41 protein-coding genes (2 of these 41 cut by a window edge) are annotated in these 57671 nt (G+C 47.6%); 12 read left to right on the top strand and 29 right to left on the bottom strand.

The features are described from left to right. A protein-coding gene (locus tag AC1DFM_RS28175; protein WP_477080115.1) for a GlxA family transcriptional regulator crosses the window boundary here: on the top strand, positions 1-259 show its 3' portion. It extends 713 nt beyond the left edge of the window; the window shows 259 of its 972 coding nt (coding positions 714-972); its start codon lies beyond the left edge, outside the window; it ends in the stop codon at positions 257-259. A 2-nt stretch (positions 260-261) separates the two neighbouring features. Here the strand turns inward: AC1DFM_RS28175 and AC1DFM_RS28170 are convergent, their stop codons facing one another. Together AC1DFM_RS28170 and AC1DFM_RS28165 are read right to left on the bottom strand one after the other, a co-directional pair. After that, positions 262-786, bottom strand: a complete 525-nt coding sequence (locus AC1DFM_RS28170) for a DinB family protein (protein WP_477080114.1) — start codon at positions 784-786, stop codon at positions 262-264. 103 nt (positions 787-889) lie between these two features. Further along, a complete protein-coding gene (locus tag AC1DFM_RS28165) occupies positions 890-2545 on the bottom strand; it encodes a UxaA family hydrolase (protein ID WP_477080113.1) in 1656 nt (551 codons plus the stop codon). A gap of 204 nt (positions 2546-2749) precedes the next feature. Here AC1DFM_RS28165 and AC1DFM_RS28160 point away from each other — a divergent pair, with 204 nt between their 5' ends. Continuing rightward, positions 2750-3211, top strand: coding sequence for an N-acetyltransferase family protein (locus tag AC1DFM_RS28160; protein WP_477080112.1), 462 nt, complete (start codon positions 2750-2752; stop codon positions 3209-3211). 53 nt (positions 3212-3264) lie between these two features. Further along, the gene (locus AC1DFM_RS28155) at positions 3265-3735 is read left to right on the top strand and encodes a glycine zipper domain-containing protein (RefSeq protein ID WP_477080111.1); all 471 of its coding nucleotides are present in this window, start codon (positions 3265-3267) and stop codon (positions 3733-3735) included. Positions 3736-3806: 71 nt separating this feature from the next. Here AC1DFM_RS28155 and AC1DFM_RS28150 read toward each other — a convergent pair whose 3' ends face one another. Further along, positions 3807-6191, bottom strand: coding sequence for an ABC transporter permease (locus tag AC1DFM_RS28150; RefSeq protein ID WP_477080110.1), 2385 nt, complete (start codon positions 6189-6191; stop codon positions 3807-3809). 179 nt (positions 6192-6370) lie between these two features. Next, positions 6371-6754 (bottom strand): winged helix-turn-helix transcriptional regulator, encoded by a 384-nt coding sequence (locus tag AC1DFM_RS28145; RefSeq protein ID WP_477080109.1) that lies wholly within the window; start codon positions 6752-6754, stop codon positions 6371-6373. Between the two features lie 72 nt (positions 6755-6826). On the opposite strand from AC1DFM_RS28145, the gene AC1DFM_RS28140 reads away from it, so the two are divergent. After that, complete coding sequence (locus AC1DFM_RS28140; protein ID WP_477080108.1) at positions 6827-7858, top strand: quinone oxidoreductase family protein; 1032 nt, start codon at positions 6827-6829, stop codon at positions 7856-7858. A gap of 43 nt (positions 7859-7901) precedes the next feature. Further along, positions 7902-8981: a mechanosensitive ion channel family protein gene (locus tag AC1DFM_RS28135; RefSeq protein ID WP_477080107.1), complete on the top strand. Its 1080-nt coding sequence runs from the start codon at positions 7902-7904 to the stop codon at positions 8979-8981. Here the strand turns inward: AC1DFM_RS28135 and AC1DFM_RS28130 are convergent. The 4 genes from AC1DFM_RS28130 to AC1DFM_RS28115 all read right to left on the bottom strand — a co-directional run bounded on the left by AC1DFM_RS28130 (position 8973) and on the right by AC1DFM_RS28115 (position 13748). Continuing rightward, positions 8973-9449, bottom strand: a complete 477-nt coding sequence (locus AC1DFM_RS28130; RefSeq protein ID WP_477080106.1) for a GNAT family N-acetyltransferase — start codon at positions 9447-9449, stop codon at positions 8973-8975. The genes AC1DFM_RS28135 and AC1DFM_RS28130 overlap by 9 nt on opposite strands. Positions 9450-9619: 170 nt before the next feature. Continuing rightward, on the bottom strand, positions 9620-12244 hold the full coding sequence (locus AC1DFM_RS28125) for a glycoside hydrolase family 2 protein (RefSeq protein WP_477080105.1): 2625 nt from the start codon (positions 12242-12244) through the stop codon (positions 9620-9622). 71 nt (positions 12245-12315) lie between these two features. After that, positions 12316-12753, bottom strand: coding sequence for an SRPBCC family protein (locus AC1DFM_RS28120; protein ID WP_477080104.1), 438 nt, complete (start codon positions 12751-12753; stop codon positions 12316-12318). A gap of 2 nt (positions 12754-12755) precedes the next feature. Then, entirely contained in the window at positions 12756-13748 is a 993-nt protein-coding gene (locus tag AC1DFM_RS28115; protein ID WP_477080103.1) for a GlxA family transcriptional regulator, read from the bottom strand. Between the two features lie 120 nt (positions 13749-13868). Here AC1DFM_RS28115 and AC1DFM_RS28110 point away from each other — a divergent pair, with 120 nt between their 5' ends. Continuing rightward, entirely contained in the window at positions 13869-14291 is a 423-nt protein-coding gene (locus AC1DFM_RS28110; protein ID WP_477080102.1) for a VOC family protein, read from the top strand. Between the two features lie 260 nt (positions 14292-14551). Further along, positions 14552-15445, top strand: a complete 894-nt coding sequence (locus tag AC1DFM_RS28105) for a ThuA domain-containing protein (RefSeq protein ID WP_477080101.1) — start codon at positions 14552-14554, stop codon at positions 15443-15445. Positions 15446-15489: 44 nt separating this feature from the next. On the opposite strand, the gene AC1DFM_RS28100 is transcribed toward AC1DFM_RS28105, so the two are convergent. Next, positions 15490-17883 carry a glycoside hydrolase family 2 protein gene (locus AC1DFM_RS28100; RefSeq protein ID WP_477080100.1) on the bottom strand — a complete coding sequence of 798 codons (2394 nt, stop codon included), beginning with the start codon at positions 17881-17883 and terminating at the stop codon, positions 15490-15492. Between the two features lie 352 nt (positions 17884-18235). Between AC1DFM_RS28100 and AC1DFM_RS28095 the strand changes: the two genes are divergently transcribed. Further along, positions 18236-19450, top strand: coding sequence for a glycosyltransferase family 87 protein (locus AC1DFM_RS28095; RefSeq protein WP_477080099.1), 1215 nt, complete (start codon positions 18236-18238; stop codon positions 19448-19450). Between the two features lie 115 nt (positions 19451-19565). Here AC1DFM_RS28095 and AC1DFM_RS28090 read toward each other — a convergent pair whose 3' ends face one another. Beyond that, complete coding sequence (locus AC1DFM_RS28090; protein WP_477080098.1) at positions 19566-20147, bottom strand: PhnA domain-containing protein; 582 nt, start codon at positions 20145-20147, stop codon at positions 19566-19568. Positions 20148-20346: 199 nt separating this feature from the next. Between AC1DFM_RS28090 and AC1DFM_RS28085 the strand changes: the two genes are divergently transcribed. Both AC1DFM_RS28085 and AC1DFM_RS28080 read left to right on the top strand, forming a co-directional pair. Further along, positions 20347-21783, top strand: coding sequence for an MBOAT family O-acyltransferase (locus tag AC1DFM_RS28085; RefSeq protein WP_477080097.1), 1437 nt, complete (start codon positions 20347-20349; stop codon positions 21781-21783). 2 nt (positions 21784-21785) lie between these two features. Next, positions 21786-22715, top strand: a complete 930-nt coding sequence (locus AC1DFM_RS28080) for a DUF1574 family protein (RefSeq protein ID WP_477080096.1) — start codon at positions 21786-21788, stop codon at positions 22713-22715. A gap of 113 nt (positions 22716-22828) precedes the next feature. Here AC1DFM_RS28080 and AC1DFM_RS28075 read toward each other — a convergent pair whose 3' ends face one another. The 19 genes from AC1DFM_RS28075 to AC1DFM_RS27985 form a co-directional block, all read right to left on the bottom strand. Continuing rightward, positions 22829-23833: a Gfo/Idh/MocA family protein gene (locus AC1DFM_RS28075; protein WP_477080095.1), complete on the bottom strand. Its 1005-nt coding sequence runs from the start codon at positions 23831-23833 to the stop codon at positions 22829-22831. Between the two features lie 11 nt (positions 23834-23844). Then, a complete protein-coding gene (locus AC1DFM_RS28070; RefSeq protein ID WP_477080094.1) occupies positions 23845-25038 on the bottom strand; it encodes a Gfo/Idh/MocA family protein in 1194 nt (397 codons plus the stop codon). A 12-nt stretch (positions 25039-25050) separates the two neighbouring features. Next, the gene (locus AC1DFM_RS28065) at positions 25051-26247 is read right to left on the bottom strand and encodes a nucleoside permease (protein WP_477080093.1); all 1197 of its coding nucleotides are present in this window, start codon (positions 26245-26247) and stop codon (positions 25051-25053) included. Positions 26248-26250: 3 nt separating this feature from the next. Then, positions 26251-29340 carry a PQQ-dependent sugar dehydrogenase gene (locus AC1DFM_RS28060; protein WP_477080092.1) on the bottom strand — a complete coding sequence of 1030 codons (3090 nt, stop codon included), beginning with the start codon at positions 29338-29340 and terminating at the stop codon, positions 26251-26253. Between the two features lie 58 nt (positions 29341-29398). Next, entirely contained in the window at positions 29399-31000 is a 1602-nt protein-coding gene (locus AC1DFM_RS28055; protein ID WP_477080091.1) for a RagB/SusD family nutrient uptake outer membrane protein, read from the bottom strand. An 18-nt stretch (positions 31001-31018) separates the two neighbouring features. Then, entirely contained in the window at positions 31019-34495 is a 3477-nt protein-coding gene (locus AC1DFM_RS28050; RefSeq protein ID WP_477080090.1) for a SusC/RagA family TonB-linked outer membrane protein, read from the bottom strand. Positions 34496-34697: 202 nt separating this feature from the next. Next, positions 34698-35726 carry a FecR family protein gene (locus tag AC1DFM_RS28045; RefSeq protein WP_477080089.1) on the bottom strand — a complete coding sequence of 343 codons (1029 nt, stop codon included), beginning with the start codon at positions 35724-35726 and terminating at the stop codon, positions 34698-34700. Between the two features lie 154 nt (positions 35727-35880). Next, complete coding sequence (locus tag AC1DFM_RS28040) at positions 35881-36465, bottom strand: RNA polymerase sigma-70 factor (RefSeq protein WP_477080088.1); 585 nt, start codon at positions 36463-36465, stop codon at positions 35881-35883. Between the two features lie 150 nt (positions 36466-36615). Next, a complete protein-coding gene (locus AC1DFM_RS28035) occupies positions 36616-38250 on the bottom strand; it encodes a PKD-like family lipoprotein (protein WP_477080087.1) in 1635 nt (544 codons plus the stop codon). A 32-nt stretch (positions 38251-38282) separates the two neighbouring features. Next, positions 38283-39155, bottom strand: a complete 873-nt coding sequence (locus AC1DFM_RS28030) for a DUF4843 domain-containing protein (protein WP_477080086.1) — start codon at positions 39153-39155, stop codon at positions 38283-38285. Positions 39156-39181: 26 nt separating this feature from the next. Then, complete coding sequence (locus AC1DFM_RS28025) at positions 39182-40615, bottom strand: RagB/SusD family nutrient uptake outer membrane protein (protein ID WP_477080085.1); 1434 nt, start codon at positions 40613-40615, stop codon at positions 39182-39184. Positions 40616-40634: 19 nt separating this feature from the next. Beyond that, positions 40635-44039 (bottom strand): SusC/RagA family TonB-linked outer membrane protein, encoded by a 3405-nt coding sequence (locus AC1DFM_RS28020; protein ID WP_477080084.1) that lies wholly within the window; start codon positions 44037-44039, stop codon positions 40635-40637. Positions 44040-44155: 116 nt separating this feature from the next. Then, the gene (locus AC1DFM_RS28015) at positions 44156-45286 is read right to left on the bottom strand and encodes a FecR family protein (RefSeq protein WP_477080083.1); all 1131 of its coding nucleotides are present in this window, start codon (positions 45284-45286) and stop codon (positions 44156-44158) included. Positions 45287-45351: 65 nt separating this feature from the next. Next, positions 45352-45957 carry an RNA polymerase sigma factor gene (locus AC1DFM_RS28010; protein ID WP_477080082.1) on the bottom strand — a complete coding sequence of 202 codons (606 nt, stop codon included), beginning with the start codon at positions 45955-45957 and terminating at the stop codon, positions 45352-45354. A 129-nt stretch (positions 45958-46086) separates the two neighbouring features. Further along, on the bottom strand, positions 46087-48441 hold the full coding sequence (locus AC1DFM_RS28005; RefSeq protein ID WP_477080081.1) for a right-handed parallel beta-helix repeat-containing protein: 2355 nt from the start codon (positions 48439-48441) through the stop codon (positions 46087-46089). A gap of 1 nt (position 48442) precedes the next feature. After that, complete coding sequence (locus tag AC1DFM_RS28000) at positions 48443-49879, bottom strand: RagB/SusD family nutrient uptake outer membrane protein (protein ID WP_477080080.1); 1437 nt, start codon at positions 49877-49879, stop codon at positions 48443-48445. A gap of 18 nt (positions 49880-49897) precedes the next feature. Next, positions 49898-53215, bottom strand: a complete 3318-nt coding sequence (locus tag AC1DFM_RS27995) for a TonB-dependent receptor (protein ID WP_477080079.1) — start codon at positions 53213-53215, stop codon at positions 49898-49900. 245 nt (positions 53216-53460) lie between these two features. Beyond that, the gene (locus AC1DFM_RS27990; protein WP_477080078.1) at positions 53461-54645 is read right to left on the bottom strand and encodes a FecR family protein; all 1185 of its coding nucleotides are present in this window, start codon (positions 54643-54645) and stop codon (positions 53461-53463) included. 66 nt (positions 54646-54711) lie between these two features. Further along, the gene (locus AC1DFM_RS27985; protein WP_477080077.1) at positions 54712-55287 is read right to left on the bottom strand and encodes an RNA polymerase sigma factor; all 576 of its coding nucleotides are present in this window, start codon (positions 55285-55287) and stop codon (positions 54712-54714) included. Between the two features lie 259 nt (positions 55288-55546). Between AC1DFM_RS27985 and AC1DFM_RS27980 the strand changes: the two genes are divergently transcribed. Together AC1DFM_RS27980 and AC1DFM_RS27975 are read left to right on the top strand one after the other, a co-directional pair. Continuing rightward, entirely contained in the window at positions 55547-56749 is a 1203-nt protein-coding gene (locus tag AC1DFM_RS27980) for a 6-bladed beta-propeller (RefSeq protein WP_477080076.1), read from the top strand. A gap of 18 nt (positions 56750-56767) precedes the next feature. After that, a protein-coding gene (locus AC1DFM_RS27975; protein ID WP_477080075.1) for a serine hydrolase domain-containing protein crosses the window boundary here: on the top strand, positions 56768-57671 show its 5' portion. The gene runs 245 nt beyond the window's last position; only the first 904 of its 1149 coding nucleotides appear in the window; it begins with the start codon at positions 56768-56770; its stop codon lies off the right edge, out of view.

The raw sequence follows: 57671 nt of genomic DNA, 5'->3' as shown, positions 1-57671 counted from the left end.
GATGATTAAAGACATTCCCTCCAGCCGCCGCAATATTGTACGGCGGTTCAAACAGGTGACCGGTGTAACGCCTATTGAATACCTGCAGCTCACACGCATTGAAGCCGCCAAAAAACTACTGGAACAAACCGGCCAGCAAATGATGGAAGTGATCTTTAATTCAGGCTACAACGACCCCAAGGCATTCAGAAAGGTATTCCGTAAAACAGTTGGAATGACCCCTTCTGAATACCGGGAGAAGTTCAGTGCAGTACGGTAAGATTAGTGTCTGTCCCAGAAAAAAGGTGGTTCAATATCCAGACTACGCAGATATACATACCCTTGTCCGCGATGGTGGATTTCATTATCCACAAAGTAAAGCAGCAGGCTGGTAACAGTACCTTCGTACATACCGAAAGCCTTCATCGGGCGCTGGAAATCTTCGGATGCAATACGGGGCCAGTATTCATTGATCTGCTCTGTCACAATATCCCACAATTGGAGTAATTCATCTTTCGTAGTGGGATTGGTAGCACCGGTGTGTGCCAGCAATTCGTCCATCGTTTTCCATTCTCCATTCGTAGCAAAACCGTGTACACCAGCAGAAGCGATACCTAATACTTCCATGGCCAGCGCCGAGAAAGGACGCATACCACCGATGCTGTAGGTAAACAGCTTATCTTCCGGGTATTTTTCAATAGCACGACGGGTCAGGTCGCGGTGGCCCTGCCAGTGCTTCAGGAACTGTTCAGGCGTCAATACGATTTGTGTTGTTGGTACGTTAGCGGTCAAAACATTGCTTTCCATAAGGCTGTATTTTTATTGTTTTTTTGTTTGATAACACAAAGAAAAGATGGGGGTGTGACAGCCCTATGTCAGCAGTGTTTAAAATTTTTTTTTAGGAGACGATTTACAGCGATACCCCTCTTTTCCACGGGATGAAATCATCCTGTCCATTTACCACAGATTTTGCGGCAGTGGTACCACTGGCCACTGCTATCACGTAATCCAGTATGCGCGCGCCGGCTTCGGGGATGGTTTCCGTGCCTTCTATAATCGTACCGGTATTGATATCGATGATATCGTGCATACGTTGATACAGGGGCGTATTGCTGGACAGTTTGATCACCGGTGCAATAGGATTCCCGGTAGGGGTACCGAGTCCGGTGGTAAATAAAACGATATTGGCGCCGCTGCCTACTTCTGCGGTGGTGGATTCCACATCGTTTCCAGGCGTACACAACAAATGGAGTCCCGGTTGCTGTACTTTTTCGGGGTAGTCCAATACGGCTATCACCGGAGAAGTGCCTCCTTTCTTCGCCGCGCCGGCCGATTTAATGGCATCGGTGATGAGGCCATCTTTTATATTTCCGGGAGATGGATTCATATCGAATCCGGAGCCGGCTTCTTCTGCCCGCTGCTGATACGTACTCATGAGCTGAATGAAGCGGGTGGCGTCTGCTACGTTTGCACAGCGATCACTCATTTCCTGTTCTACGCCACATAGTTCAGGGAACTCAGATAATATAACGGAACCCCCAAGTGCCACCAGCAGATCCGCGGTATAACCGATGGCCGGGTTGGCCGAAATACCGGAGAATCCGTCGGAGCCGCCACATTCCAGTCCTACACATAGTTTGCTCAGGGGCGCTGGCTGCCGGGTACTTTCATTGGCGGTCATCAGTCCTGCGAACGTTTGCCGGATCGCCTGTGTGATTAAATCGCTTTCTGTACCAGTTTGCTGTTGATCCAATATATATAACGGTTTCGCAAAGGCAGGGTCCCGTTTTCTGATTTCCTCCTGCAACAAACTTACCTGTGCATTCTGACAACCCAGGCTCAACACGGTAGCACCGGCTACGTTGGCGTGGGTAATATATCCGGCGAGCAGTCCGCAGAGGGTTTGCGCATCCTGGCGGATACCGCCACAGCCGCCATCATGTGTCAAAAATTTGATGCCGTCCACATTTTCGAAGATGCGGGTTGTTTCGGGGCCAATGACATCTTCCGTATATACTGTTTCCAGTATACTCATGGCAGTTGCTCCTGCCTGCTGTTGCGCCACCAGCTTACGTGTAAAGGCTGCATACTTCGGCGGCTGGCTATATCCCAATGCGGACACCAATGCTTCTTTCAACACTTCTACATTCCTGTTTTCACAGAATACCAATGGTATTACCAGCCAATAGTTAGCCGTGCCCACGCTCCCATCGGGCCGGTGATAACCATTGAATGTTGTTTGCTGCCATTGGGAGATATCCGGCGCTGTCCATGCTGTTCTTCGCTGTGCAGCCAGTTGGTATGGACTGGCAGCATGACGTATATTCGTTACCGTAATACGGTTGCCAATAGTAATAGCTGTTTGCGCATGTCCTACCAGCACCCCGTACATCAGGAGCGGATCACCTGGTGCCAGTGTTGCGGCGGCAAATTTATGTTTGGCCGGAATCTTCTCCTGTATCGTATATGCGGTGTCGTTATACGTGACTGTGGTTCCTGGCTCCAGGTCCTGCAAGGCCACCAGCACATTGTCGGCCGGATGCACTTTTAGTATTATTTGTTTCATGCGTATATATTTTTTGAGAGATGTACCATTACCCGAGTGTTCAGTAATGCGTTCAAATTGCGGCGGCATCGACCGGGAGCGTTTTATTTCTTATTTTTTAGTGTCAAGTATACAACAATAATCATGAATGGTATTACCTATTTATGCAAACGTTGCCGAAAAAAAACGGATATTTGGTTTCACCTGTTAGCATAAAATTAACGCATGGAAACAGTTCTCATCAGAAAGGCAGTACCAGCGGATCTTCCCGTTTTGCTGGAATTCGAACAAGGCATTATCACCGCCGAACGACCGTACGACAACACCTTACAACCAGGCACCATTCATTATTACGATATTGCCGCCATGATTGAAGCCAGTCATGTGGAAGTATTAGTAGCCACTTATCATCACCAATTGATCGGCTCCGGCTATGCACGCATAGAAGACGCCAAACCTTACCTCATTTTCCCGAAGCAGGCCTATCTGGGATTTATGTGGGTAGATCCGTCACATCGGGGTAAAGGGGTCAATCAACTCATTATAGAGGGCCTGAAAGCCTGGGTCATCTCTCAGGGCATCACCGAATTAAAACTGGATGTATACGCTCAAAACGAGGCGGCGGTGCGGGCCTACGAAAAGGCCGGATTTCAGAAGAATCTGATAGAAATGCGGTTACCACTTTGATCTCCCGAGTTTGGCACAATTTTCGACGGTGGCCAGTTAAAAGAATTTTAACCATGAAACAGTTACTTGTAGCCTTAGCAGCAGCAGTCGTTTTATTTTCCTGCAAAAGCAATGCTGATAATGCCGCCGCTATAGAAAGTGCTAAAAAAGCGACGATCGACTCGATGAACAATGTGAGCGCTATTAAACAGCAGGTAGTAGACTCCATGAACCGATTGAAAAAACATCCACATCATACCCAAGGCAATTCAGCCGTAACACCAGGCTATGCTGACGCTGAAATGAATAATCCGGCGCCCGCAACTCCCGCTCCCGCCCCCGCTAAGAAAAAAGGTTGGAAAGGATGGAGTCATACCGCTAAAGGCGCCGTTGTAGGTGCTGGTGCAGGTGCGATTACCGGTGCTATTGTGAATAAAGATCGCGTGAAAGGCGCTGCCATTGGTACCTTAATTGGTGCAGGTGTAGGTGCTGGAACCGGCGCCATTGTGGATCACAAGAAGAAGAAACAAGGACAGGGACAGTAAGTTTTGTTGTAGAAATATATGCAAGCCTTGCAGCGGTGCTGCAAGGCTTTTTTGTTTTTACTATCTGAAAGCTATTCACTTCTCAAACTTTTTACCGGGTCAGCAATAGCTGCTTTGATGGACTGAAAACTTATCGTCACAAGCGCAATCACCACAACGATTACAGCTTCCAGGGCAAACATCAACCCGTTTAAGGTAATCCGGTAAGGATAATTTTGAAGCCAGTGGCCGGCAGCTATCCATGCCAACGGAATAGATATGAGTTGTGCCATCACTATTAATTTCAGGAAGTCCATCGATAATACAGCCGCTACACGGCTTACAGAGGCGCCCAGTACCTTGCGGATACCAATCTCCTTGGTTCTCTTTTCCGCATAAAATACGGACAAAGCAAAGAGTCCAATACAGGAAATAAATATGGTAAGGACAGCGGCAATCAACACAATTTGTTTCCACCGGGCTTCCGATTCGTAATTTTTCCGGTTTTCCTGGTCTTTAAATTCAAAAGAATAAGGCGTCAATGGGAAGAGTCGCTTAAATACCTTTTCAATATTTATCAGGCTGGCAGATTCACTATTAGCGCGGATTTTAATATACGCCATTCCAAATCCATCCGGCCCCTTCATGGAAAACAGCTCCGGTCCTATCTCATGATTCAGGGATTGAAAATGATAATCTTTTACCACCCCAATTACCTGATATTTCTCTTCGCCATTAGCGATCACCTGTTGGCCAATGGGATCTGTCCAACCAGCTTTCTTTACAAAAGATTTATTTACGATAACCGAATTGGAAGAGTCCGAGKGAAACTCAGATGAGAAATTCCTCCCTTGCAGTACCGGGATTTTTAATAAAGGGATATATGATTCATCAATGGCTACGTTAGCGAAACCAATTCCCTCATCGACATTTATTTTCCCGCCATTGAACGCATAGCCATTATCTTTTGCCGCCACGCCAAGAATGTTGGGGTCCTTCATCAGTTCTTCCCTGAATAATCTGGCCTCGCTGCTGGTCAATCCGGCTTTGTTCACCAGGACCAGGTTGCTATCATCATAGCCCAATTTTTTACTAGTGAGATAAGTAAATTGGGAGAAGATGATAAACGTGGCACAAATCAGGAATGATGCGAGCGCAAACTGTGTAACCACTAAGGTTTTTTGAAGGTAATTTCTACCTGAAAAAGAGAAGCGGCCATATAGTGCCTTCACCGGGTTAAAATCAGACAAAACCATTGCCGGATAAAAACCTGCTAATCCACTGGTGGCCATAAAAAGAAACAGACAGCCCGCCAATAATTTCATATCGAACATATTGGAGAGCGCGATATTTTTATCCGCAAGCTGATTGAATACCGGCAGCACTAATTGGAGCATCCCAAAAGCTACTACAAAAGCGAAAAGACACAATAGCGAAGACTCGCCAAGAAATTGCATCATCAGCTGCTTTCTGTTACCCCCCATCACTTTACGGACGCCAATTTCTTTTGCTCTCTTCAGAGAACGGGCAAGCGTGAGGTTAACGAAATTAATACAGGCAATCAGTAAGATAAAAAACGCAATACACGAAAGGATAAAAGAATAAGAGCTGTTGCTGGCTCCTGCAATATCGTATCTGTCGATGTTATTGTTCAAATGCAGGTCGGTAAAGGGCTGTAGCCGGTATCCTCCGTCTAACTTTGCATGAGTGGCCTCTTCCATCTGTTTGACTACTTCTGGCGCATCATCTACAAATGCCTTTGTCATTTTCGCTTCCACCGCCGCAATATCAGCCTGGGGATAAAGCAATACATAAGTAGTTAGATAAAAAGAATTCCATCGTTGACTACCATGTTCCATTTCTGCGGAAGCTTTGTGGGGGAGCAGCACATCAAATTGTAACGATGAATTCTTTGGGCATCTTTTCGCAATACCGGTGACAGAAAAATCTTCAAATTTGTCGCCTCTTTTCATCAACAGGGTTTTCCCCAATGCCGTTGTGGAGCCAAAATATTTCTTTGCGGCATCTTCCGATAACACGACCGAATTAACGCCCATCAACGCTGTTTGAGGGTTGCCACTCAGCAGCGGAAAGGAGAATACGTTAAGGAAATTACTGTCTACACTCAGCATTTTGATGCTGCTGACTTCCGCGCCGTTTTTGATATCGGCCTGCCCTCCCGCCACTCGTACAAATGATTTAATCTCGGGTATTTTTGAAGCAAAAAGTGGTCCCTGTACATCCCCTGTGATGCCCATTCTCCGAACCTCTCCCTGGGGATTGCGCGCCTCCACGAATATGCGGTAAACCTGTTTGGCATTGACATGAAAGCGGTCATAGCTCACTTCGTCTTTTATATAAAGCATGATGAGCATGGCGGCCGCTAATCCAAGGCTAAGCCCTGCTATATTGATGATGGAATACACCCTGCTACGCAGGATGCTCCTGAAGGCGGTGATGAAATAGTTTCTAAGCATGAAGGCTTTAATTTAAGTCCGGAGAAACAGACTTCGTCAAAGCAGCCAAAAAAATGCCCGAGCAAGGAGGCACTGGCAATAAACAGTTTAAATATTTAAAAATATATAAACTGTCCGGTTTAAGTACATCAGCTGTTCAGTTTTGAATCTTGTTTTATTTAGAAACAGCATGCACTTCCCTACACTTCCTTTATCCCCGCTTTCACCTTCTCCCGATGCTCCAACCCCCACTGCACCAAACTCTCTACCACGGGCAACACGGTTAATCCATATGGCGTAATAGTATATGCTACCGTCACTGGCTTGGTTTTGAGCACGGTCCGTGTAACCAAAAAATTCATTTCCATCAGCTTCAGTTCTTTCGATAACATCCTGGCGGAAATACCATGTATCTCGCGTAAAATCTTTTTGAAATGATTGGTTTCTTCGGGGCGGTTGGCCAGGTGCCGCAGTATTTGCAGCTTCCATTTTCCCCCGAATAATTCCATGCTATCACGCATGGCGGCAAGTTCTTCTTTACAGGTGGCTTCCCGTTGCGCTCCTTTTATTGTGATCGTTGCCATAATGTGCATTTACCCGGTTACCTCCGGTTTACCTATAGCAAATATACCGGAACACGACCATAATTTTGACGCATGAAAGATCACGAAAACATGCAGGCAATTATACTCAATGGATTTGGTGGCGTGGAACATTTCTCCGCTGCTGCGCTCCCCCTGCCGGAGCCGGGCGATTCGGAAGTACTGGTACAGATAGCAGCTACTGCTTTCAATCCGATAGATTATCAAATGAGACAGGGTGCCCCCGAAAGTAAACGGATGCACTCTCCTATTCTGGGTCGCGAATGTGCCGGGATAGTGGTAAAAACGGGGAAGCTGGTCAGCGGCTTTGCTCCCGGCGATGCAGTGATGGCGGCTTCCGGCAGCATGGGCAGTAATGGTTCTTATGCCACGCATATCAGTTTGCCGGCGGAAATATTGGTGCATAAACCTCGCAATATTTCCTTTGCAGAAGCTGCTGCAGCGCCTACTGCGTCGTTAACAGCGTTACAATGTTATAAGCGGTTGCAGTTGCCTGCATCTGCCAGTGTTTTCATCAGTGGCGCTGCTGGTGGCGTGGGATTGGTGCTGGTGAAGCTATTGCTGGCGGCAGGATACACCGATATCACAGCAACAGCGGGCAATGAAGCCAGCAGAGAGCAATTGCTACTGGCGGGATTAACAGCAGAGCAAATCATTGATTACCGGCAACCGGAATTAATAGCCACGATTTTACAACGCAACAACGGCCGGAAATTTGATGCCGCGATAGACCTCGTAGGTGGGCATCTCTCTGAAATATGTGCCGAAATACTCCTCACCAATGGTATTTACCAGGATGTAACAGCATTGACTACAGAAGCGGGTCGTGCTATGTTGTTCAACAAAGGCATCGTGATCCTGAATATCTCCAATTATGCGTACTCGCTTGACGGGAATTTATCATACTATGGAGATGGCCTCCGGCAAATAGCGGCCCTGTTGGAAAAAGGAACGATTACCCCTTCCCCGGTTTATGTAACCGGCGCCTTTAGTGTGGAGACGGTGCAACAGTCGCACCAGCTGCTGGAGCACAACCAGAGCAGAGGCCGTAAGCTGGTGATGACGGTGCTTCCAGCCCTTCATTAACATTGCTGGCACCTGCCGGCATCATCTTTGGGCGGGAAGGCGCATGTGGAATCAATTTATAAACTATGCGGACCACCTGCCCGATTTCCTCTGGAATCTGATACTGGCAGGTATTGCACTCATCAGCGGATGGCTGATCAAATTATTATTATCGGTATTTATCCGGCAATCAGTGAAACAACAACAGGAGTTTTCACTGGTACACAGTATCCTCTATCGGCTGGGCAAAGCGTTCAACTTCTTTCTGCCCCTGCTGTTGCTGAATATGGTGTTGCCGCTGATGCGCGTCAACCCTAAGTTTGTGCCCGTGATGAGCAAGGCCGCCGAAATAGCGTTAACACTTTCGTTTGCGGCATTGATTATTGGAGTCATCAAAGTGATGGAAGACTATGTTTACCATACGTACGACCTGAACAAAGCCAACAACCTGAAGGAACGGAAAATACGCACGCAGTTGCAGTTTATCCGGAAGTTATCCATCTCCATTATACTCGTACTCACCGCCTGTGTGATATTACTGAGCTTCGACAGTCTTCGCAAGCTGGGTGCAGGCCTTCTCACCGGCGTGGGAGTGAGCGGTATCATTATTGGTTTTGCAGCGCAAAAATCGTTGAGCAACCTGCTGGCCGGCTTCCAGATTGCATTTACACAACCTATTCGTATCGATGATGTATTGGTAGTGGAAGGTGAATGGGGCCGCGTGGAAGAAATTACGATGACCTATGTAGTGTTGAATATCTGGGACCAACGAAGGTTGATTCTCCCTATTAATTATTTTATAGAGAAACCTTTTCAGAACTGGACCCGCACAGGCGCTGAAATACTGGGGACCGCCTTTTTCTATATGGATTATACTGTGCCGGTAGACAAGATACGAGCAGAATTTGAAAGGTTATTGTCGCTTTCCCCGCTATGGGATAAACGCGCTAAAGCGCTACAGGTCACTAATACCAGCGAGCGAACGATTGAAGTGAGGACATTGATGAGCGCTGCTACATCGGGCAATGCCTTCGATCTGCGTTGTTATATCCGGGAAAATCTCATTAAATATATCCGGGAAAATCATCCGGATAGCTTGCCAAAAACCCGGGCGTATATTGAAAATGAACCCAAATCAACGTAATCTTTTTTCGAGCATTACCAGGTGCTTACATTGAATACCATTTTCATAAATCGATTCCTGGTAGTGCATCATAAAATAGTCTTTCCGGATGCCGGTGATTTCAAATCCCTGCCGTTGGTATAAATACAACTGTGCGATGCTGGAATTGCCGGTGCCAATCACCAGGCGTCTGAAACCATTGGCCCTGGCTCTTTGCGTAGCATCCTGCAACAATATTTTACCAAAGCCTTTCCCCTGCCAGGCCGGGTTCACAGCGATGTTTTTGATTTCCACTTCTTCCGGATCATTCGTGTGTAATACATAGCTGCCAATAATCTGCCGGCCCTGTTCCATCACATATAATTCCGACAGGGACAGGTAAGTGTTGATGGCTATCACGGAAGGATCTGCTAACAGTAAAAGATCATAGGGAATTCTTTCGCCTGGTGTTAATTTCCGGATAATTGTGTCTTCCTGCAGAGTGGTCATTTACTAAATGATTTTGTTGTAAAACATCCTTTTTAAAACTGAATCCCGGGCAACAGCTACACACAGGGTCTGGGGAACCGGCTAACAAAATCAAGATACAAAAAGCATTTAGCATTTTAAGCAATACACCGGAGTTATTCGACGTATTGCTTAAAATGCCAGACGTGCTGCTATAGAGAGATATACTGACGCTTTACATTGTGACCTTCAACGGCTATCTGTGCACCGCTGTTAGCACCTACTGCCGCACCGCTGATGCTCACCGTTTTTTGTTCACCCGGCAACACAGAAACGTAGTTGTCGTTGTAAAACACCGGCAAAATCCGTTGCTTCGTTTGCGCATCTACCAATGATACGCGGTTGAAAAACGCTACAGGATTACCAGCAGGATTACTGATGGTTACCGTAATGCTATCTGCGCCTGCCTTTTGTGCGGTTACTTTCACCGCCGCTGCCGGCATTTGCTGGAGGCCGGAGTAATTTCCTTTGCCATCGGCCAACCAGTAAAGATTTTCATCGACCACCTGTTGTTGGGCATTCAGGAGACGTAAAGAAAAGAATGCGCCCTCCTTTTCGGTCATCTTGTCGATCACTCCTTTTAAAGACATGAACTTTTGAACGGTGCTGGGACCCACTTCTACAAATAACTGTGTCAGCAAAGTATCGCGGCCTTTCATATCGTATACTTTCAACTCCAGCATCAGATCACGGGCATAGTTGAAAGTGTTGTTCACCGCCATCACCATACCGTCTACCGGATCATACATCACATGCAGCGGCGTAGCACCTTTGCGGGTACCATACAGGCAGGCATTGGGGTCAAGATAATAATCGTACATCTGTCCCCGTAGTGCGGTCCATGGGTTCTGGGTTTTCCAGATGATCACCCCCGTATACCAATCCCACATATGTGCGCTGAAACCTTCCATCAACGCGCGATACTGGTCGTAGTTCACCAATTGTACTTTGTTGGCCCACTCCCTTAGATCCGTGGTTTTACCGTAAGGGTCCACTGATTTATTATAGGCGATGTATTTATGATAATCCCATACACCATCTGTTTTACCCGTTTGCGGGTCAGGTGCAACGAGGTTTTCCTTCGGTAAAAATCTTTCGAGTGATTCATAATCACCCGTACCTACAGAGCCTACTTCCGAATTAAACGGAAATGTGCGATAGCTCCAGAAGTAAGGCACAGACTGGATTCCATAGGGTCCATCACCATTACCACCAAGGGTATTATACGACATACTGTCTGAGTTGGAGTAGTCGAAGAAATACCGTGTGCCATCCAATGCGGGCAGGATAGAGTCCTTCATCGCATGGAATATATCTGCCGGAGGCGTAATTTCATTTCCTCCACACCAGAAAGCTAGGGAAGGATAGTTACGCAATAGCTTCACCTGGTCGGCCACACTTTCCAGGAAGAGGGAATGATTGTCGGGGTACCTGCGGCGGGTCCACTGGTCGTCTTTCTTCATGGGGTCCTGCCACCGGCCGTTACAGTCGCCGGAAATCCAGAAGTCCTGGAATACCAGCAGGCCGTACTTATCGCAGGCTTCAAAGAATTCCGGTCTTTCTGTTAAGCTACCACCCCATATTCTGATGAGGTTCAGGTTCATGTCCCGATGGAAGCGCACCTCTGCATCATAGCGTTCTTTGCTGAAGCGGAACATCGCGTCGGAGGTAATCCAGTTACCGCCTTTGATAAATATTTTTTGTCCGTTTACCGCGATCTCGCGGCTGCTGGTATGATTGTTCCAGTACGTTTGTATTTCGCGGATACCAAATTCTACATCTTCTGTATCATCGGTGCGACCGTTATTCACGAACTGCAGCTGCATGTGATACAAATGTTGCGGGCCATAACCGGCGGGCCACCACAAGGCTGGATTTTTTATTATCATATCCGGCAATTGCACGGTAGTAGTGGAATGTGGCGGTAGCGTCACTTTCTTCACCGCCATGCCACCGCTGATATCATACCGCAGCGTACCGCTCACACTTTTGCTGCTGGTATTTTCCAGGTCGGCCGATACGATCACGGTAGCTGGCGCCTGCGGCCCTTCTGCTTTGCGGATGCCAGGAACACGGGTAATCACATGCGGATCTTTGATGCGTACCGCGCCGGTTTTCTCAATAAATACTTTATCCCAGATACCGGTGTTACGATCGCGCATCGGTTGTATCCAGTCCCATCCGGCGGTGTATTGCGGGCCTACATTTTTGGCAATGGTACCATCGCCTCCCTGTCCGCCATTGGGGTTGCCGGGAAATACCGGTGGATACACGATTACCGCCAGGCGGTTGTTGCCGTTCTTTGCCAGCCAGGGCGTGATATTATAAGATTGACGCAAGTAAGCGCCGATATGTGTAGAGGCATTTACTTTATGACCATTGAGGAAGATGTCGCAGGCGTCATTTACCCCTCTGAAGTGCAGCCATACCTGTGCCTCACCGGCAGCGGCTTTCTCCGTAAAATCTTTCACAAACCAATACGTGTAGTGATCCCGGCCTGTTTGCCAGATGTCCGGTATCTTTTCGTTGTTCATGCCATACATCGGGTCTGGCACCTGCTTGTTATTCAGCAGGGTGGTTAATACCGTACCCGGCACGGTGGCGGGTATCCAGCCAGAGAGTTGATAAGCAGGATCTGAAATTTGTGGTCCCGTAGCTGTTATCCCGGCAATGTTCTTACACTGCCATCCGCTGTTGAGTTCATATTTTTCCTGCGCTGATAATGAGCCAACAGCCATTAACAGTAAGCAGGCAATCGATGCTTTCCGAAATATCATGAGATCAGTTTTACAGGCTAATACGATGCCTGCAAATATAGGCTAACGGGCTGCCCCGTCAAAACCACTCCTCACTGTTCTGCCAATTCTTTCACTACGGCCAGCGCTGTGGGAAATGCCGACTCGAAATAACCGCTGAATGATTCATCGCTATCCATTTCTACCGCTAAGGCAGTTTGTCCGTTTGCTTCTGTGAGTGTGTAGTTCTCCCTGGCGCCAGCCCAGGCTTTCACGCGATCACTGGTCAGATCTTCTACCCCGTCTTTGATATCTCCAAGATGTTCGAAAGATAAATACTCATCCGGCACTTTCGCAGCAATGGTTGATACCATTCCCTCATTCTTACCATCCAGAAATAAAGTACGACCACCGACCTGCCAGTCTGTTACTATTTTCGAGCCTTCGGCAAAAGGGGCAGTCCAGGCAGGATAGGTGTGTTCTCCCCAAAGTATTTCCCATACTTTATGACGGGGTGCATTAATCGTGGTGTTGAATGTTAACTTTACCATGTTTACTCATTTACAACGTGAATCGATAGCTTGTTATATTTATTCCGGTATTCCAGCGGGGTAAGGCCTGTTACTTTTTTAAACACCGTTCTGAACGACTTCGTATCTACATACCCCACATCATAAATTACTTCATTGATATTTTTAGTACTGGTTTCGAAATCTCTTTTAGCGGCTTCTATTTTAATCCGCTGAATATATTCTACGACGGTATTACCGGTCGATTTTTTGAATCGTCGTTCAAAGGTTCTTCTTCCGATAGCGGTCAGGTCTGACAGCTGATCTACTGTAATTTTATCCTGATAGCTGGCTTCAATAAACTGTTGTGCTTTGAGAATGGGTGCATCATTATGTGTTTTTTGTCCTTCGAAGATGATGAAGGGCGACTGGCTATCTCGCTCCAGATCGATCTCGTAGGCCTTGGACGTCATGATGGCAATATCTCTGCCGGCATATTTTTCCACCAGGTATACAATCAGGTTCAGATAGGAATAAGCGCCACCGCTGGTATAAATACCATCTTCTTCTGTGATGACCCGCTCATCCATCAGGTTTACTTTTGGGAACATTTCTCTGAACTGCTGGGCCATTTTCCAGTGGGTAGCGCAGGCTTTGCCATCGAGCAAGCCGGTGGCAGCCAGGAAAAACGCACCCAGGCAAAGACTGGCAATAGAAGCTCCCGCGGCGTGTTGCTGAATAATCCAGGGAATAAAAGCTTTATTTGTTTCTGCGGCAGCCGCCTGGTCTCCATGCAGGGCGGGGATCACAATCAGGTCTGTTTTCTTCACGTCTTTTATCAGCACATCCGGCGTGATGGTAAAGAGTCGGTTGGGCTGATTGACTACTTTGGCGATGCCCACCAGCTGCACATTGAACAGGGGAGCCCGTCCTTTGTCCGCCAGAAAGTTGTTCAGATCTGTGAAAATCTGATAACTGCCTTCGATATTAACAACACTGGTGTGACCTAATGGCACCAGGATGGAGATATGTATCATATCTGAGAATTAAATGAATGAATGCCGCAATTAACCTACGAATTGTCGCTATCTCCCCCCTTCAGAGTCCTGATAGCTTACGATTTTTGTGGAATATTTCTAACGAAGCAAAATCCGGACATGATGACGAGCATCCATACCTACCTTACTTTCAACGGCAACTGCCGGGAGGCAATGATCTTTTATAAAGAATGCCTGGGTGGAGAATTGCTCTTTCAAACCATCGGTGAATCTCCCATGTCCGTCGATATTCCTACTTGTATGAAACATTTCATTTTGCATTCCTGTCTGACCAAAGGCGCCCTGGTGATTATCGGATCTGATATGGTACCGGAAGCCGGGTTGATGAACGGGAATGCGGTTTCTTTATTACTCAACTGCAATTCCGAAGACGAAGCCCGCACTTTTTATACAAAATTATCGCGCCATGGCGAGGCGACACAACCTCTTGAAAACACCTTCTGGGGAGCACTCTTCGGCACGCTGACGGATAAATTTGGTCATCACTGGCTGATCAACTTTGAAGGGAACCGCTATCAATAGCCATTACCTGATCTTTTGCATCACAATAAATTTAAGTTAATCTGTTGTTACAAAGATACCTGTCGTTTTATACATAATAGAGGTGCATAAGCGACATTCTAAAGGGGGACATGCGACAATTATTACTGCATAGATACCGCGGCCAGCAATCGGGTGGAGATTGTCCAGAAACTGGCAGGCATCCATTAACGGGCTCCCCTGCACGAAAAAAAGAGCATATTCCTGGCAAATGAATTATTTTGTTATTCATTTACTTTTTTATGAAGCTAAGATTCCACACCAGCCTCGTCCTGCTTATGATAAGCCTGACGATTCCTGCCATATGCCCTGCTCAAACTGACACTACTCCCCTGTTTCGGGTCATTGCATTTTATACGGCCAAAAGTGATGCGGCACATATCAGCTTTGTACATGAAGCCAATGCATGGTTTCCGAAGATGGCGGCGCAGCATCATTTCAGCTATGACTCTACCAACAACTGGCAAAACCTGAACCCTGCCTTTCTATCCAAATACCAGGTGGTTATTTTCCTGGATACCCGCCCGGATGATCCGGCACAACGGGCCGCCTTCCAGCAGTATATGGAACATGGCGGCGGATGGATGGGATTTCATTTTGCCGCATTTGCGCTCACGCCGTCCGACTTCCCGGACAACTGGCCCTGGTACCACCATACCTTCCTGGGCTCCGGGGCCTATGGCAGCAATACCTGGCGCCCCACGGCAGCTTTACTGCGGGTAGAAGACCATCAACATCCGGCAACAAAAAATTTACCGGATACTTTTTCTGCCTGTCCAAATGAATGGTATCGCTGGAGTAATGATCTGCGTAAAAATCCGGATATCGATATCCTCTTATCTATTGATCCCCGGAGTTTCCCGCTGGGAACGGGTCCTAAGCCATACGAGATATGGCATAGCGGCTATTACCCTGTAGTATGGACCAATAGAAAATATAAGATGATCTACCTGAATATGGGGCATAATGATATTGATTACGAACACCACACTAACAAGGAATTATCTTCCACATTTGGCAGCAGTGTACAGAATCAATTGATACTGGATGCGTTGTTTTGGGTAGCAAAAAGCGGAAAGCAAAAAGCCATTGAAGCGAATGACCAGAGCGGGTATTCAATTATTTATCCGCATTAGTCATTCGCTTCAATGGCTTTTTGCTTTTTGCTTTCAGCTTTCTGCTATTCCATAAATGCTTCTATTTTCTTTTTTTCAGACAGTTTTACAAATTGTCCATACTTATTCAGGTATTCTTTTGCCACGGGTATAAATCCGGCTTTGTCCTGTTTATTGAGCAGATAAATAGTTTTTGCGCGCAGATATATTTCTTCTCCGGTATCGCCGTAGGGATGAACGCTGGCGGAGATAGYGGCCCAGTCGGGGTTAGCGCCGTTATCCGGCATCGCGGGTGCAATGAGATCCTGGTAAATGAGGTTCATCATTTTCACGGCTGCCTGTCTGGCGCCCATAGCATTATCGATGGCGTTCATATTATTCCGGATAATGGTAAAGCCGGTATCCCGGGTGCTGCCGGTCACCTGCATCACGTAGCGCAGGTCATCTTCTGTATAAGGAGGCTTTATCTGGGCGAGGTAATCTGCACCCGCCATGGCGGCGCCTTCTTTATCGCCGGCCTGCACGGCCATCATGGCCATCTTTCTCAAAAATGCCGGCTCTCTTTTTCCGTCGATGTACTCCTGTAATACAGCGCTGTACAAGGCGGCAGGGTCTGTGATATCAGCGTCTGCCGCCGCCACCTCCGGGAGTGTACCCATATCGGGATTCAGGGGCGCATGGATTTTCCGGATTTCAGCAAAGGGTATTTTTATTACCTGCCGGTCATAAGTCAGCAGTCCATTTTGTTCTCCTTCCACATCAAACGGTTGGGTGTAAATGCTGGCGGAGAGGCCCTGGCGTTGCAGCAGCTGCAAATGTTGATTCATGATGGCATACTTCGCTTTCAGCGCGCCGGGCTTTTCCAGGATGTATCCCCAGGCGCTGCTCATGTTCCACTGATGGTCGGGAATAAATACGCCGATGCCACCAAACTCGCCTAACACCTGTGCCTTGCCGGGCATACGGATGGCATTCATGGGATTGGGATAGCTGTGTACATCCGTTAGATCGGCGCTGACGTAGGCGTTGGGACTGGGACTGCGTAGCTTATCATTTACGTAAAGATATTCTCCGGAGTGTCCGTTCACGAGGCGGGATGGATCGGTGCGTTTAATCCATTCCGTTAAACGTTGCTGATCGAACTGTCCCCATTTTTCATTGAAGAGCACCCAGGTAGTGATAGCAGGATGATTACGTAACTGCGCCAGTGTTTCCTGGCATTGTGTTTCAAAGGCCGCTTTGGCGCCATCCGGCAAACTATGATTGGGACTCACCATGTCCTGCCACACCAGGATGCCGAGCTTATCGGCCCAGAAGTACCAGCGGGCTGGTTCTACTTTAATGTGTTTACGGATGGTGTTGAACCCCATCGCTTTGATCACTTTAATATCAAACGCCAACGCCTCATCGGTAGGTGCGGTATATAAGCCATCAGGCCAGAAGCCCTGATCCAATGTGCCGAGGTTAAAATAAGGCTTGTTATTCAGAAAGATGCGATCCACACCGTTTTCATCTTTGGCGATGGAAATTTTGCGCATGCCGAAATAGCTTTTCACTTTGTCGACGGGCTTATTGCCTTTCAGCAAGGTCACGGAGAGGTCGTATAGAAACGGGCTGGCAGGCGACCACAACGCGGCGTCTGGTATCTTCAGCTGCAGCGTGGCGTTGCTGCTGCCTTTGACGCTGCCCACAACGGTGCCGCCTCCCGAGGCCACGGCTTCTACCTGATAGCCGGGAGGGGCTTGCACGGTAACGGCCAGTGTGCCTTTATCGATATCAGGCACCAGGTGTAAACCGGCAATAAAGTCGGCCGGCACGGTTTCCAGCCACACTGTTTGCCAGATGCCTGAGCTGGGGGTATAATAAATATCCGCGGGATTCAATACCTGTTTGCCATGCGGACCAATTCCCCGGTCGGATGGATCATATACTTTTAGGAGCAGGGTATTATCGCCTGATTTTACGGCGGCGGTAATATCAATGGTAAATTCCGTATAGCCGCCTGTGTGAGCGCCTACCGCTTTTCCATTTACATATACATTGGTTTGCCAGTCCACGGCGCCGAAGTGCAGCAATACCTTTTCACCGCTGCGCGGGGTGATGTTGATGGTACGCCGGTACCACAGCCGTTGATCTGGCAGGAGGCCTTTCTTTACGCCGGAGAGCGCCGATTCCAGTGGAAAGGGCACCAGTATTTGTCCGTCGAAAGTAGCGGGCGTTTGGGCGCTGGCAGTTGTGATGGCGTATTCCCAGAGGCCGTTGAGGTTCTGCCAGTTGCCGCGTTCGAGCTGAGGGCGGGGATATGCCGGCAGCGCATTATCCGGGCTAACCTCCTTTGCCCACCGCGATTGAATGGGGATAGGCTGCATTTTATATCCCGTTTGTGCAAATAGGGGTAGCGTCAGGATCAGGCCGATAGTATTGGCCAGCAACAAATGCTTTACGGTTAATTTTAACATAGTGGCGTTGAAAATTAAGCTTTAAGGTTAATTGAGTACTGCGGAAGGTAAGGCTATGAAAATCAGTTGATTATTTATTCGTCTGAAGAACAGATCCGGGCGTTGAACAAAAAAGTAGCAAAATATACATCATTATCTGGATAAGCCGTCAATGATTCACTCAAACGATTGAGTAATTGCCATCATACCACTTCACAAACCTTTGCTGGCGGGCGCTGCAGGTGTTTGCTATTAATTTCTTAAAACAATTTTATAATTAATAAATGAAGAAAAAATTATATAGTTTTGCGCGAACAACCTAACCGACTTAATATAGGATAACCTACAACGATCACACTTTTAAAAGAGCATCATGCAAAGTTTAGGCTTAAAGGGCCGCTGGAAAGCGATCTGTCACGCTATTAGTAACATTTCTCCTAAATACCTATATATCCTGTTTTTGTTGATGGCAGTGGGCATCTCTTTACATTCCTGGATTTCTTCCCAGGACATGGAAAGATGGACGCGTTACAACAACTTTCTCATATTCAAAGATGCTTGGGCGCATCTGATACAAAACAAGGATCTCTACATATTGTATCCGGACGAATATTACGACTTGTATAAGTACAGTCCTTCTTTTGCCATGTGGATGGGGTTATTTGCCTGGATGCCGGATGTACCGGCGCTGATTTGCTGGAACATTATGAACGTGGTGGTATTCCTGATTGCGATCAGAACGTTGCCGATAAAGAAAGAACAGCAAACCGTTTTCCTGTTGTTTTTAGCTATAGAGATGATGATTGCCCTGACCAGTTCGCAGATCAACGTTTTTATCACAGGCTTTTTCATACTGGCCTGGCATTGCATGGAAAATAAGAAACTTGCCATGGCGGCCTTGTTACTGGTGATCACTATTTATATCAAGATATTCGGCATTGTGGCGTTGTCGTTGTTTTTACTGTATCCGCAGCGCTGGAAAGCGGCCTTATATACCGCCTTCTGGACACTGGTAATTGCTGTAATGCCTTTGCTGGTGATTTCTACAGATCAGCTGCTCTTCCTGTATAAGAGTTGGGCGCACCTGCTCGCCAATGACTATTCTGCTTCTTATGGCGTTTCTGTAATGGGCTGGTGGCATACCTGGTTTAATATGGAGATCTCCAAACAAGCGTTTATCCTCACGGCGGCGGCTATATTTATATTGCCTTTTATCAAAATATTGTACAGCCGGGAAACGAAGTTTAACCTGAATATGCTGGCATCGGTGCTGATATGGGTGGTTATCTTTAATCACAAAGGAGAATCGCCAACTTATATTATTGCGTTGACAGGTGTAGCCATTTGGTATTTTACACAGCCGCCTACCCGCGTTAATACTACACTGGCGGTACTTACGCTGGCATTTACCTCTTTCTCTTCTACAGATTTGATTACCCCCTACTGGATCGCCAGAACCTACGTAGAACCGTATGCTGTTAAAGCGGTTTTCTGTTCTATTGTATGGGTAAAAATAGTACTGGAGCCATTCTTTGTGGCACAAACCAGTAAAGTAGTGTTGGTGGAAGCACACCATAAAGCGGCATAAGGCAGAAAGCACAAAGCATAAAGCTATTGAGGCGAATGACCTTAGCGATTATATTTTCGCTTTGATCATTCGCCTCAATAGCTTTATGCTTTGTGCTTTCTGCTTTATGCTTATACTAGCTCTGCTTTCTAACGTACTTCGTCAATATCACAATTACCTGCCCTTCTATTTTACCTTCTATTTGTTCCACGTTATCTTCTACCAGACGGATATTCTTTACTACAGTACCCATTTTGGCATTCAGGGTAGACCCTTTTACATCCAGGGATTTAATCAGTACTACGGAGTCTCCGTTTTGCAATACAGCGTTGTTACTGTCGCGGTGCAGATCTACGGCGCCATCGCTTTCATGATCGCCGGTAGCTTTAGCCCAGGCCAGTGCTTCGTCGTTCAGGTAAATCATGTCCAGATTGTCCATGGCCCAGCTTTCGTTTTTCAGACGGTTGAGCATGCGCCAGGATACGATTTGTACGCCTGGAATCTCACTCCACATGCTGTCGGATAAGCAACGCCAGTGTTCACTGTTCAGTTCTGCTTTCTTTTCAATCTGCGACTGGCATTGTTGGCAGACGAGGATACAGTTGTCCTGATCCGCGTAAGATTGTGGAGGTACTTCATAAACATTCAACGTATCAGTGGCCTGACATAGTTCGCACTTATTGTCGCTCCTTTGCTGTAATAGTTCGTTCAGCTTCATAATGTCCCTTGTTGTAAAAAAATGGGCACGAAGGTACTATTATAAGCCGAAAGCATAAAGGGGAACGCAAAAAGCTATTGTAGTGAATGATATCCATTTTTTTGCTAGTTTCGCACATCTATTATGTTCCCATTACGGAATTTCACAATACCTATGAAATTAACTTGCTTGAATTTTAGACTTAACATCAAACTGCTTCATGCTTTTTAACTCGATAAATTTTGCCATTTTCTTACCAATCGTGTTGGCGCTTTACTGGTTTGTCACAAATAAAAGTCTGAAACTTCAGAATACACTGTTGCTGGTAGCCAGCTACTTCTTTTATGCGTGCTGGGATTACCGTTTCCTGTTTCTGCTCATTTTCTCTACGCTGCTGGATTACTTTACCGGTCTCAAAATGTTTGAGTCTACTACGCCGGGGACGAAGAAGTTTTGGTTTTGGTTGAGTGTATGTGTGAACCTGGGATTCCTGGGCGTATTCAAGTATTTCAATTTCTTTGCCGCTTCTTTTGCCCAGGCATTAGCACTGCTGGGGCTGCAAGTGCATCCCTGGGTGCTGGATATTATTCTCCCGGTAGGTATTTCTTTTTATACCTTCCATGGCTTATCTTATGTAATAGATATTTATAAGAACAGGATTCAACCGGAAAAAGATTTTGTGGTATACTCTGTTTTTGTAAGCTTCTTTCCCTTACTGGTAGCGGGCCCTATTGAAAGAGCCACCCATCTGTTACCACAAATCAAAAAGCCACGTCAGTTTGATTATAACCAGGGAGTAGATGGACTGAAACAGATTTTGTGGGGGATGTTTAAAAAAGTGGTGATTGCAGATAACTGCGCGTACTATGCCAATATGATTTTCAACAACTCCGGCGAATATCATGGCAGTACACTGGTAATAGGTGCTTTCTTTTTCACGATACAGATTTACTGCGACTTTTCGGGCTACTCAGATATTGCGCTGGGTACCGCGCGGCTCTTTGGGATAGAGCTATTGCGCAATTTCGCTTTCCCGTATTTTTCGCGCGACATTGCCGAATTCTGGCGGCGCTGGCATATTTCATTATCGTCCTGGTTTCGCGACTACCTCTACATTCCATTGGGAGGCAGCAAAGGAGGTACGTGGATGAAAGTACGTAATACCTTCATCATATTTCTGGTAAGTGGCTTCTGGCATGGTGCTAACTGGACCTTCATTGTATGGGGCGCCCTGAATGCACTATTCATTATGCCGCTGATCATCTTCAATAAAAACAGGCATCACCTGGAAATTGTGGCGCAGGGCCGGCTATTCCCCACCTTCCGGGAGTTCATCAATATTGTACTTACGTTTGCCCTGGCCAGCTTTGCGTGGATTGTATTCCGGGCGGAAAATATCGGCCATGCATGGCAGTATATCAGTACCATCTTTTCCCCTTCTCTCTTTACAGCCCCGGAAGTAATGCCGGTAAAAATATTTGTGCTGATTGCTATTTTTATGGTGATTGAATGGTTGGGAAGAGAGCAACAATATGCTATTGCGCGGTTGTGGGTGAACCGGCCTACCCTGATCCGGTGGTCTGTGTACTACGCTATTATTTTCTGTATCTTTTACTTTGCAGGCACTGATCAGCAATTCATTTATTTCCAGTTTTAGACATGAAAAAAATACTTAAAAAGATATCTCTTTTTCTTTTGCCGATCGTCCTGCTGGGATTAATTTTCGAGGTGATGTTACGCCGCATACCTAATGAGTATTCGTATAAAAGAACGTATCTCGAACAACATGCCGACAGTATTCAAATACTGTTCCTGGGTAGCTCTCATGCTTACCTGGGTATCAATCCGCAATATATTTCCGCCAACAGTTTCAATGCCGCTATCAGCAGCCAGAGCATCGACTACGATTTACAAATCCTGCAAAAATTCGACAAACAACTCACTCATTTGAAATATGTGGTACTGCCCATCTCCTACTTTACGCTGTTTACCAACCTGTCGCAAGCCGCGGAAGCATGGAGAGTAAAGTACTACATGCTTTATCTCAAACTAAATAGTTCCAATAAACCCAGCAACTATACAGAAATATTATGTGGTAGTTTAGAGCTGAATTTGAAAAAACTGGCGATTTACTATGTCCGTCATAAAGAAACCGTAGGGTGCTCTCCGTTAGGCTGGCAGATCCCGTTTCCCACCAACCAGGACGTAGCCGCTACCGGACTGGAAGGCGCTAAAAAGCACACCCAAAAAAGCAAGGCACTATTTGCCACACAAAAATCGATACTGGAAAAAATCATCTCCCTGGCCAAACAAAAAAATGCAGTAGTCCTTTTTTATACACCACCTGCCTATCACACGTATTACGATAACCTGGATACCGCACAAATGAATCTCACCGTGAATACCGCACAGGAGCTGGTGAGCACACATGATAATACTTACTATCACTCCTTCCTGAAAGATTCGTCTTTTAACATCAACGATTTTTATGATGGCGATCATATGAATGGCGCCGGCGCAGAAAAGCTTTCCAAAAAAATGGATAGCCTGATACGGAGTATTGATAAGGAGCGGAAGTTGCTGCGGTAGAGCAGAAAGCAGAAAGCAAAAAGCTATTATAGCGAATGATCAGTGCGTATAATATATTCGCTTTGGTCCATTCGCTATAATAGCTTTTTGCTTTCCGCTTTCTGCTTTTAGCTCTACTGCTGCAGCTCCACCGTTGCTCCATTCCTACGTCTGGAATCATCTGCGGCTTCCATAAAGGCTGTCATCTCCAGCGTTTCTTCGGGAGATACGGGTGGGATACCACTCTGGAAAAAAGCTGTGATCTGCAGCATCAGCGGACGATAGGAGTTGAAATCGCCGATAGATGCGATGGCTTTTTCACCAAAGGCATGCCCTCCAAAACCGTAAGGCCCTTTCTTCACGCCTCTTAAGGTACCAATGCGCCCATCTTTCCAAACGGCGGTGATATGGTCCATATCGGCTTCCGTAGTGCGGGTAAGACGCTGACAGCCGGTTCCCATCAGGGCGTATAGCATTTCTACACCATGAATGCCATACCAGAAAAGATCCGGATGTGTTTTCTCTGTAGGCGAAGGCGTGTAAATATCCGCGCCCGTTACTTTACCAATGCTGCCTGCTTTCACTTGTTGGATGCTTTCTATAAAACGTAGGGCGGAAGAAGAGAACACCGGTACTTTATGTTGCGCGGCTGCTTTGAAAATAGCCTGTGTATCTACCAGCGACGCGGAGATGGGTTTATCGATAAATACTCTTTTCCCAGCTTTAAACACGGGCAATGCCTGTTCCAGGTGTACCCGTCCATCGTTGGACTCCAGCAATACGACATCACATTTTTTCAACAAGGCAGCAATGCTATCCACTACTTCTACGCCGAGTTCCTTTACCTGTTTTAGGTTACCGGGCACCATTTCCAGGCTGGAGGCAATATCCTTACTGCCTTGTGCATAAGCCACCGTAACGTGGTATCCACCAAAAGCAGGATCGGGCGTGGCGGCATTCAGCATTTTAGTAAACTCTACACTATGTGAGGTATCGAGGCCGATAATCCCCACGCGACGCCCATCTGCCGCCGGCGTGGCCGCCATCAGTTTTCCGGCAGATGCCGTAAGTCCAAGCCCGATGCCGGTAATGGCGGCATCCCGGATAAAACGCCGGCGGTTATACGAAGATGTATTCATGTATGATTATTTTATTTTACGATTTCGATGATGTTGCCGCTTTGTTTTTCTTTCAGGATGAGTTTAGTGCTGCCAAAATGGGTCACTTCTTCCTTAATCAGATAATGTTGGTCATCATAAGGTACCAGGGTGACGGGCTTGGTTAACCCGGTTTGTCCGCGCCAGATGTCCAGCTGCACAGGCTCCCACTGCTTGCTGGTAGCACTTCGGTAAGCTGCGTCGAGAATGGCATTCACCACATATCCATCGTAGAAGGTTTCGCGGGGCGCCCGATTTTCTTCGATGGCATTGAACATATCCGCAAACATATGGTTGTAGCCCAGCTCGTTGAGCTCATCGCCCACAGGGAATAGCCAGCCGCTGTTACTCTCTGCTTTTTCAGCGATATAGTCGCCCCCTTTGCCGGTGGTGAACATATCAAAGCCGGTGCGCAGAAAGCTATTCAGCCAGATGGTTCCTTCTGTGCCCATTACTTCATCGCGCAGGTCGAGGCCGCCACGGAAAGTCCAGCTGACTTCAAACTGCCCGATGGCGCCGTTTTCATACTTCACCAATGCAATAGCGTGATCTTCTGCGGCAATGGGTTTCACCTGTGTATCAGCCCAGCACATCACCTCTACGGGCTTAATATCTTTGCCAATAAAGCTGCGGGCAATTTCTACGCAATGGCAGCCCAGGTCCAGCATACATCCGCCGCCGGCCTGTTCTTTGTCCCAGAACCAATCACTGTGGGGACCCGGATGTGTTTCCCGTGATTTGGCCCACAAAATGCGCCCTAACGCTCCCGCCTGTACGCTTTCCAGCGCCCTGGAAAACTTCGGGGTATATACCAGGTCTTCCATATAAGCGTGGAAAATACCGGCGGCTTCCACAGCGAGCAACATCCGTTTGGCTTCTTCTGCATTACGCCCCAGTGGCTTGGTACAGATGACTGCCTTTTTATGTTTGCAGCACATGTTCACGGCCGCTTCGTGGAGATTATTGGGCAATGCAATACATACTACATCTACTTCCGGATGTTGAATGGCTGCTTCCATCTCGGTGGTAGTATGTGCTACATTATAATCGCTGGCGAACTTTGCCACACTTTCCGCTTTGCGGGAATAAATGCTGACGATTTTGTCTTTACTTCTTTGTCCTTGTATGGAATCGGCATAGAAACGGCCGATGAAACCCGCTCCCAGCATGGCAATTTTTCTTCCCATAAAAAAATATTTTTAAGAATTACGCTTATGATCTCTGAATAAAAAAAAGAAACATACCATCACCAACCCGCTGAGGGCGGCGGGCGCCAGCCAGATGTGGCGCCAGTCATATTGCAATACGTTACCTACGGTAGTACTGTTGTGCGAGGCTACAAATCCCGATACATAAGAACCTATCAGCATTCCAATGCCATAGGTCGCAAAAGTAATGAGGCCTTGTGCCGCGCTCCTGACGGTAACACCCGCGCGCTGATCGGTATATATCTGCCCGGTAACAAAAAAGAAATCATAGCAAGCCCCGTGTAACAGGACACCGGCATACAACATCCACACCTGTGTATGGTTATCGCCATAGGCGAAGAAAACATAACGTAGTATCCAGCAGCTCATGCCCAGCAACAACATTTTCTTCACCCCCAGTTTCCTGAACAGGAAAGGCATGGCCAGTAAGAAAACGGATTCAAATACCTGTCCCAGTGTCATTTTGCCGGCAGCATTCTCTACGCCGATGGCGTTGAGGAACGGATTCGCGAGACTGTAATAAAACGCCAGCGGAATACAGATGGTAATGGCCGTGATAAAGAACACCACGTAATTGCGCTGTTTAAACAATACCAGCGCATCCAGCCCCAGTATATCCGATAGCTTCACCGGCATCCGTGTGGGCGGTGTATGCGGCAAAAAGAAGCTGTACAGGCCCAATAACAATGAGCTGGCAGCGGCTATACGAAACGGAGCCGCTGTGGCTTCCAGGCCCATGAAGCCGATGAACAGACCCGCCAGAATCCATCCTGCTGTGCCGAAAACCCGTACGGTTGGAAACTGCCGTTCGGTATCTGTCATCTGCCGGAAGGAGACTGCATTGGCGAGCGACATGGTAGGCATGTACAACAAGGTATACAACAGGATCAGCCACCAGAAACTGGTGAAGTCTGTTACATAACTGATCCAGGTCAGTGTAACCGCACCCGTTAGATGCAGCACTGCGAGTACCCGTTGTGCGGAGAAAAAACGATCGGCTACCAACCCGATAAAAAACGGCGATATGATAGCCGCAATGGAAAGATTAGCATAGGCTGCTCCCATCTCTACGGCATCCGTCTTCAACGTGGTCATCAGGTAAGTCCCCATGGTCACGTACCAGGCACCCCAGGTAAAGTATTGCAGGAACATCAATACGGATAAACGAATACGAACAGATACTGGCATACATTAATTTCGATTTGAGAAATACCACCAATCGATGTTAAACAGGTGACCGGGCTGTCCATCATTGCTTTTAAATACAAGATACAGGTCGTGTTGTCCTTTTACTGATTGAAACGGCGCAGTGATCACCTTCCATCCGCTTTTCGCATCCGGCGCCTTTCCCGCTGCTACCGTGGCTTTGCTTACCACAGGTCCATCGGGCTTATCGAGATGCACTTCGATGATACCGCCTGTCCCCTGTTCCTGGATGTTGAACTGCAGACTTAACACCTCATCCAGGTACAATTGTTTAAACCGGATGAAGTTATTATGTGCTACATAACCATAACTCACCGCCAGCGTAGTAACGGTGCTGATAAATACATTGCCTTCGTCAAAATCTTCTATCTGCACCAGGGGATCTCTTAACAAAATATAATCCCTGCCGGTAATCGGTTCTATTTTATTGGCGCCTTTGTCGGTATACGTTGCCATGAGCAAATAAGCGCCATCATGGCCTTTGCCCGCGTGCTTACTCAGCGGCTGCATCCCTTGCAGAGGCAGCGATGCGCTGGTATTGGCGAGCGACAAAATATACTGCACAATTTCTCTCGCATCGGCGGTGGACATATCCGGATGCGACGACATAGTACGGTTACCCCAGTTACCACTGCCCCCCGCAATTACTTTGGCTGCCAGCTTTGTTATATTGGTTTCGTTAGCGGCATATTTATGCGCAACGTCCATTAAACTGGGTCCTACAGACACGGTGTTCTCCGTGTGGCAGGCTTTACAGTCGAGCGACCAGAACAAATCATGTCCCCTTGGATGCTCCAGGTGTGTGGCGGCGCCACCTTTGCCCAGCACCAGCGCCAGATCTTTTCCCACAGGCATGTAGTCGAAAGACACCTGTACTTTGCTGGTATCAATCACGCCATCTTCCGGATCTTTCACGATTACCTGGTAATCCAGCAACGCATTATCCCAGTAGAAACCGCGGTTGGCCTTTGTTTGAATCTGCACAGTGGGTGGCGTATTTCCTACTTTGATATCTATTGCCGCGGTACCCACGCCACCACGGTTATCCGTTACCGTTAGGTCTACTTTATAAATGCCGGGTTGCTGAAAAGTATGGTTGACTTCCACGCCTTCCTGCTGTTTTCCTTCAATGCTCCAGGCGTAGCGGAGCTCGTCGCCTTTGTCGTAGTCGATGGAGCCGGCGGCCGACAAATGCACCGTTAGCGGTGCTGCGCCATACAGCTGACTACTTTTCACGGCTGCTACCGGTTTGCGGTTACCTTCCGCATAGGTAATCTGCACCAGCTTGGCATCCGAGTTTTTAGCAAACCAGTTGGTGCCGTATTCCAGCATAAAAATACTGCCATCGGGTGCGATCTGCATATCTACGGGCGCTGCAAAAGGAATATGTTCCAGGAAGGGTTCCATGCGCAGGTAATTGCCTGCGGAATCCATGGTAACGGCCATGATCCAGTGTCGTACCCAATCGTAGATAAAGAGTTTGCCGTTATAGTAGTCAGATAATTTATAGGGAGCATTTTTATAACGATCGCTATAAAAAACGGGGCCTGCCATGGCAGATTCTCCACCTTTGCCTACCATGGGGAATACAGGGGAGGCAGCATCGCCATACCAGATCATGGCAGGTTGTGCGGGTGGCAACTCCCGAATCCCGGTATTATTGGGAGAAGCATTGATAGGATGCAGCGGATCTTTCACGGGCCGCTCCTTTTTATTGGCGTAGTCCCAGAGTGGATATGGCTGGTTGTTGCCGTTAAAATAAGGCCATCCAAAAAAGCCTGGTTTCCGTGCCTGGTTAATTTCATCGAAGCTAACGGTACTCCCTTCCGGAGAAGGAACTTTAGTATCCGGCCCGATGTCGCCCCAGTATACAAAAGCATTTTTCATGTCTACATGGAAGCGGTAAGGATTACGACACCCCATCACGTATATTTCCGGGCGGCCTTTGGAGCCGTCTTTGGGAAACAGGTTACCATCGGGGATGGAGTAGCTGCCATCCGGCGTTGGTTTGATGCGGAGAATCTTTCCTCTCAAATCGTTGCTGTTGGCTGCGCTGGCCTGGTCGTCCGACAGGTGTCTGCCTGGTCTTTCATCCACTGGCGTGTAGCCTTCCGTTTCTTCCGCATTGGTATTATCGCCGATGGAGAGGTATAGCAATCCACCGGGGCCGAAGGCCAGATAGCCGGCAGAGTGGCAGCAGTAGCGGCGTTGCGTGGGGACTTCCATCACTACCTTTTGGGTAGCTTTGTTGAGGGTATCACCGTGCAGCTCCAGTCGTACCAGGTTATTATACCATTTTTCACCCGCGGGTGCATAGTAGAAATAGATGTAGTGGTTGGTAGCAAAACCGGGGTCCAGCGCCACACCCAGCAGGCCGTCTTCAATACCGCTGAATACATCAAAATGCCCAATGGTTTTGGTTTGATGCAAACGGGCATCATACATTTTCACAGCGCCTTTGCGCTCAATAAAGAGTACATTTCCATCCGGCAGGATGCACATTTCCATGGGTTCATCCAAGCCATGATCCAACACCGTATAGGTGTAACGGTTAGTATCCGGAGGCAACAGGGTGAGGGAGGATTTATAATCTGGTGGCGCATTATTGCCGATCAGATATTGCAGGGCCGTACGCAGATCATTGGAAGCTACTGCCGGAGAAACGATGTACAACCTGCCGCCGTCCTGCACTAATTCATTTCCAACGGGTTGATCTGCCCACTCATGCAGCCATGGCCAGTCTTTACGCTGATAACTCGTATCCTTAACCGCCAGAATGCCTCCCCCGCCGGATTCCGCGTAACGTTTCAATGCGGGTACGGTGCGGAAGTTCAGGCTATCGGTGAGTGAAAAAGGTAAGCATACCGCACTAAAAGTGGCCAGGGAATCTTCCCGGAATAAATGGGTATCGGAAGTAAGTACCAGCTGCCAGCCTTCTTTAGCGGCGGTAGCCTGTAATTGTTTCACCCAGGCACTTTCGTGGTTGGTAGCGAAGCATAAAATGCGGGTAGCAGTTCGTTTTCCGGTACAGGCAAATAGTCCTGCCAGCAGCAGTAGTAGACAAAGTTTCTTCATAGCGCGTAGTCATATTCAGGGCCGGCTAAAAACGTATAGCCGGCCCCGTATCATAGAATCAATAACCAGGGTTTTGTTTGATAGATCCGCCGCTCCGGTCTATTTCCAGCTGAGGGATCGGAAACAGGTATTTATTGCCGCTGGCAGGCGCTTTGAAGCTATTGCCTTTGCCATTGGAATAGGGTTTGGTAGAAAAATCTTTCATGGTAGACACATAGGTGTTCCAGCGCAGCAAGTCAAACAGGCGGCCGTATTCTCCTCCCAGCTCCACACGGCGTTCGTGACGTACGGCGGCATGGAGGTCGCTGGCTGCGGTGACAGGCGGTAATGGTGTAGCAGGAATCACGCGGACACGGGAAGTAGCTTCCACATCGGTATGAGCAGAAGTAGTGGCGCGGCTTCTTACCAGGTTAATATTATCTGCTACAATTTGTTTGTTGCCGCCGCTTTCCAGCTCTGCTTCTGCATACATCAGTAATACGTCGGCGTAGCGGATCAGGTACATGGTCCAGGCATCATTGCCCCAACCTTGTCCACGGCGGTTTTGTGGCAGAAATACTTTACGGTTATGATGACCGGTGTTGGGATAGGTGGAGAAGTCAAGCACCTCTTTACCGCCGGCAGTGGGGAATACATCGCCCTGGTCCAGGATGGTGAAGAGCGCACGGGGATCGCCGGGTTCAAACGCATCTACAAGCGACTGTGTAGGGCAATCGAAGCCCCAGCCACCGGCACTGCGAGGTGAGCAGTAGATGGGCTGTGTAGAACCATAGATAAAGGCGGCAGGATCATCTCCGAAAATGATCGGAAAAACAGATTCCCTGCTTTTGTATCCATCTTTCAAAAACAATTGCTGGTACTGTGGTTCCAGGCTAAATGCTTTAGAATCGACTACCTTTTTAGCCGCATCCCTGGCTTTGGCATACAGCGATTTATCATCTTCCGCGAAGAAGAGATAGGCCCTTGCCTGCAGCGCCCAGGCGGCTTCTTTGGTAGCACGCCCCAATTCCGCATCCGGCATATCATTGCGGGAAGGCAGTGCAGCATCTGCGCCCACCGCTTCCAGCTCACTGGTAATGAACTGCATGGTTTCAGCGGCGGTAGCGCGTACAATCTTATTACGATCGTCGATGGTCAATGTTTTGGTGATCAGTGGTACGCCACCGAAAATACGCACCAGGTCGAGGTAATAATAAGCACGCAGGTAACGTACTTCTGCCAGGTATCTTTTCTTCACATTTTCATCCAGCGGGTTGCCTTTATCATCCAGCAAAGGCGCCCCAGGAAGGCGTTCCAAAGCTACGTTACAGTTGCCGATACCATTGTAGCAAGCCTTCCATAAGTTATACAAGGTTTCATTATTCGACAGTGTTCTGCCATAGCCCAGGTCCAGCACAAAAGGGCGGTCGTTGTTATCAGAGCCGCCTTTATCACTTTCATCAGTGGCCATATTCCCCAGTTCTGCGATGGCCGCCTGGTAGCCCCAGAAATCATAGAATCCCAGGTAGCAATTTACCACGGTTTTCATGCCGGCGCCGGGCGATTTAAAAAAGTTATCATCCGTTTGAACGCCCAGTGGTGGACGGTTCAGGTAGTCTTTTGAACACGATACGGTCAGTAAAGCCGCCAGTAACGGTAAAGTATATACGAGTTTTTTCATGAGTAGCAGTGTTAATGATTAAAACCTGGCATTCAGTCCGATCATAAAAGTGCGGGCCTGCGGGAAGTATCCCTGGTCAATACCCATCAGTTTAGGATCTTCGTTGCCCATTTCAGGGTCCAGACCGCTGTATTGGGTGAACGTAAACAAGTTCTGTGCACCTACGTATATCCGTAACTGTGGGATGCGGGTACGCTCCAGCCATTTTTCGGGGAAGTTGTAACCCAGCTGCACATTTTTCAGGCGCAGGTAAGAGCCATCTTCCACGAAGTAATCAGACACACTGTTGTTCAACGCTGCCACAGAAGAAATTTTGTAGTATTTGTTGGTAGATCCCGCGCCATTCCAGGCTTTGTCTAGGAAGCCTTTAGGCGCATTATACCAGCCAGTACCGGCTTCGGTATCATAGCGCAGGATGTTCATCACATCATTACCCTGTGATCCCTGCCAGAACATGCTTAGATCGAAGCGTTTGAAATTGAGGCCAATGTTTACGCCGTACACAAAATCAGGCCATGGATTGCCGATCATCGTACGATCAGCGGCATCCAGTTTACCATCGGGACCAGGAATTACTTTGCCATTGGCATCGGTACCGTTGATGTCTTTAAAGCGAAGGTCACCGGGTGTGCTCACGCCTTTCTGCGGACTTTTATCTACTTCCGCCTGGGTCTGGAAAATACCGTCAGTTTTCCAGCCGAAATAGTAACCTACCGGTTTGCCTTCTTCTGTTTTGGTAATGACTTCACCCAAATGGGCAGTGGAGTAGATGGGTTCTCCCCCGCCCATGCTCAGCACCTCATTTTTAAACGTGGAAATATTAGCCCGAATATTATAAGAGAGATCACCGTAGGTATGATGATGCCCAACAGACAGCTCCCATCCTTTGTTGACCATGCTACCACCATTCATCCAGAAAGGATTGGAAGTAGGATAACCCAGCGTAGCCGGCAATGGCATGATCACCAGCATGTTGTTCACGCGCTTGTTGTAATAATCTACTGTTACATCCAGCTCACCGTTAAATAACTGGAGGTCCAGCGCCATATCTGCCTGTGAAGAAGTTTCCCATTGCAAAGCAGGGTTGGCCATAGTTTTACGTTCTGCGCCGAGGAAGCCGGCGCTGGTATTACCGAATACGTAACGTTGGAAGGTATTACCATAGGTAGATAAATACAAGCCACTACCGCCACCCACATACTGATTACCCACTGCACCGTAGCTGGCGCGGAGTTTACCACTGGTGAGCCAGGAGAGGCCGGCACGTTTCATGAAATCTTCTTCTGTAAAGCGCCAGGCGGCGGAGGCAGAAGGGAAAGTTCCCCAGCGGTAACCATCGCCAAAGTTGGAAGTACCATCCCGGCGGATGTTAGCAGCCAGGATATAACGGTCCGCATATACGTAGTTGATACGCCCAAAAAATGATTGCAGCGCACTGGAATAGGTATAGCCGGAAGTAGCCGGGTTCATGGTGGCCGCATCGATAATACGCATGTCGGGATCATTGTTCACGATGCCCTGTTTAGAAGCGCCGTAGTTCAATCCTTTGGTCAGCTCCGTGGAAATACCCGCCAGCGCGGTGATATGGTGCTTTCCAAATGTTTGATCGTAGTTGAGGGTATTCTCCCACACAAAATAATTACCCCAGCTGGAATTATTGCTCACCGTATTATACGTGGCATAGTCAAATGGATTCAGGAAGTACGAAGGTGTAAATCCTTTGGAGATCCCGCGGGAAAGATCCATACCGAAGTTAGTCCTGAAAGTCAGCGGGTCAATGATTTTCACATCCAGTGCTGCGCCGCCTTTGATGGCGATGCCTTCCCAAACGCTTTGCTGCATACGTTCCACCTGTGCTACCGGGTTGGGCTTGTTGGTGTACAGGATACCGGCGTAGCGGGAGTAAGGATTATTGGGCTCATAGCCATCCATGATGCTGTTGAAGAAAGCAGGTATATCTTTCAGGTTGTTGCGATACACCGGTGTAATAGGATCGGCGGCCATGGCGCTGAAAATGGTGCCGGTAAAGGGATTGTTTTCATCCACATTCCGGCGGCTTTCATACACCAGGTTCATGTTGGTAGTGAGTTTCACGCGGGAGCTGATATCTGCGCCTACGTTGGTTCTCCAGGAGATGCGTTCATAGTCAGATCCTTTCACAATTCCCTGTTGCTTCATGTAACCCGCGCTGGTAGCGTACACAATACTTTTGCCAGCTCCACTCAGGCCTACGTTGTAGCTCTGTATGGGAGCGTTCTCCTGTATCACTTCCTTCCACCAGTCGGTGCCATTGGCGCTGCCGGTATTTTCCGTTACAAATTTGAGTAATTGTGTTCTTTTCTCTTCTGTGTCCATGCTGGCTGGCAGTGGAGATCCACCGGCAACAGCGGCTCTTTGCTTGTACGTCATGAATTCGGCGGCATTGAGCATGTGCGGACGTTTCCAGGCAGATTGCATACCGGTATAGGTATCGAAGGTCACGTGCATTTTCTGATCTACACGACTGCCTTTCCGGGTGGTTACAATCACTACGCCGTTGGACGCTCTGGCGCCGTAGATAGCGGCAGTAGAAGCATCTTTGAGGATGTCCATTGTTTCGATATCGTTGGGATTGAGCCAGGCGATATCTGATTGTGGTAAACCATCTACGATATAGAGCGGGCTATTTTGTCCGTTGATAGAGCCGATACCACGAATACGCACCACGGGCGCAGATCCGGGGCTGCCGCTGCTTTGCACCACGGTAACGCCGGTCACTTTTCCCTGCAGGGCTTCGGCGGCGTTGCGTACGGGAACGTTGCGCAGGTCTTTGCCACCGAGGGAGCTGATGGCGCCGGTAACGTCTTTCCGCTTCTGGGTACCGTAGCCGATGACTACTACCTCATTCAGACCACTGGTAGATTCTTCCAGGATAATGTGCAGTGGTTCATTATCTTTCACCGTCACTTCTTTGGGTTCAAACCCCATGTAAGTTACCACCAGCACGGCGCCGGTGGAGGCAGTGAGGGAGAAGTTACCCGTAGCGTCTGTGACGGCGCCCTGGCTGCTTCCTTTTACTTTCACGGAAACGCCCACGAGTGGGGTGCCTTTTGTATCTTCTACCCGGCCGGTTACCTTATCTGCGGCGGCTTCCGTGCGGGGAGAAATGATCACAAGATTTTGGTCTACAATTTTGTAGGCCATGGAGCTATCCAGTACGCGGCTCATGATTTCATTGAGGCCGGCATCTTTTACCTGCAGGTCAATTTTACCCAGCCGGCGGATGGAGGTATAGTTGTAAAAGAAGCGATAATTGCTTTCTTTTTGTATTTTCTCGAAAATTTTGTCTGCATCCGTTTTTACAAAAGTCAGGGTGAATTTCTCCTGAGAAAAGACGGTAGCGGAAGCATGCAGGCAGGATATCAGCACCAGTACAAAGCATAACTTCATAAAGAGGAATAGTTTGAGTGTCTGGCGGAGCGCATAGGATGCCCTGCCAAATCTGCTTTTTTTCATAGATTTGTTTTAGAAAGGTTTGTAAAGAAGGGTGTAAGTGTAGTTTCGAAGCCCGCTTACCCCTGTTGATACATATCAGCCTTTTGAAGGAAGAGTGAAAGCTCTTCCTTTTTTATTCCCCTTTTCAGGTACTGCCGTTGTTAACGTGTGTTTGCATTACAGGTAATTTTTTGGTTTGATAAAATGTTGATTGGTCTATTTTTCATTTAGACAGCCAAACGTGTTGCTGGTCTATGCTATAGTGGAATGGTGTAATCATTTGTAGCAGCTGTAGTGCTTTGTTGATATTTTCTTTTTCAAATACGCCGCTGAGTATTTCTGTTTTCATGTTATCATCTTTAAAAGAAATGGTGACGTTGAATTGTCGTTCCATTTTCCGGGCTACTTCTTCGAACGTTTCATTCATAAAAGCCAGTTTCTGATCGCGCCAGGCTGTTTCCATGACGAGACTGGTGTCTGCGGTGCCGGTAAGTCCCTGTACCTGAAAGTTTACGTGCGTCTGTGGTATGGCAGCGGTGTTGGGCTTTACAGCCAGCACCAATTTTTCATGTGGCAGCAGGATTACTTTTTTTTCCGGGCTGTTGCGCATGATCACCTGCACCTTTCCTCCTATGACGGTTACTTCAGAGCGGCTATCATCGTCATACGCCTTGATATTAAAGCAGGTGCCCAGCACGTGTACGTCCAGGTTGCTGGTATGTACAATAAAAGGCAGGGCTTCGTTTTTGATGACGTCGAGGAATATTTCCCCGGTAACGGTGATGTTGCGGTGATTGCGGTTAAAGCCGGCATCGTAGCTGATTTTGCTGCCTGCATTCAGCCAAACGGTGGTACCGTCGGGTAGCAGTGCTTTCACTGTTTTGCCGAGGGGCGCAACCAGTTGTTGCCGGGCAACCGCCATTGGGGCGATTTTACGCGGTTGCATCCATTGCCAGCCGAAACCGGTTGCCAGCAGGATGCCGATGACAGCGGCCGCAGCCCACCAGAAGGAGGCTTTACGCAGCAGCGGTGTAGGCATGACCGTTAGTTTACCGGCCACCTGTTCCCATCCGGCGGCCGCAAATGCAGTAGCGGCTTCCTCGTCATTGGCGCCAACAGCGTTTACAACGCCGGCCAGCCAGGCCGCATCGGGATCTGCCGCCAGTAAACGGTCCAATTCCTCCAGTTCGTCTATAGTGGCAGCCTGTCCTGCTTTTTTCGCCAACAGCGCTGCAATTCGTTCTGATTTCATTTATTTCCAGATAGGATCTTGTATAGGGACACGGTTGCCGGGGGGATTCCCTAAGAGAAGGGAAAAAAATTTTGAGCAGAAAGCATAAAGCCGAAAGCAAAAAGCTATTGAAGCGGATGATTAACGCGTATATAATCCGCAATGGTCAATCGCTTCAATAGCTTTTTGCTTTCGGCTTTATGCTTTCTGCTCCAACAAAGGGTTGTAACTGGGCCGCCAGCTTTTTCATGGCAATGGTAAGTTGTGCGTCTACTGTTTTGGGAGAGATCCCTAAAATAGCGGCTACTTCTTTATACGATAGTTCGTCCTGTTTTACCAGTTTAAAGATCAGCTTACATTTGGGCGGTAGTTGCTGAATGGCCGCGGCGATGGCCTGTTGCAGCTCATGCGTCAGCAGTAACTGTGCGGTATCTGCTTCGAGGCGGAAATGTTGTACGTGCAGCGAGTCCAGGTCGGTTTCGGTGAAGATGGTGGCTTTGCGCAGGTAGTTAAGGGCGGCATTTTTCACCGCCACATAGAGATATACTTTTATTTCATTGATCTTATCCAGCTGCTGCCGCTTCTCCCAGAGCTTCACAAATACGTCATTCACGATCTCTTCGGCCGGTTGTCGCTGTTTCAGGAATGCAAAAGCAAACTGGTATAACGGGAATACCTGCTGCTGATACAGCGCTTTAAAGGCTTGTTGGTCGTCATGAAATTGTATGCGATATAGTAACGCTTCCATGGTCACGTGCATACCACAAAATAAAATTTTTCTGATAAACCCAACTACTTTTTAATAAAAAACACTAAATATAATTTCTTTTACAATAATTATACAAAACAAAAACCCTGCAACAGCAAGTGTTACAGGGCTTTGTTTCTCTTAATGGTTGGTTGGTTTGATTTAAAATCTTTCCCGATAGGACATGCTGACTATTTTGCCGAAGCCGGTAAATTCATCTTTTTTGACTAATGCTGCATGATTCACGAGGAAATCCTGCGCGAAATAAAAGCTGACCGTACCTGTGCCCATATCCGGATTAGCGGGATCATAGGTAGCAATACCCAGCCAGTTAGCTTTATAAGGTGGAAGGTTGGTGGTATTCGGGATATCGTTGATATCGCCGTTATACACACCGCGGCCACCGGTAAACTGATGCTGATCCAGCCAGGAAATTTTGCGGTTGCCGGCATCATATACCAGGTAGTATTGTGAGGGGAAATCTTTGTGTACGGCATAAACTTTTGTGCCGGCACTGTAAAAGAGGGTACCATAGTTTTTGTCGACGGTAAATAGCGTGGCTTTATCAATTTCCGGTGCGGTAATCTTTGTCATGGTATTTTGCGTTACGGTAGCACGTGCATCAAAAGTGAGTAACCAGTAAGCCCCGGCCGGATCGCGCATGAGTGCATAGGTGAGGTTCAGGTTATCCATACTTTTCATCCATACCAGGTCCATTCCTACGTTGTCAAAATCGAACAACGGCGTACCGGCAGGTGCAGGGATGGAAGAACAGTTGCCATCTTCCGGGAAACTGCGGAGAAAACGTTTTTTATTCACGTCAAACAATACGGTGAATTCACTCCAGGAATAACCAGCGGCACGGCCTAAAAACGGCGCCGCTTTAAAGTCGCCCTCACCGGTTACCTGGTTCATATTATTGACATAATAATTATAGGCGTTTCTCTCATAGAAATTTCCTTTCCCGTCATACAGGTAGCAGGTTTCCAGCGCACCAGACCCCTCTCCGGTACCTACAAATGCAGGAATAAAAGTGGCGCTGTCCGGTGGCACCAGGAACTCATTACGCACGTTCCATCTGTTATTGGTATACATGTAGTCGCCTCTCATTTTCCAGGTTCCCTGATCGGTGGTCAGGTATACCCAGGAACGATCCGCTGTGGACAATTTCGGCTCATGAAAAAGCGCTGGTACGGCATTATACGTATAGGTATAGTAGAACGCAATCTTACGCGGGCCTTTCAATGGTTTAGGCAAATCCGTTGATTGCTCCAATAAATTATGCACAATGTTAGCTGTTCCGTTATTATACGCCACCATATCCAGTTGTGCGTTTCCTTTTACATCGCTTAATACCAGCCACCCTTCGTAGGTACCGGAGCCAATCACCAGGTTGTTGGTATGTTGTAAAAATACCTGGTTTGTTTTCTGATCACGTATTTCCAGATAAAGGCCGTAGCGCCCTACCGGCACTAGTATTTTTGCGGCCAGTACACGGGTAGTACCTATTACTACTGCGGCAGTCAGGTCATTCACGGAATCGCGCTGCCCGATAATCCACCGGTAGGCAAAACGGGCAGTGTCGTCCAGGTTCGCCTGATCCATCGTCATTTTTATGACAGGTGTCAACGCGAGCGAGTCAAACTGATTTACATAAATGGTATTCGGCAATGAATCAATTTGTAATTCATTGACTTTTTTATAATCATAGTTGCCCAGGTCCTTATAGCAGCCGCTGCATATCATCATAAGGAATGCTGCCACTACACCGGTCCAACTTAGTATTGAAATTTTCATACATTCTTTTTTCCTGGTTAATAAAAAGGAAGTTATTCGCAAGCGGCGCCACCACCGTCGCTTGGCTCCATTTCAAATATTTCGCCGGTATTATCATCCTGATCCTGTACCGGATTACCTGCCTGCCGTGCTTTTGCCAGGTGGCAATTGTATAGCATTGCCAGGCCAAGCAAATAGCTGATATTAGGTTGATCTACCAGTAACGACCCCAGTGGAATATTGAGGTCCGTGATGAGCATTTTCATTTTGGTATTGGAAAAAGTACCAAAACAGTAGCTGCCAAAACTGTTATCTCCTAACCACCAGGAGGGTTGCGGAATATTATCTGCTACCGCGAAAGTGCGCTGAAGGGTAGTCTTGAATTTGTTAGGGTTTGTTTTTACCAGTGTGTGAAAATAATCGGTGCTGAATACATCATTACTTTCCAGTTGAACAGTCAGGAACAGGCTCTTTTTACGGAGTGCTGCATCCCGGCGAATGGTAATCGGCACATAGACCGACATTCTACCATGTGGAATCACACAAGATGCCGGGTTAATGGTGTAGATGTCAGCAGGTAAAGTGCTGCTTCCTGCAATGGATATTTTGAAAGGCCGGTCTTGTCCGGAAGTGTCTCCGGTGGCGGATACCAGCATCAGCAGACTCAATTCAGTTGCTTTCTCGTCGAAGAAACCGAAATTACCATACAACGTGTCAATCGCTGCAGTATCCACTACTTTATTGGCAAACTCGGTGAATATCACCTTCCCATCGCTATTCTTCACACCTGAATACATTTTGGCGGGAGATGGTGAGAAGTAAATGTTATTATGCCCCTGGAAATCCATGAGGCCAGCCTTTTTACAGGCGGGCACCAATAATATTCCTACCAGCAGCAGCCATATATATGTCCTGTTTTTTTTCATTTTTCCTGGATTAATAGGTAAGCAAATCATGGTTGATGCACAACCTTTTCTTCATCGGGTATGGGTACTACGTATTGTGCGCGTCCCATTTTAATGGTGGCGTTAGTAGTGGTCACCGTTTGATCAGGAATAGACGCGGTATTCAGCCGTTTATAGTAATAGAATAGCTGTCCTTCTCCATAAAATTCCCTTCTATACTCCCTGGTCAATTCTGTGGCGAGGTTGGCGGTTGGCAATACCGCCTGCGTATTTCTGGCCAGTCTCAACGTACTGAGATACTGCATACCGGTGGGTTTATCGGGCGCTGCTTCTGCAGCAATTAAATAACATTCCGATGCCCGCAGCATAGGTACCATCACATTTAATTGTTCGTCCACATAATAAATGGGCGCGTATTTAAACAGACACTTGCCGGAGCCGGAGCCATCTGGTGGCGCATTCCACACAGATGATTTAATACGAACATCGGACGACTCACTATAAATACTATTGAGTATATCCAATCGCGGCGCCAATAAAGTACCGGGTTGCTGTGCGTAGGAAAACAACAGATTATAACTGTCCGGTAACTTTATGTTTTGCAGTTGGAATACACAATCCCCCAGCAGGGAAGGATCTGCTTTCACGCTGGCATCTTTGGTATCCGTAAAAGTGAACATCGATGGTTGCACGGCGATGACCTCTTTCGCGGCAGCGAGCGCACCTGCTTTATCGCGGCGATACAGCATCATCCTGGCCTGCAGCGTTTTGGCGGCATAATAGTTGAAGCGGCTTTTACGAAAGGAGGTAAACGTATGACTGGTATCTCCGATAGCGCCATACTTCATCACAGGATCATTGGCCAATAGCACCAGTGATTTACTGATATCTGCCTGCAAACTATCCATCAGCTGATTAGCGGGCAGATAAGGTCTTGCCGCCAGGGAATGGTAACTGTAGTAAGGCACAGATACGGCATTGGAATCGATACTACTGTAGATCGGTCCATATAAACGCAGCACATCAAAGTGCAGGAAAGTGCGCAATGCCAGTGCTTCTCCTTTGATCAGATGATAGTTATCGCCGCTGAAAATTTTCTGTTGCCTGTCTATGTTGTCCAGTATCAGATTCAGGTTTGCGATTTGTGTGTATAAACCAGACCACACTGTTTTCAGTGATTCCTTTGCCCCCTTCTCTGTGTAGCTATAGGTAGCCAGATCACGATATGCGTAGGTACTTCCCTGAAAGTAGCGCTGTGCCAGCACATCGGGGATAGCCATACTTAGCATACCACCGTACATATTAAATGAAGTCATAGAAAGATATACCCCATTCAACTGGGTCATATATCCTCCTTCTGTAGCAAAGGCATCCTCCATCGCTACTTTTGTTTCCGGCTTTACATCCAGGTATTTATTGCAGGCGCTGCCCACCAACAGGATGCAGGCGGCCAGGCATATATGTTTTAATAGCTTGTTCATAGCGGATATTTGATATTCCTTAAAATGTAGCATTGACCTTAAAAGAGAAGGAACGGGCATAGGGGTAATCGATACCACGCTCTCTTCTGATGTTAGATAACCGGAAAATATCGTTCATATAACCGGTGATGTTCAGGCCTTGCAAATTCAACAGCTTCAGCCACTTCGACTGATAAAAATTATAGGAGGCTGAAATGGATTCTCCGCTTAAAGTATTTTCGGTTTGTATAAACCGGGACGACATATTGGAGGTGCCCCATCCTGCTCCATCTCCACTTCTATAGGTATAGTCCGGAATGCGTATAAACTGCGCCTGATCTCCTACTTTTTTCCAACGACCATACAACGCTCTTTTATCCAGGTTGTCAGTAAAAATCTGATTACGTTCCAGGTTTTCTACTTTACCAAACAATGCGTTATTAAACTGCTGCGATCTCCACATATACCGCATCACCACGTTTAACGACAGTCCTTTGTATTGCCCTGATAAACCGATGGCGCCCTGCATCAGCGGCATCGAATTTCCTACCTTTACGATATTGGCCACATCGTAGCTGTAAGTGAGTTCTCCATCTTTTGTCAGAAACATCTCTCTTCCATTCGCCGGATCTATGCCCATTGAGCGCACCGCCCAAAGATCATCCGGATGACCACCATCTTTATAGCGTTGCAGGTTTTGATTTACCAGCTGATAGTTCTGGAAGGAGCCATCTATATCACTACCCACCGCCTTTTCATTCTGACGGTTCAATAAATCCAATGCGTTACCCAATCCACCGTACGTAGTACTTTCGCGTTTACCCATTACGTTTATGCGCAGCGATATCCGGTCTTTTGGAATATCAATAACAGCGGCTGACACCGTAAAATCAAATCCTTTGGTGCGGGAGTTGCCCACGTTGAACATAATATTATCACTACCGGTAGATGGCGCATTTCCAATGTTTACAATCAATGGATCGGTAAAATTATTATAGACATTGGCCACTAAGGAAATACGTTCCTGGAACATACGCACATCCAGGCCGATAGTTTTCTTCAAAGTTTTCTGCCACGCCAGATCGGAATTTCCCCAGCTATCTACCTTGGTACCCAGTCCAAAATCATTGATGATGGCCTGATTATACACCAGTGTAGTAAAGGAGTTATAAGCCGCAAAATTCTGGTTACCAGGATTACCAATACTACCTCTCAGTTTGAAATAACTGATCCATTTCACGGGTTTCATAAAAGACTCATTGTGCAGGTTCCAGGAAGCACCTACTGTCCAGGTATCGGTATATCTTCTGCTGGCGCCAAAAATGGAGGAGCCGTCTTTGCGGTAATCGAAATCGACCATATATTTACGACGCCATCCATAATAAGCATTCACGAAACCGCTGACAGAACGGGTTACCGCCGTGGCATAAGTAGGTGTGCCGCCTTCCGGATAGCCCGAACCAAATGCCRGTGAAATTTGCTGCACTGCCGGGAAACCTGTCACGCTATAACTATTCAGTATACTTTTCGAACCATCAAAGTAAAATCCGGGTACCACGTTCAGTTCATGTACGTTGTTCCAAATTTTACCATAGCTGGCCTGTAAGAAGCCCTGGTAGTTGAACCTACGTGTACGGGTATCATTATAACTCCCGCGTTGGCCTACCACTTTATCTTTGAATTCTTCCATTTCCGGCGAATGATACACTTCTCTCTCATTGGTACCATAGGTCATGGCAAACTTCGCTTCAATCCGAAGCTGATCATTGACGTTGTAATAGGACTGTAGCTGGTTGCTGAACTCAATATCCTGCGTTTGATCTTTTTTGGGCAATTGAGCCTGGTACAATGGATTCCAGACGGGTATCGGTTTATCGAAGGCGAGGTCTTCTCTTTGATCCAGGTATTTATCCATCGAAGGTTTGTAGTAAGGGATGGCATTCACAAAATCAGAGAAGCTCCCATAGGGTGATTCCTTTGCTTTAAAGGTATTCAGCAAAATGCGGTTGGAGAAAGAGAATTTACCGGGGCGATATACCAGGTCTGCATTAGCACTGGCGGTATTACGTTGGGAGCCCTTCATCACACCAGGTTGATCCCGGTATTTAGCGCCGATACCATACCTGAATTTATTATCTCCTCCATCCGCCTGAATGGAATAAGTATTTGCGAGGGAAGTTTTACTAATGGGATATCCCATCCAGTAAGTGTTTACACCGCTTAATACATCTGTGAGGTGTCTGTTATAGGCCTGTTGCAGCCTGTTGTATTTGGCCGTATTATCGAGATCGACGTTATACATATTGGAGAGCCTTTCAAACTCCAGTTTCTCTGCGGCATTCATCATGTTATAGTCGCGCAGATCTGCGAAAGAGGTGGTATTATCCAGGGTGAGCGAGAGGTTCATTTTTCCCGGCCGCGGTAACTTTGTTTCAATCACAATAACGCCGTTCGCCGCTTTAGAGCCGTATATCGCTGTGGAAGCGGCATCCTTCAATACGGTCACTGCTGCAATACGATTCATATCCAGCCCGATCACTGTTTCGATGGTGGTTTCAAAACCGTCCAATATGAACAATGGTTGATTGGGATCTTTGGAAAATTTATCTACCGTACCAATGATGCTGGACTTTCCCTGAATCACCATGTTGGGCATCACGTTAGGATTGGAACCGGCCATGTTATTATCGATCACGATGAAAGCGGGATCGAGCGATTTCAAACTTTGCAGCACATTCTGATTCCCTACAGTATTCAACTGTTCGCCGGTATAAGTGGCGGCGTCACCGGTGAAGCTTTCTTTGCGGCGGGTAAAGATACCTGTGGTCACCATTACTTCGCCGATGCGCTGCACTTTCCGTTGCAGGGTTACGTTGAAGAAGGATTTACCTGCTACTGGTTGTTCCATTGTTTCGTATCCCAGCATACTGTATACGAGAATGGATCTGGGATCTGCGATGGCCAGTACAAAGTCGCCTTTCTCGTTAGTGATGGTACCGCGGGGTGTTCCTTTCACGCTGATGGTCACGCCTGCCAGTGGCGCCTTCTGCGCATCTGCCACGTGGCCTTGAATGGTCACCTGCTGCGTGGCGGTAGCTACCACGGGTACCTCCGCATTTTTCCGGATGAACACCGACTTATCGGCTTCCACTAATTCGTAGCGGAGGGAGCTACCGGCCAAACAGGCGCTCAGTGCATCCCGCAGGGACACATTGCGCAGGGACACCGTTACCGGCGCCATACTATTCAGCAGTTGCTGGTCCCAGAAAAAAGCGTAGCCAGTTTGTTTTCCCAATGCCGTGAACACTTTGTCCAATGGCATTTTCCGGACAGTTAAATTTACCTGTTGCCCATAGGTGGCGGCACTCACTTGTAGTGCGGCCACCAGCAACAGCATGGCAGTCATCTTCATAACCGACAACATTTTGGTTGGCGAAAAATTCATGTGGTTGGTTTTTGATTTTTAACGGTTCAGCGGCCGACAGGCATAGCGTTAGCACTCCCGCTTGCCCGACGGCAATACGCTGAACTTCTTTGGTTGATATTATTTACAATGTTGAATCAGGGCATGATAATGATAACCCGGTTTGTTTGTTTAATGTTAACGCCACTTTTCCTCAGAAATGCGATGAGTGTTGACAGTTGTGTATTCCTGCTCATGATACCACCAAATTGCCGGTCGGGCACCTCTCCTTCATACCTGACTTCTACGTCGTACCAGCGTGCTACCTGTCGCATCAATCCTTTCAGGCTGGTAGCATTCAGTGCCAGCAATCCATTTTTCCAGGCGGTCACCTGTTCTATATCTGCAGTGGCTACAGACAATGCTCCTTCTTTTACTACCGCCATATTTCCGGGTGTCACCAGTTTTTGCTGACCTTCGTACTGTACTTTAATGCTACCGCTCACCAGGGAGGTTTGTTGACCTGGTTCATCCGTGTAGGCCATGATATTAAAGGCTGTACCCAATACCTGTATGGTGGTTTTATCACTTTGCACCATAAATGGTTTGCCAGCATCGGGAGCTACTTCAAAATAGGCTTCTCCGCTCAGTATTACTTTTCTTTCCCTGCCGGTGAAGGCAGTAGGATAATAGAGTGAGGAGGCGGCGTTGAGCCATACCTTACTGCCATCCGGCAGCAACAGCTGATACTGTCCGCCTCTCGGTGTGGTAAGGGTATTATAGGTGACTGCGGCCTCGTTGGCGGCATATTTCAGTTGTCCCTGTTTTTGTATAATGTTGTTTTTGCCCAGTGGAATCACCTTGCTGGTGCTATCCAATTGTATCACTTCACCGTTTGCCAGGGTGAGCCGGGCTTTGTTACTCCCTGCCGCAATTACAGTAGCCACGGGCGTATTCTCCGGCGCCTGTGTGCGCCAGTACCAGCTTCCGGCGAGGACTGCCAGCAATAAAACAGCGGCTGCTGCGTAATACATCCAACGTATAGGCTTCACCGTTGTCAGCTCTGCTTCTCTTTCCCGGATCTTCTCCTGGATGTTGAGCAGCAACGATTGATCGGCAGGAGCATCTGTTGAAAAATGCACCATTTGCTGCTCATAATGCTGCAACAACCATTCGTAGTCGTTGGTGGAGGCGGTTTTAATGGCGTTTCCCAGTATTATTTCTTCTGTTGAAGAAAGGGTGCCTGCCAAAAACCTGTCCATTAAAAGGGTAATATCATCTCTTTGCATAGCCATTGTCTATAGTAAGACGGACGAGTAAATCAAAAGCACACCTCACTTTTAAAAAATATTTTTTAGCGGAGCTGGGGGAAGCAACAAATCAGCAGGAGAATCATCGGCATATCTATGCCTGCGTTGGTTTTCAGGTAATGCTTCACGAATTTCACGGCATCATATAATTGTTTCTTGACCCCAAATTTGGTGATCTGGAGGGCGTCGGCAATTTCATCGAGCGAAAGGTCCTGCTCATGCCGCATGGCAAAAATCTTTCTTTTCTGATCGGATAGCAAGGCGATCGCTTGCCGGGCAATCCGGGTATATTCTTTAAAATGACTGTTCTCCGTAACTTCCTCGTGCTGTGCCGGCTGTTGATGGGTAAGCGTATGCACCAGCTGTTGCTGCAGCTGCTGGCTCCGGTGCCAGTCGCGCAGGCGGTTGCGGGCCATCATAAAAAGATAAGCCTGCAGCGACTGAATAGTGATCAACATATCCCGTCGCATCCAGAGTTTGAAAAAAACATCCTGTATGATCTCATCGGTGTCCTGTCTGGAGCAGCCGGTAAGCGGATAAATGAACAGGTGTAGCTTTGGTTGATACTGGTTGTAAAGCGTAGCAAACGCTTTTTCGTTTCCTTGCGCTATCCGCTGTATTAGTTCCTGTTCGCTCAAGGGACTAACCATATTGTTTTACATTTTTTTACCGCCCGGCTATTTCGGGTTGGTTATTTATTGGCCTAAAGTATAAAAAAAAAATTCCCCCGCAAGATTTGTTTATCCTGGGGGGAATCCTGATGTGTTATTATTATTGGTTTATTTCACCCGTAATTTGATGTTAATGGCTTGTTGATTACGCATTACCTTCACGGGAATAGTAGTCTTCCAGGCTGCTGCTTTCACGATATCCTGCAGGTCGTTGGCTGTTTTCACAGGCTTATCGTCTGCCATAATAATCACATCTTTAGTTTTTATTCCGGAAGATGATAACAAGGTGTTTTCACCGGCAGTTAATACCAGCGCCCCGGATTCATCTGCCAGGCCATAAGCGGATCGCTCTCCCAATCCTTCTATCGATTTTATCCTGCCACCTAATAACTCCAGCACGCTGGCGGTGGCGCCGGCCCCTTCACTGGCGCGACTCAAATTCAGGAACACCGGAATTTCAGGTTGCAGGGCTATTTGCCGGAGTGTTGGCTTCATTACGCCAAAACTATCCATCGGAATATTCTGAAACCCGATTTTAAATGCCGGGGAAGTATTCGCTACGCGGTAGTTTCCTGTGGTGGCATCTATAAACTGCGGATCACCGGCCATGCTATGTGCATCGGTGTGTTGTGCACGCGCTTCCTGCAAGGAAGCTGTGTCTGGAAACAGGTTGTAATCGACTTCCTTACCCCAATCGTTGATTTCTATGGGGGCATACTTACGGGTAACAATATTATGTGCAAACACATCTCCGCTGTTTTTAAACCATACATGCGGATGGAAAGAGTTGTTGATCATAATATTATTCTCTACAATACGCTGAAATCCTTCCCGGAGTTTTAATCCGCCATTCAAACACACGTTATTGTAAATATGGTAGTTAGTGGAACCATCATCCAGGTCTATATCCCAGCCATGATCGCAACGGAAGCGGTTATTACGGATAGTAGTGGTTTGACGGGCATCCAGCATGATTAACTCCGGATGTACGGCCGCGAGGCTATCCATATAGGCCCTATCCGGCGCCCAGTAACGGTCACGCCCCCACGAATTAAATGCACCATGGTCACCGGTTTCCATCACCGTGTTAAATACATCGTTGTAAGCCAGCTGGTGGCCGCCAAAACAGCCATCGCCGATGTTGATACCGGCGCGGGGCGTGTTGTAGATACTGTTGTGGCTCACCGTAATACCAGAAGAAATGGTGATTTCCACGCCCGTCGCCTGCTTTTCGATTTCGCCCACATGATGAATGAGACTGTTAGTGACCACACATTCCTGTGGATAGTTATTGCTGGCAGGTCCGGGCGTTTTGTCCAGCTGGTTGTACGGGGTAAAGTCTTCATATTTGAAGTTGGGTGAGCGCACTGCTTTCACATCTCCCACAAAACAAACCGCGCTGGCGCCCAGGTGATGCAGGTAACAGCCACTGATGGTATCATGCAGGTTGTAGTTGCTCAGCATAATGGCATTGCCGCCCAGGTTGCTGAAGGAACAATCCGTAATACGACAATTTTCCGTGCCATCCAGCAACACGGCGCCACCACGGTAAATGGTCCAGTCGCTCCGCAGCAGCGGCTCCCGGGTCTCCATAAAAGTCCGCTCATTGTGTATAAAATGTAATCCCCGCAGGGTTACATTCTTCACCGGAGCGGCGGCAGATCCACGCAACACGATGCTGTTCTTTAAATGCGCTACTTCTATGCGGGCCTGCTGCAGTTGTATATCTCCCGAAGGGTAATAATATAACTGCCGGGTGCTATTATCCAGGAACCACTCACCGGCTACATCCAGCTCTTCCAGATTATTTTCCACGAAGCGATATTCCGGGTGCATCCCATTAGGCCGGTTATTCTGCCAGCCGCCTTCCAGGGTAAGGGTAGTATCTTTTTTACCGGTGATACGATAGTGAAAACCGCCCCAATCGTATGCATGCAAAGCATGTACATAGCCGTTTTCCGGATGCTCCCACTTACTGGCACGACTCAACGCATCTGCGGCGGTGCCATGAAATACTTTAGCGGTGGAATCATAATTAGGATAGCGCGCCAACACCTGCAGACGGCCATTTACAAACAGGCGTTCAAACGTAACACCTGCCGGTACCGTGGCTACATAGATGCCGTTTTTCCACGGCTTCCACGCCAGTGATAACGGTTGCCCTGCGCTGATGAAAACTTCCTCCTGTTGCCAGGCGTTTATCTCCAGGCTCTTGCAGACCATATTGGCGGCCTGCAGGGTGATGGGCTGATCCAGGTAATAGGTGCCACCATGCAGCCAAACGGTAACCGGTTCATTTTTTTTCTTCATGGCCAGTGCAACCGCCCGGTTCACTGTTTTCAAAGGCTTCGCCGCGGTGCCGGGTTGCCGGTCGTTCCCGGTAACGGATACATGCAGCATGGTTTGCGCACCGGCCCATTGCGCGGTGGCGATGATACAACAAAATAGGAAGAGCTTCTTCATACTACTGGTACTGCGGATTCTGTTTGATATTATTATTGGTAATTTCCTGTGTAGGTATCAGCCAGGTTTGGTTGTACACGCCAATCGGCACACTCAGGGAACCCGGTCTCACGGCTTGTATACGCTGGAAGGTATTGGTACGTTTCAGATCAAACCAGGCATCACCTTCATTGGATAATTCCCATTTACGTTCCATCAACACGGCATCACGGAATTGGTCTTTGCTCAGGTTTTTCAGATCCGGAACATCGGTGGTACTGTTCTTATCCATTCTGGCTCGCCAGCGGATTTTGTTGATATACTGATATGCCTGTGCCGGGCCATTGGCCTCATTTTCCGCTTCTGCCGCAATCAGGTACATTTCTGCCAAACGCAGTATCGGAAAGGAGTACGGCACTTTGGCGTTAGAAGGCCCAATGTTCTGATCAATGGTAGTGAGATCTACGAATTTGGCAAAAAACGCCGGCAAGGTGCCTCCTGCGGGCGATGGATAATTGATTCTGATGCCCCATGCTTTACGTTGATCGCCAGCTGCAAAGCTATTGACAAACCAGGTGGCAGGCAGCAAAATCGGCACATAACCTGGCGCTGGCGAGGCTTGTCCATGCAAAGGGTTGCTCTGCCGGCCGGGGATATATTGTTTCTCCCAGATCGACTCACTGGTGTAAGCTACATTATGAAATACATCTGCATAATTATCTTTCAGGCTAAACTTACCGGCGCCTATTACCGCCAATGCTTTGTCTCTTGCCTTTACATAATTTTCCGTTTTGTTGAGCGGATTGCCAGCCATGGTCAGGTATACTTTTGCCAGCATCGCCGTAGCCACCAGTTTGTATGCGCGTCCTTGTTGTGGCGCCACGTCTGGCAAATTTGCTTCAGCATAGGTGAGGTMATTGAGCACCTGCGTGTATACGTCGGCCTGTGGCGTGCGGGGCAACTGTACATCCTGATAGTTGCTGGCAGCCTTTAATGGTAACGGCACATCTCCGAACATTTGCACGAGATAGAAAAATGCGTAGCCCCGCAGGAACCGGGCTTCTGCTTCCAGTTGTGTTTTCTTCGCATCGGCCAATGGTGCTGCCGGTAATTTCTCTAAAATGAAATTGGCATTCTTTACCATGGAAAACGGTATGCTCCACGCATAACCGGAAGAATAGAAATTAGCCGACGGCTGATTTTGATAAATCGGTAACACCTGCTCTGCTGGTTGCGGTGTTCCATAGATATCAGAAAACATTTCATTCAGCTCTGTTACATTCAGCGGCAGCCCGTCGTAGGTACCTATTACAGCCGATTCATAACTATCCGGGCTCTTAAAATAAGCATCGGGACTAATGGAAGAACGCGGACTTTCTTCCAACATTTTTTTACAGGACGGCAACCCAAAAATAGCCGGGCATAATATGCAGACAAGTATTAATAATCTCTTTTTCATCTCTCAACATTTACAATGTTAAAAATTAACTTTAGCGCCTACCGTAATGGATTTGGTAGAAGGATAGTTTCCTCTGTCCCAGCCATTCACCGTAGGAACGGCCCAGGATACTTCCGGATCATAGCCGGAGTAGTTGGTGAGTGTTAACCAGTTTTGCGCACTCACGTACACGCGGATAGACGCCACTTTTGCAAACAACAATTGTTTGGCGTTGAAAGTATAGCCGAGGGTAATGTCGCGCAAACGCAGATAGGAACCATCTTCCACCCATAAGCTGTTGGCGTAATCACGGATGGAGTTACCACTGGTAGCAGAAGGTTTATCAACAGTATTGCTGGTACCGGGTCCTCTCCAACGCTGATCAAACGCCGCTTGCGTAGGCGTCCATTTACCATTCATGGTAATATTGTATTTACGGAATTCATTCACAATGTCATTTCCATAAGATCCCACGAAGAGCAGCGACAGGTCAAAGTTTTTGTAAGAGAAATTATTGTTGAAGCCAAAAGTAAATTTAGGTTCCAGGTGAGAGATCACGGTGCGGTCGTCGGCATCGTTTACCGTGCCTTTACCATCCCAGTTTTTGAATTTGTAGTCACCCGCATGTTTGGATGGTTCGCCATTGTCAATCGCTTCCTGATCGGTTTGGTATACGCCGGTGACGGTGTAGCCATACAGCTGCATCATGGACTGTCCTACGATGGTGGGGAACCAGTTACCGCCAGCACCAATTTCCTTGTAGGTAATTTCTTTGCCTTGTGCATCTTTGCCCAGGTCCAGCACTTTGGTGCGGTTGCTGGTGAAAGTCAGCGCAGATTCCCATTTGAAAGGGCCGGTGAGGTTGCGGGTGTTTACCTGGAATTCAAAGCCTTTGTTACCTACCACACCAACGTTTTGTATCACATCGTTGTAACCGCTGGAGGAAGGCAGGCTGACCATCAAGAGCAGGTCGCTGGTACGTTTGTTATAATAATCTGCTGTAATCGTCACACGATCCTTAAACAGGCTCAGGTCAAAGCCGGCATCAAACTGCCGGGTAGTTTCCCATTTCAGCCCATTGTTTTCCAATGAAGACGGAATGAATCCGTTGTACTGGGTATTGTTAAAAACAACCGCCTTAGCACTCATACTCGCCAGTGTCTGATACGGGTTGATGGCCTGATTACCGGCAGCACCATAACTAACACGCAGCTTCAGATTGGATATCTGGGAACTGTTTTTCAGGAACTCCTCCTGCGACACATTCCAGCTCAACGCAGCAGATGGGAAGAAAGCGAACTTATTGTTTTTACCAAATTTTGAAGAGCCATCATACCTGCCGGTTACGGTAGCATAATATTTCCCTTTATAATTGTAGTTCACCCTGCCGAGGTATGAAATCAGTTTATAATCCCAGTAGTCCGTATTGGGCTGTGCGGGTACCACCGCTGCACCTAAGTTATTATTCTTATAGAGATCCGTGATAAAACCGGTGGCATCGCCCGTTTTCAGCTCATCGTAGGTAGTTTGCTGGTAGGTGATCCCTCCTACTGCATCAATGGTATGTTCCCCAAAAGTTTTGTTATAGCTCAGGGTATTTTCATTAATGAAAGTCAGGTTATTGCTATAGTTCCTTCTGGCTACGCCGGAAATAGGATTGCCATCTTTATCTGTACCGCGGCCAATAGTAATGGTACCGGGTGCATAGTAGTCTTCCTTCACGTCGTTCTTATCAATGCCGGCAGAGAGCTTCAGCAGCAGGCCCGGAATAATTTTATAGTTCAGCGCTACGTTACCGATGATACGGGTAGCATTAGATGGCTGATACAATTCTTTGGAGATGCCTACCGGGTTGGATTCTCCCCAGGGTACACCGGTAAAGCGGGTGTAGGAGCCATCGGGATTATACACGGATTGCGTAGCCGGGATCACCATGGTAGTCCAGGGCACTCCGCCACCACCTTCAGCACCTACGTATTGCGCCTGTGCATATCTGGATTGTTGCATGGACACATTGGACGTCAGATTAAAGTGGTCGGTGATCACCTGGTCCAGGTTCGTTCTGAAAGAGATTCTTCTGAATGAAGAGTTTTCAATAATTCCATCCTGATTGAAGTAACCGAAGGAAGTAAAGTACTTTGTGGTTTCATTACCACCGGAAATGGAGATGTTATGATCCTGCACGGGTGCTTTGCGATACACGAGATTTTGCCAATCGGTGCCTTTGCCGCTGAGAGAATCTATCTGCGCCGTGGTCCACGGTAATGGGGTGCCATCATTTTTTGCCACTTCATTTTGCAGGGTAGCAAAATCGTGGGCATTGATCAGGTCCATTTTTTTACGGAGCTGTTGCGTACCGTAGTAGCCGCTGTAGCTCACGCGGGCCTTACCTGTTTTGCCGCGTTTGGTGGTGATGAGGATAACGCCGTTAGCACCGCGGGAGCCGTAGATGGCGGTGGCAGAAGCATCCTTCAGCACTTCGAGTCGTTCGATATCATCGGGATTCAATTGCGAACTTACGTCGTCCAGTGGCAATCCGTCTACTACGTAGAGTGGGTTGCTGCTGGCGCCGATAGACGTGGTACCTCTTACTTTGATGCGCATAAATTCGCCGGGCTGGCCGGAGGCCTGATTTACCTGCACACCTGCCACATGGCCTTGTAAAGCCTGTGATACGTTGGATACCGCATTTACCTGCGTCAGGTCCTCTGCCTTCACAGAGGAAATAGCGCCGGTGATATCAGATTTTTTAGTCGCGCCATATCCAACAATTACGATATCATTTAGGGAGCTGGAAGACGTTTTTAAAATGATCTGCAGGTTGGTCAGGTCTTTATCTACGGTTACCTTCTGTTCATAGGTAGTGTAGCCAATAAAGGTTACCCGCAGGGTGTAGCTGCCGGGAGCTACGCCGGTGATATTAAAGGCGCCTCTGGCATCTGTGAGGGCGCCTTTGGCGCCGGGAAGCAGGGTAACGGTGGCATTCTCCACCGGTTGTCCTTTTTCATCGAGTACTTTACCGCTGATGGTTTGTGTGGTCGCCGCGATAGCTGGTTGCGGCCTGCTGCTTTCTTTCACCACAATAATTCTGTGTCTGACTTCGCAGGTAAATGGTTGGTCTTTGACAATGAGACGKAGCACATCTGTCAGCGGCATATTTTTAATATCCAGGGCAATCGGGTGTGCTTTTTTAAGCAGGGCAGCATCATATACGAAGGCGTATCCTGTTTGATCCTTGATGCGGTCAAACACCTGTTCTACGGGTAGGGCATTTCCTTTCAGCGTCACCGACTGGGAAAATGTTTTGGCACTTACCTGTAATAGCGTTAATAAAAGAAGACTTGCAGTCAATTTCATAACCAGGAATATTTGTCTGGGTCGCCTGATGGCGGACAGCGGAATTTTGATAATGGAGTGTGGTTCCATACTTTTGTAGTGTTTGGATGTGCTAAATTTCAGTTAGTCAATGCGTGGCTGCGAAAGGGGCCATCCGAATAATTTGACCGGGAGTGTTGCAAGCGCTTCCGGTTTTTTATGCGGCGCCCATATAAGTGTTTATGTTATCATATATGGTTGATATTTTAAATGGTCAAGGATTACGCTTATGGTTGGACAATGATTTTTCGGTTGACTATTTCGAAATGTACTTTACCGGTGGCCTGCAGGGCATCCAGCAGTACGCTGATATCTTCTGTTTTAGGAATGATGCCGGAGAGTTTTACCTGATCAATTCCCTCTCTATAGACCACTTCCACATCGTACCACCGGCATAGCTGTCGCATAATATCTTTGATTCCCGCTTCGCGGAACCTGAATTCTCCGTTTTTCCAGGCTAATATATCTTTGAAATCTGCCGGTCCCATTTTAAAAGCCTGTTGACCATGCAGCAGGCTGGCGCGTTGTCCGGGTTGGATCATTACGCTATCGCGTCCATTGCTGGCAGCAACGGAGCCTTCGAGCAGGGAGGTATTCACGGCATTCTCATCTTCATAGGCCATAATATTGAATTTGGTACCCARCACTTTTACGCGCATCTCCTCATGACCGGATATTACTTTCACGATGAACGGCACTTTTTTTCCCTGGTTGTTGAGGAATGGTTTTACTTCAAAGTATCCTTCTCCATTCAGTGTTACTTCGCGGCTGTTGTTGGTGAAAGTTGTGGGGAACCGTAGGGCGGAAGCAGCGTTGAGCCACACTTCCGTACCATCTGGCAGAGTCACCTGGTATTGACCGCCGCGGGGCGTACGAATCGTGTTATAGGCGATGGCAGCAGGCGCATCGTTGGTGGCTTTGTAGGCCAGCGCACCGTTGTTCAGTTTAATCACTTTGGTTCCTCCCTGTTGGCTGAGCATACCGTTGCCGGCGTTGTCCAGCAGGATGCTGTCGCCATTGGCGAGCAAAAGAACTGCTTTGTTTCCGCCGGGAATAATGTTGTTGGGATGACTGTTAGCGATGGCGGTATTTTGTTTGTCGGGTGTTTGTTTTCGGGAGAAGAACAACAGCCAGGAGGCGCCCGCCAATCCGATTAACAGCCCGATGCCGGCGGCTATTCTTTTAGTATAAAAAGCAACGGAGCGGGCTTTCAGCGGCATTTCTTTTCGCAACGTTTGTTGCAACCGCTGTTGGATGCGATCACGGATTTTCCCGCGCAAGGCCCGCTCCTCCGCTGGAATGTCTATACTTTCATCATCAAAAGCATAGTACCAGTTGTTGACCAACTGTTGTTCTTCCACACTTGCTTTGCCTGCCAGGTAGTTGTCGATGGCTTGTTGTAAATCCTGCATAAATGCCCGTTATACTATATAAGTGATCCGGGCTGGAAAAAATACCTATCTGCAGGAAAAAATATTTTAAAAAAGAAAAGTAAAGCAGGAATGAATCAGGTGTTTCATCTTATGGCGAAGATGTGTGATGGCTTTATTCAGTTGATTATCCACGGTTTTGTGGCTGATTCCCATCACTTCGGCTATTTCGCGGGAGCTCATGCCGTTTTGCCGGCTATAGCGGAATACTACGCGGCATTTTTCAGGGAGGTTATTTACTTCGTCGTGTACCAGTTGTAAGATGTGCCGGTAGTGGAGTTGTTCTTCCATATCACCTTCACAAAGCTCCGGGTGTTCCAGGGTTTGCTGGTATTTGCTTCCGTAGGCTTTCTTCCTGAAATGCGCGAGTGTCATATATTTCACGGCGGCCGCCAGGTAGTGCCGCAGGGAATCTGCTGCCAGTTTTTTGCGGTTACGCCAAATGCTGGCGAATACATCATGCACAATATCCTCTGCTGCCGGCAGGTCTTTTAAACGGTTAAAAGCCAGGCCCAGCAACATTTCCCAATAACGGTCGTATAAAGCAGTAAAGGCCGCTTCATTATCTTCCGCCATCAGCAATATCAGTTCCTCATCACTGAGTGGATGCACTCCCCTTGACATACAGCTAATATTATTCTTGAAAAAACGTGGCATTGCGTAACCTTCCCAGGTGTGTAGAGCAGGTATATGATTCACTCTCTGTTGGAAATATAAAGATAAACTCCGCATTCCCCGGCGGAAAAAGCGTGGTTGCGAAAAAAATATCGGTAAAAAATAAAATTATATCGGCCTGAGCTGCCAACAGTTAGCGGGTTTGCTTATCAAGGGTCTACCGAACGCTTATTTGCTTACCTTAAAGTGATTAATATTTTCATCCAATATGAACCTGAAATATCTTTTATGCGCCGGCATGTTTTTCTTCACCACGGCTACACATGCGCAGGAAGCGACTAAACTTCGTATTGACCCCGCCACCGCCATGGGGGGAGCCGCTTCCTCCCTGATAACAGCTATTTCGTTTATCCTTTTGGAATCTACTCCTGAAAGTATTGTAGGCATGATCCAACGGCTGGAAGTCACGCCGCAATATTATATTATACTCGACTTTACGGTAAAAGCCATTTTCATTTTTGACAAAACAGGAAAGTTTCATACAAAAATTAAAGCCCGGGCCATCAGCACCAACCCTAATTATGCCCCCTATCACCTCTGGTATGATAAAGCGCAACAATTAATTGGTGTTACCGGTGAAGGCAACGTGGTTTACTTTAATACAGATGGGAAACTCATCAGGAAAAGAAAACTAACGCCTTACGACTATCAAAAAAAATATCTGGAAGCTGGGAAAACAGTGGCCACCTGCTACGGCGCAGATAAACGTAATAAGGACTCCCTGGCTTACCAGGTAGTGGTGATGAACGATACCGGTATTGTGCAACAGTTTCTTCCCTACAACTTCCGGTCGGCCACCATTCCCAATACAGATCTGTTATACAGTAATCAAACGTCGTTCTATCCATATAACGACAGCAGCATGCTCTATGTGCGGCCTTACGACTTCAATATCTATCAGCTCAGCGCGCATGCATTTCATCCGGTGTACCGGTTTGTATTTCCGATGGCCAATACCCTTCCCGGTGATTTTTTTACGGATAGTACCCTCTACGGCAAGCGTATACGTTATTTACAAAATAACCAGCAGCTTTATTATGGACTGGATAATATCGCCAAAATAGGCAACAACTTATTTTTCCGGCCCGACAGAAAAGGTGGTTATATCTACAACCTGAAGTCAGGCCGTTTGATTGGCATCGATAAAATTACGCCGGATGATCGCACGCACTTCCTCTTTTTAACGGATCACCTGGCAGGTGGCACGGAATTTCCAAACTATGGTTTTCTGGCACAGGATGGAGATACCCTTTACACCAACTGCTCTTCCCTGACTTTGTTCCAGCAAAAGGAAGCAAATGTTGATAAGCATCCGGTGTATCCGCCGGCGCTGGCGAAATACCTGGAGGATAATAAAAATAAAAAGGGCAACCCGGTGATCATTAAAGTAAAATTTGCAGATAGCTTTTAGCAGTTAATACTTCTTTCCATGAAAAAAAGTTATTCAGCGTACCTGCTGATTTTTGTCTTTTTAATGGCGAATCATGCTAATGCCCAGGCAAAGTACAAAGGCGGCGCCAAACATGCCCCCCTGACTGCTGCCATGCTCCCTGACGCCGGTAACTATAATATTCACCAGGTGGTATCCGGCGCGTTGGATGATAGTTTACATAAAACGATGGAAAAGCTATTTGCGGTTACGCATATGCCGGGCATCACCGCGGCCATGCTGATACCTGGCAAAGGCATCTGGCGTATCGACAGCGGCTTTACCGCTATGGACCGTCAACAGCGGGTAGATAGCTCCTCCGTATTTTACTGGGCCAGCGTGTGTAAGTTGATCACAGGTACTATTATCACCGCTCTGATAGCCGAAAACAAGCTAACAGCCGATAGCCGATTATCCCAATGGTTTCCGGAGGTGCAAGATGCGGATAAAATAACGATTACCGCGTTACTGCAACATACCAGTGGCATTTACAGCTTCAATGCCGATTCGTTTTTTCATGTGCATCCCCGTTATTATACCCCCACGGAATTGCTCACGCTGGCCATGTCGAAAAAAAATGATTTTCCTCCGGGACAGTACTGGTCGTACAGCAATACGGGTTATCTGTTATTGGCCCAGATTGCGGAAAAAATTGAAGGAAAAACATATGCGGACATCGTGCAACAACGCATTGCCATCCCCCTACAACTCCCTTCCCTGCGGGCATTGGCGCCGCAGGAGCTTCCTGCTAATCTGGCACTGGCCCATAACAAAGGGCAGGTAGTGACAACAGACTACTCCACCCCACTGGGCGCCGGCAATATTGTGGGTAATGCCAGGGACCTGGTGGTTTTCCTCGCGGCTTTATTCACTGGTCAACTTCAACCACACGCCATTACGTACG

It is taken from the genome of Chitinophaga sp. 05T412, from assembly GCF_056396465.1.
Note: the sequence above shows the minus strand (reverse complement) of the source record. Positions and strands in the feature narration are given on the sequence as shown.

What these genes read in the sequence shown, in the direction of transcription:
- AC1DFM_RS28170 (WP_477080114.1), bottom strand. Translation starts at nt 786, where the DNA reads ATGGAAAGCAATGTTTTGACCGCTAACGTACCAACAACACAAATCGTA.
- AC1DFM_RS28165 (WP_477080113.1), bottom strand. Translation starts at nt 2,545, where the DNA reads ATGAAACAAATAATACTAAAAGTGCATCCGGCCGACAATGTGCTGGTG.
- AC1DFM_RS28160 (WP_477080112.1), top strand. Translation starts at nt 2,750, where the DNA reads ATGGAAACAGTTCTCATCAGAAAGGCAGTACCAGCGGATCTTCCCGTT.
- AC1DFM_RS28155 (WP_477080111.1), top strand. Translation starts at nt 3,265, where the DNA reads ATGAAACAGTTACTTGTAGCCTTAGCAGCAGCAGTCGTTTTATTTTCC.
- AC1DFM_RS28145 (WP_477080109.1), bottom strand. Translation starts at nt 6,754, where the DNA reads ATGGCAACGATCACAATAAAAGGAGCGCAACGGGAAGCCACCTGTAAA.
- AC1DFM_RS28140 (WP_477080108.1), top strand. Translation starts at nt 6,827, where the DNA reads ATGAAAGATCACGAAAACATGCAGGCAATTATACTCAATGGATTTGGT.
- AC1DFM_RS28135 (WP_477080107.1), top strand. Translation starts at nt 7,902, where the DNA reads ATGTGGAATCAATTTATAAACTATGCGGACCACCTGCCCGATTTCCTC.
- AC1DFM_RS28130 (WP_477080106.1), bottom strand. Translation starts at nt 9,449, where the DNA reads ATGACCACTCTGCAGGAAGACACAATTATCCGGAAATTAACACCAGGC.
- AC1DFM_RS28125 (WP_477080105.1), bottom strand. Translation starts at nt 12,244, where the DNA reads ATGATATTTCGGAAAGCATCGATTGCCTGCTTACTGTTAATGGCTGTT.
- AC1DFM_RS28120 (WP_477080104.1), bottom strand. Translation starts at nt 12,753, where the DNA reads ATGGTAAAGTTAACATTCAACACCACGATTAATGCACCCCGTCATAAA.
- AC1DFM_RS28115 (WP_477080103.1), bottom strand. Translation starts at nt 13,748, where the DNA reads ATGATACATATCTCCATCCTGGTGCCATTAGGTCACACCAGTGTTGTT.
- AC1DFM_RS28110 (WP_477080102.1), top strand. Translation starts at nt 13,869, where the DNA reads ATGATGACGAGCATCCATACCTACCTTACTTTCAACGGCAACTGCCGG.
- AC1DFM_RS28105 (WP_477080101.1), top strand. Translation starts at nt 14,552, where the DNA reads ATGAAGCTAAGATTCCACACCAGCCTCGTCCTGCTTATGATAAGCCTG.
- AC1DFM_RS28095 (WP_477080099.1), top strand. Translation starts at nt 18,236, where the DNA reads ATGCAAAGTTTAGGCTTAAAGGGCCGCTGGAAAGCGATCTGTCACGCT.
- AC1DFM_RS28090 (WP_477080098.1), bottom strand. Translation starts at nt 20,147, where the DNA reads ATGAAGCTGAACGAACTATTACAGCAAAGGAGCGACAATAAGTGCGAA.
- AC1DFM_RS28085 (WP_477080097.1), top strand. Translation starts at nt 20,347, where the DNA reads ATGCTTTTTAACTCGATAAATTTTGCCATTTTCTTACCAATCGTGTTG.
- AC1DFM_RS28080 (WP_477080096.1), top strand. Translation starts at nt 21,786, where the DNA reads ATGAAAAAAATACTTAAAAAGATATCTCTTTTTCTTTTGCCGATCGTC.
- AC1DFM_RS28075 (WP_477080095.1), bottom strand. Translation starts at nt 23,833, where the DNA reads ATGAATACATCTTCGTATAACCGCCGGCGTTTTATCCGGGATGCCGCC.
- AC1DFM_RS28070 (WP_477080094.1), bottom strand. Translation starts at nt 25,038, where the DNA reads ATGGGAAGAAAAATTGCCATGCTGGGAGCGGGTTTCATCGGCCGTTTC.
- AC1DFM_RS28065 (WP_477080093.1), bottom strand. Translation starts at nt 26,247, where the DNA reads ATGCCAGTATCTGTTCGTATTCGTTTATCCGTATTGATGTTCCTGCAA.
- AC1DFM_RS28060 (WP_477080092.1), bottom strand. Translation starts at nt 29,340, where the DNA reads ATGAAGAAACTTTGTCTACTACTGCTGCTGGCAGGACTATTTGCCTGT.
- AC1DFM_RS28055 (WP_477080091.1), bottom strand. Translation starts at nt 31,000, where the DNA reads ATGAAAAAACTCGTATATACTTTACCGTTACTGGCGGCTTTACTGACC.
- AC1DFM_RS28050 (WP_477080090.1), bottom strand. Translation starts at nt 34,495, where the DNA reads ATGAAAAAAAGCAGATTTGGCAGGGCATCCTATGCGCTCCGCCAGACA.
- AC1DFM_RS28045 (WP_477080089.1), bottom strand. Translation starts at nt 35,726, where the DNA reads ATGAAATCAGAACGAATTGCAGCGCTGTTGGCGAAAAAAGCAGGACAG.
- AC1DFM_RS28040 (WP_477080088.1), bottom strand. Translation starts at nt 36,465, where the DNA reads ATGCACGTGACCATGGAAGCGTTACTATATCGCATACAATTTCATGAC.
- AC1DFM_RS28035 (WP_477080087.1), bottom strand. Translation starts at nt 38,250, where the DNA reads ATGAAAATTTCAATACTAAGTTGGACCGGTGTAGTGGCAGCATTCCTT.
- AC1DFM_RS28030 (WP_477080086.1), bottom strand. Translation starts at nt 39,155, where the DNA reads ATGAAAAAAAACAGGACATATATATGGCTGCTGCTGGTAGGAATATTA.
- AC1DFM_RS28025 (WP_477080085.1), bottom strand. Translation starts at nt 40,615, where the DNA reads ATGAACAAGCTATTAAAACATATATGCCTGGCCGCCTGCATCCTGTTG.
- AC1DFM_RS28015 (WP_477080083.1), bottom strand. Translation starts at nt 45,286, where the DNA reads ATGCAAAGAGATGATATTACCCTTTTAATGGACAGGTTTTTGGCAGGC.
- AC1DFM_RS28010 (WP_477080082.1), bottom strand. Translation starts at nt 45,957, where the DNA reads ATGGTTAGTCCCTTGAGCGAACAGGAACTAATACAGCGGATAGCGCAA.
- AC1DFM_RS28005 (WP_477080081.1), bottom strand. Translation starts at nt 48,441, where the DNA reads ATGAAGAAGCTCTTCCTATTTTGTTGTATCATCGCCACCGCGCAATGG.
- AC1DFM_RS27985 (WP_477080077.1), bottom strand. Translation starts at nt 55,287, where the DNA reads ATGTCAAGGGGAGTGCATCCACTCAGTGATGAGGAACTGATATTGCTG.
- AC1DFM_RS27980 (WP_477080076.1), top strand. Translation starts at nt 55,547, where the DNA reads ATGAACCTGAAATATCTTTTATGCGCCGGCATGTTTTTCTTCACCACG.